This is a genomic window from Paenibacillus elgii NBRC 100335 (assembly GCF_004000865.1).
Classification (GTDB): Bacteria; Bacillota; Bacilli; order Paenibacillales; family NBRC-103111; genus Paenibacillus_G; species Paenibacillus_G elgii.
In genome coordinates, this window is the sequence record NZ_BIMB01000002.1 from 228,562 (window position 1) to 286,232 (window position 57,671).

The 57,671-nt window shown below is 56.7% G+C and carries 44 protein-coding genes and 2 pseudogenes (2 of these 46 only partly in view); 5 read left to right on the forward strand and 41 right to left on the reverse strand.

The window, feature by feature from the left end; genetic code table 11:
- From PEL01S_RS02645 to PEL01S_RS02680, 8 genes and pseudogenes are all read right to left on the reverse strand, one after another.
- Positions 1-459, reverse strand: a pseudogene (locus tag PEL01S_RS02645) (dihydrolipoamide acetyltransferase family protein) (its annotated part extends 231 nt beyond the left edge of the window); the annotation flags it as partial.
- A 270-nt stretch (positions 460-729) separates the two neighbouring features.
- A complete protein-coding gene (locus tag PEL01S_RS02650) occupies positions 730-1,134 on the reverse strand; it encodes a hypothetical protein (RefSeq protein WP_127459153.1) in 405 nt (134 codons plus the stop codon).
- A 1-nt stretch (position 1,135) separates the two neighbouring features.
- Positions 1,136-1,567: a GNAT family N-acetyltransferase gene (locus tag PEL01S_RS02655; RefSeq protein ID WP_127459154.1), complete on the reverse strand. Its 432-nt coding sequence runs from the start codon at positions 1,565-1,567 to the stop codon at positions 1,136-1,138.
- A gap of 148 nt (positions 1,568-1,715) precedes the next feature.
- The gene (locus tag PEL01S_RS02660) at positions 1,716-3,113 is read right to left on the reverse strand and encodes a M28 family peptidase (protein WP_163768547.1); all 1,398 of its coding nucleotides are present in this window, start codon (positions 3,111-3,113) and stop codon (positions 1,716-1,718) included.
- A gap of 175 nt (positions 3,114-3,288) precedes the next feature.
- Positions 3,289-3,972, reverse strand: a complete 684-nt coding sequence (locus PEL01S_RS02665) for a VOC family protein (protein WP_127459156.1) — start codon at positions 3,970-3,972, stop codon at positions 3,289-3,291.
- A gap of 23 nt (positions 3,973-3,995) precedes the next feature.
- A complete protein-coding gene (locus PEL01S_RS02670; protein ID WP_010495894.1) occupies positions 3,996-4,910 on the reverse strand; it encodes a YitT family protein in 915 nt (304 codons plus the stop codon).
- 174 nt (positions 4,911-5,084) lie between these two features.
- Positions 5,085-5,210, reverse strand: a complete 126-nt coding sequence (locus PEL01S_RS35635) for a hypothetical protein (protein WP_255320061.1) — start codon at positions 5,208-5,210, stop codon at positions 5,085-5,087.
- Between the two features lie 206 nt (positions 5,211-5,416).
- Positions 5,417-6,115 (reverse strand): class I SAM-dependent methyltransferase, encoded by a 699-nt coding sequence (locus PEL01S_RS02680; protein ID WP_127459158.1) that lies wholly within the window; start codon positions 6,113-6,115, stop codon positions 5,417-5,419.
- 247 nt (positions 6,116-6,362) lie between these two features.
- Here PEL01S_RS02680 and PEL01S_RS02685 point away from each other — a divergent pair, with 247 nt between their 5' ends.
- On the forward strand, positions 6,363-7,052 hold the full coding sequence (locus tag PEL01S_RS02685) for a hypothetical protein (protein ID WP_127459159.1): 690 nt from the start codon (positions 6,363-6,365) through the stop codon (positions 7,050-7,052).
- A 121-nt stretch (positions 7,053-7,173) separates the two neighbouring features.
- On the opposite strand, the gene trxB is transcribed toward PEL01S_RS02685, so the two are convergent.
- The 8 genes from trxB to PEL01S_RS02725 all read right to left on the reverse strand — a co-directional run bounded on the left by trxB (position 7,174) and on the right by PEL01S_RS02725 (position 16,929).
- A complete protein-coding gene (gene trxB, locus PEL01S_RS02690; protein WP_127459160.1) occupies positions 7,174-8,115 on the reverse strand; it encodes a thioredoxin-disulfide reductase in 942 nt (313 codons plus the stop codon).
- Positions 8,116-8,255: 140 nt separating this feature from the next.
- A complete protein-coding gene (locus tag PEL01S_RS02695) occupies positions 8,256-10,076 on the reverse strand; it encodes a S9 family peptidase (RefSeq protein ID WP_127459161.1) in 1,821 nt (606 codons plus the stop codon).
- 15 nt (positions 10,077-10,091) lie between these two features.
- Entirely contained in the window at positions 10,092-11,069 is a 978-nt protein-coding gene (locus PEL01S_RS02700; RefSeq protein ID WP_127459162.1) for an ABC transporter ATP-binding protein, read from the reverse strand.
- A 6-nt stretch (positions 11,070-11,075) separates the two neighbouring features.
- Positions 11,076-12,041 carry an ABC transporter ATP-binding protein gene (locus PEL01S_RS02705; protein ID WP_127459163.1) on the reverse strand — a complete coding sequence of 322 codons (966 nt, stop codon included), beginning with the start codon at positions 12,039-12,041 and terminating at the stop codon, positions 11,076-11,078.
- Between the two features lie 37 nt (positions 12,042-12,078).
- Positions 12,079-13,005 (reverse strand): ABC transporter permease, encoded by a 927-nt coding sequence (locus PEL01S_RS02710; RefSeq protein ID WP_010495885.1) that lies wholly within the window; start codon positions 13,003-13,005, stop codon positions 12,079-12,081.
- Positions 13,006-13,026: 21 nt separating this feature from the next.
- A complete protein-coding gene (locus PEL01S_RS02715) occupies positions 13,027-13,944 on the reverse strand; it encodes an ABC transporter permease (protein ID WP_127459164.1) in 918 nt (305 codons plus the stop codon).
- Between the two features lie 74 nt (positions 13,945-14,018).
- Positions 14,019-15,557 (reverse strand): ABC transporter substrate-binding protein, encoded by a 1,539-nt coding sequence (locus tag PEL01S_RS02720; RefSeq protein ID WP_127459165.1) that lies wholly within the window; start codon positions 15,555-15,557, stop codon positions 14,019-14,021.
- A 22-nt stretch (positions 15,558-15,579) separates the two neighbouring features.
- Complete coding sequence (locus tag PEL01S_RS02725) at positions 15,580-16,929, reverse strand: M20/M25/M40 family metallo-hydrolase (protein WP_127459166.1); 1,350 nt, start codon at positions 16,927-16,929, stop codon at positions 15,580-15,582.
- A gap of 186 nt (positions 16,930-17,115) precedes the next feature.
- Between PEL01S_RS02725 and PEL01S_RS02730 the strand changes: the two genes are divergently transcribed.
- A complete protein-coding gene (locus PEL01S_RS02730; protein ID WP_127459167.1) occupies positions 17,116-18,426 on the forward strand; it encodes a helix-turn-helix domain-containing protein in 1,311 nt (436 codons plus the stop codon).
- A 131-nt stretch (positions 18,427-18,557) separates the two neighbouring features.
- On the opposite strand, the gene PEL01S_RS02735 is transcribed toward PEL01S_RS02730, so the two are convergent.
- The 8 genes from PEL01S_RS02735 to PEL01S_RS02770 form a co-directional block, all read right to left on the reverse strand.
- Positions 18,558-19,856 (reverse strand): amidohydrolase, encoded by a 1,299-nt coding sequence (locus tag PEL01S_RS02735; RefSeq protein WP_127459168.1) that lies wholly within the window; start codon positions 19,854-19,856, stop codon positions 18,558-18,560.
- Positions 19,857-19,993: 137 nt separating this feature from the next.
- Entirely contained in the window at positions 19,994-21,160 is a 1,167-nt protein-coding gene (locus PEL01S_RS02740; protein WP_127459169.1) for an MFS transporter, read from the reverse strand.
- 30 nt (positions 21,161-21,190) lie between these two features.
- The gene (locus tag PEL01S_RS02745) at positions 21,191-22,216 is read right to left on the reverse strand and encodes an EthD domain-containing protein (RefSeq protein WP_239551547.1); all 1,026 of its coding nucleotides are present in this window, start codon (positions 22,214-22,216) and stop codon (positions 21,191-21,193) included.
- A gap of 156 nt (positions 22,217-22,372) precedes the next feature.
- The gene (locus PEL01S_RS02750) at positions 22,373-22,681 is read right to left on the reverse strand and encodes an ArsR/SmtB family transcription factor (protein ID WP_063186748.1); all 309 of its coding nucleotides are present in this window, start codon (positions 22,679-22,681) and stop codon (positions 22,373-22,375) included.
- Between the two features lie 139 nt (positions 22,682-22,820).
- On the reverse strand, positions 22,821-23,840 hold the full coding sequence (locus PEL01S_RS02755) for an HD-GYP domain-containing protein (RefSeq protein ID WP_127459170.1): 1,020 nt from the start codon (positions 23,838-23,840) through the stop codon (positions 22,821-22,823).
- Positions 23,841-23,971: 131 nt separating this feature from the next.
- Positions 23,972-25,087, reverse strand: a complete 1,116-nt coding sequence (locus PEL01S_RS02760; RefSeq protein WP_127459171.1) for a response regulator — start codon at positions 25,085-25,087, stop codon at positions 23,972-23,974.
- A 57-nt stretch (positions 25,088-25,144) separates the two neighbouring features.
- Positions 25,145-28,243: a hybrid sensor histidine kinase/response regulator gene (locus tag PEL01S_RS02765; protein WP_239551548.1), complete on the reverse strand. Its 3,099-nt coding sequence runs from the start codon at positions 28,241-28,243 to the stop codon at positions 25,145-25,147.
- A 195-nt stretch (positions 28,244-28,438) separates the two neighbouring features.
- A complete protein-coding gene (locus tag PEL01S_RS02770; RefSeq protein WP_063186740.1) occupies positions 28,439-28,894 on the reverse strand; it encodes a MarR family winged helix-turn-helix transcriptional regulator in 456 nt (151 codons plus the stop codon).
- Positions 28,895-29,035: 141 nt separating this feature from the next.
- Between PEL01S_RS02770 and PEL01S_RS02775 the strand changes: the two genes are divergently transcribed.
- Positions 29,036-29,896 (forward strand): DMT family transporter, encoded by an 861-nt coding sequence (locus PEL01S_RS02775; protein ID WP_127459173.1) that lies wholly within the window; start codon positions 29,036-29,038, stop codon positions 29,894-29,896.
- 88 nt (positions 29,897-29,984) lie between these two features.
- Here PEL01S_RS02775 and PEL01S_RS02780 read toward each other — a convergent pair whose 3' ends face one another.
- The 10 genes from PEL01S_RS02780 to PEL01S_RS02825 form a co-directional block, all read right to left on the reverse strand.
- Entirely contained in the window at positions 29,985-31,445 is a 1,461-nt protein-coding gene (locus PEL01S_RS02780) for an MDR family MFS transporter (RefSeq protein ID WP_127459174.1), read from the reverse strand.
- Positions 31,442-31,669 carry an MbtH family protein gene (locus PEL01S_RS02785; RefSeq protein WP_127459175.1) on the reverse strand — a complete coding sequence of 76 codons (228 nt, stop codon included), beginning with the start codon at positions 31,667-31,669 and terminating at the stop codon, positions 31,442-31,444. The genes PEL01S_RS02780 and PEL01S_RS02785 overlap by 4 nt, the downstream gene beginning before the upstream one ends.
- Positions 31,666-38,859, reverse strand: a complete 7,194-nt coding sequence (locus tag PEL01S_RS02790) for a non-ribosomal peptide synthetase (RefSeq protein ID WP_127459176.1) — start codon at positions 38,857-38,859, stop codon at positions 31,666-31,668. The genes PEL01S_RS02785 and PEL01S_RS02790 overlap by 4 nt, the downstream gene beginning before the upstream one ends.
- A gap of 14 nt (positions 38,860-38,873) precedes the next feature.
- A complete protein-coding gene (locus tag PEL01S_RS02795; RefSeq protein ID WP_127459177.1) occupies positions 38,874-39,827 on the reverse strand; it encodes an isochorismatase in 954 nt (317 codons plus the stop codon).
- 21 nt (positions 39,828-39,848) lie between these two features.
- Complete coding sequence (locus PEL01S_RS02800; RefSeq protein ID WP_127459196.1) at positions 39,849-41,480, reverse strand: (2,3-dihydroxybenzoyl)adenylate synthase; 1,632 nt, start codon at positions 41,478-41,480, stop codon at positions 39,849-39,851.
- Positions 41,480-42,745: an isochorismate synthase DhbC gene (gene dhbC, locus PEL01S_RS02805; protein ID WP_127459178.1), complete on the reverse strand. Its 1,266-nt coding sequence runs from the start codon at positions 42,743-42,745 to the stop codon at positions 41,480-41,482. The genes PEL01S_RS02800 and dhbC overlap by 1 nt, the downstream gene beginning before the upstream one ends.
- A gap of 29 nt (positions 42,746-42,774) precedes the next feature.
- Complete coding sequence (locus PEL01S_RS02810; protein ID WP_127459179.1) at positions 42,775-43,557, reverse strand: 2,3-dihydro-2,3-dihydroxybenzoate dehydrogenase; 783 nt, start codon at positions 43,555-43,557, stop codon at positions 42,775-42,777.
- A 68-nt stretch (positions 43,558-43,625) separates the two neighbouring features.
- A complete protein-coding gene (locus PEL01S_RS02815; protein ID WP_063180964.1) occupies positions 43,626-44,486 on the reverse strand; it encodes an alpha/beta hydrolase in 861 nt (286 codons plus the stop codon).
- 67 nt (positions 44,487-44,553) lie between these two features.
- The gene (locus tag PEL01S_RS02820) at positions 44,554-45,573 is read right to left on the reverse strand and encodes an ABC transporter substrate-binding protein (protein ID WP_127459180.1); all 1,020 of its coding nucleotides are present in this window, start codon (positions 45,571-45,573) and stop codon (positions 44,554-44,556) included.
- Positions 45,574-45,621: 48 nt separating this feature from the next.
- The gene (locus tag PEL01S_RS02825) at positions 45,622-46,842 is read right to left on the reverse strand and encodes a helix-turn-helix domain-containing protein (protein ID WP_063180895.1); all 1,221 of its coding nucleotides are present in this window, start codon (positions 46,840-46,842) and stop codon (positions 45,622-45,624) included.
- Positions 46,843-47,173: 331 nt separating this feature from the next.
- Between PEL01S_RS02825 and PEL01S_RS02830 the strand changes: the two genes are divergently transcribed.
- Positions 47,174-48,883 (forward strand): hypothetical protein, encoded by a 1,710-nt coding sequence (locus PEL01S_RS02830; RefSeq protein ID WP_127459181.1) that lies wholly within the window; start codon positions 47,174-47,176, stop codon positions 48,881-48,883.
- A 162-nt stretch (positions 48,884-49,045) separates the two neighbouring features.
- Here the strand turns inward: PEL01S_RS02830 and PEL01S_RS35815 are convergent, their stop codons facing one another.
- The 3 genes and pseudogenes from PEL01S_RS35815 to PEL01S_RS02840 form a co-directional block, all read right to left on the reverse strand.
- Entirely contained in the window at positions 49,046-50,503 is a 1,458-nt protein-coding gene (locus PEL01S_RS35815) for a condensation domain-containing protein (protein WP_443093769.1), read from the reverse strand.
- Positions 50,504-50,701: 198 nt separating this feature from the next.
- Positions 50,702-52,474 (reverse strand): annotated as a pseudogene (locus PEL01S_RS35820) (amino acid adenylation domain-containing protein); the annotation flags it as partial.
- A 161-nt stretch (positions 52,475-52,635) separates the two neighbouring features.
- Positions 52,636-53,256, reverse strand: a complete 621-nt coding sequence (locus PEL01S_RS02840; RefSeq protein WP_127459183.1) for a TetR/AcrR family transcriptional regulator — start codon at positions 53,254-53,256, stop codon at positions 52,636-52,638.
- A 181-nt stretch (positions 53,257-53,437) separates the two neighbouring features.
- Here PEL01S_RS02840 and PEL01S_RS02845 point away from each other — a divergent pair, with 181 nt between their 5' ends.
- On the forward strand, positions 53,438-54,655 hold the full coding sequence (locus PEL01S_RS02845) for a metal-dependent hydrolase family protein (RefSeq protein WP_127459184.1): 1,218 nt from the start codon (positions 53,438-53,440) through the stop codon (positions 54,653-54,655).
- A 28-nt stretch (positions 54,656-54,683) separates the two neighbouring features.
- On the opposite strand, the gene PEL01S_RS02850 is transcribed toward PEL01S_RS02845, so the two are convergent.
- From PEL01S_RS02850 to PEL01S_RS02865, 4 genes are all read right to left on the reverse strand, one after another.
- A complete protein-coding gene (locus PEL01S_RS02850; RefSeq protein ID WP_127459185.1) occupies positions 54,684-55,328 on the reverse strand; it encodes a DJ-1/PfpI family protein in 645 nt (214 codons plus the stop codon).
- 230 nt (positions 55,329-55,558) lie between these two features.
- A complete protein-coding gene (locus PEL01S_RS02855) occupies positions 55,559-56,464 on the reverse strand; it encodes a chitosanase (protein ID WP_174806891.1) in 906 nt (301 codons plus the stop codon).
- A 462-nt stretch (positions 56,465-56,926) separates the two neighbouring features.
- A complete protein-coding gene (locus PEL01S_RS02860) occupies positions 56,927-57,259 on the reverse strand; it encodes a YxeA family protein (protein WP_063180905.1) in 333 nt (110 codons plus the stop codon).
- A 33-nt stretch (positions 57,260-57,292) separates the two neighbouring features.
- Positions 57,293-57,671: the 3' end of an ABC transporter permease gene (locus PEL01S_RS02865; RefSeq protein ID WP_127459186.1), read on the reverse strand. 1,556 nt of this gene lie beyond the right edge of the window; only the last 379 of its 1,935 coding nucleotides appear in the window; its start codon lies off the right edge, out of view — the gene reads right to left on this strand; it ends in the stop codon at positions 57,293-57,295.

A 57,671-nucleotide genomic window follows, 5' to 3' on the forward strand; every position in this document is an offset into this window, starting at 1 on the left:
GAACGCCCCCGTATTGTTGACCGTGAACGTGCCTCCCTGCATGTCGCTTGGCGATAGCTTGCCCGTACGCGCCAATTGAGCCAGCCTGTCGATTTCCAGCGCCAGTCCGGCGATATTTCGGAGATCGGCACTCCGGATGACCGGGGCTAGCACCGCGTCTTCTGTCCCGACCAGAAGCGAAAGATGGATGTCCCGCTTCACGACAATTTTGTCGTCCGCCCACATCGAATTCATGATCGGATAGTCCTTGATCGCCCGAACGACCGCTTGAATAAAAAAGGCGAAGTACGTCAAATTGACGCCTTCCTGCCGCAAAAAGTCGTCTTTGAGCTTGCTGCGCAGCAGGACCAGATTCGTTACGTCCGCTTCGACGATCGTCAGGGCATGCGGAATCTCCGTCACGCTCCGCTTCGTGCGCTCGGCAATCGTCCTTCGGACAGGCGTCACGTCGATGGCGTAATCAGTATCGGCAAGCTCCTCCTGCCGCTGAGGCACGGTCATTTCCATAACATTGGACTGGCTCATGTTGTTTCCTCCAATCTTTTTTCTAAACTCACCCTCTCCCCACGCAGTCTCCACGAAAAGTTAGTATGTAATCATAGGATCAGGTACTAATTCTATTCCAATCGTACCCCTAAGAAAGACGGGTGTCAACTGCGGTATCCCGGTCGGCAGGTCCATCGGTTGAACCTGCCAGCGCCCAGGCTGCCCCGTCGGAATCTCGTTATCCTACGGCCAAATCGCCGCTTCTTCCCGGCTCGATGGCCTGGCGTATAAATTATTGCTCATTGGGCCCGAGTAGACGATATACCGAACCACTTTGCCTTTATCGCAAAAAACGATGATTTTGTTGGCATCGTCATAGGACAAATGTCGATCGGTCCAATGATAGCCCACAGCGGCATTAATGGTTTGCGGATCGGTGTAAGGTCCAAAGACGTACACCTTGTCCCAAGCGAAGTCGGTATGATCTTTCAAATAAACGGCTGCGCCCGCTTCCCGGGCTTTGGACGCTTCTTTCTCAATGACGCGGGCGAGCTGCTGCTCCGGGCTCCCCATTTCGAGCCGGATCACGCCGTAAATGACGGCTGCGGCAAAAAACATGGCTGCGACGATTGCTATTTTTTTCTTCATGCTACAGCTCTTTTCGGAACACTTGCTGCGTCTTCGTATTTTCGAATCCTGCATGCTTGTAAAATTGGTGGGCCTCCACTCGGGTGACGTTGACCCGGACGCGAAGCTCTTGGTAGCCCTTCGTTCTTGCCCATTCCTCGCAACGTCGTACCAACTGTTGGCCGATCCGCTGGCCTCTGAACTCCTGATCTACGACCAGGCCTCCGATTTCAGCGTAGGGCGGAGATTCGACCAGCAATCTTCCATGCGCATGAATCCAGCCGACGAGCTTGCTCAGCGCTTCCGCCACGATCACGACATGATCGTCCGCATTCAGAATCGGAGCTAACCTTGCTTCGATTTGCTCCGCGTTAGCGGGGTAGCCCAATTGATCGGATAACCGGGCAATTTCCAGGCTATCCTGCAGCACGGCTTTCCGGTAATGCAAGTCCATTTCGTCTCATCCCCAGTCTACGTGCTCTTTTTTCTTTTACACCGTCAGCAACCAGTTTATCATATCCTCCTCCCTAAAAATAACGTTTGTGGCGACCAGCCGGAAACGCAAAAAGGACCGGGGCAAAGCCCAGTCCCTAGGAAGCGGATCAAACCGGCGGATTCGGGTCGTACGGATAGTTTACCGGCGTAAAGAAATCCTTGTATCGTTTGAATGTCGGTGTCGTCGGCGACAAGATTTCCACTACGGAATTGCCGACAATCGTTGCGACGTTGGCCAATTTGTCCTTGCTGATTTTATCGATGGTGTCGTACCGGGTATGGTATTCGGGCTCGGCAGGGGAATGGGTGTACAAAGCGGTGGCGACTCCCCGCTGGTAGAACGGAACATGATCGCTTCGTCCAAAGCGGCCGTACGGAATGACCCCGGATAATCTGGAGGCAAAGGTCGCGCCCAGGTCGGTGACCACGTTTTTCTGTCCGTTTACCGTGTACATGCCCAAGGTGCCGGAATTTTTGCTGCCTACCATATCGAGTTGAAAATGCCCGATGAACCGGCCGATATCCGTGGAGCTGAGCGAGTTGGCGTAGGCCTGAGAGCCGTATAAGCCGTATTCTTCCGCGCCGAACGTCAGGAAACGCACCTCCGAATCCCGCTGGGTACCCGCGACGGCCCGCGCCACTTCCAGCACAATGCCCACGCCGGAAGCATCGTCGTTCGCTCCGGGGCCTGCGGACACCGAGTCGTGATGAGCGCCGACCGTAACCAGATCACTGGTCGTTGTCGTCGTATTGGGCCTTAACGTAGCCACGACGTTGTAGGAGGTGGCGGCCATGGCGGCTACGCCTTGAACACTGAGACGTACCCGAGGGCCGCCGTTTGCCGCCGTCTTTTGCTTCAAGGCTTGCGCGTCTTTGCCCGACAGGCTGACGGTCGGAAGGGAAAGAGTGCTGAATTGCGTATCCAAAATCGGGGTATCGGAGGAAGGATTATAAAGAATGACGGCCACGGCGCCTTGATCCGCGACATTAGCGATTTTTGCATTGGTATCGATTTGGCCCGCTTCGATCAGAGCTATCTTTCCTTTGAGCTCCAGACCCTTTACATCCTGCGGCGTTCCTTTTTTCGCATCGACAACCTCGCCGCTGACATCGCCGCCTTGCGTGTTTTGCAGGGCTTGCGGAGCAAGCTGCTGGCTTGCCAGTCCATGAGTTCCTTCGATCGTCAGTTGAATGCTGCTTGGGGCGGTAAATTTGGGGAACGTAAAGGACTGCAGGTTGACCGTGTAGCCGTACTTCTCGAGCTCGCCTTTGATGTACTGCACCGCATTGTACTCATTTTGCGTCCCGGCTACCCTCGAAGACGCGGCCAAGCGCGAAACGTGGTTGAAAATGGCGTCCCCGTTCACGGTGATGGCGTTAGCCGAGCCATGGACGACAGCGCCTTCGGGTCCGGCCTCCGGAGGAGCCGCTAACGCGAGCCCTGCGCCCGATCCCCAGCAAAGAGCGGCGGTCAAAAGTAAACGCGACCAAAAAATTCCTTTCATCATGTCACTCCTTTTTGTTGTGAAATGTAATACGCTTCTACTTTATTGCAGCGGTTAGCTCAAATATGTATGCATTTTTGGAATGAACGAATGAAAAAAGCGCAGCCATCTTCCCGTAGCAGGGGGAGGCTTGCGCTTTTGAATAATTAACCTATGTTTAATTTCATTTAATCGATCAAGCCTGCCCGTTCACGCTCTCGATCCGATACGGCTTCGGTCCAAGCTCGATAATGCCGGCACGGTCCGTCCGAAGCTTAACCGTCGTCGAAAAAATACCGGGCATCCGCTCATCCGGAAACCAAGGGCGTTTGTGATCGATCACGATCAGCAGACCTTCCACATCGCCGACCGCGGCAAATCGCAGGCCGTCTCCGCTCCATTTCTCCAGCGACAACGATTCGTGCAGCTGCCGGAGGGCGGCAGGCAGATCCTCGACCGGAAGCCCGATCTCGCTAATCCGTAAAATATCCTTGGACGAGAAAGGCTCGTTGGTTGCATTGCTCAAGGAATGATGGGCGATCAATTCGACGAGATTGCCGTCCGGATCGTAGAAATATAAGGCCGTGGCATTCCAATTCGGAAAAGGATATTGCGCGGCATCGTCTTTGGCAATCGGCTCGATTCCTTTGCTGCGCACCCATTCCAGCGCTTCGTTCGCTTTATTGTCGGGAATCGTGAAGGCGATGTGGTAATAAGCTTGTTCCCGGTCATCCGCCATAAAAGTAAGCTTGGATTCGCCTGCCTGAATCACCAGCGAATCCGCATTCTCTTCCAGCACGGGAAGCTGAAGCGTATCGCGATAGAACTGTTTTGTCGCCTCGTAATTGGAGGAATGCAAAATCACTTCGCTTATTTTCATGTCGATCTCTCCTTCGTGATAGGTCACGAGAAGACTTTCGACGCGTCCCTTCCTGCCCGCGGAACCAAGGGATAGCTGTGGAACCCTTGTCCGTACACTTCGCTGGCCTCGCTTAGAATGACGAACGCTTGCGGATCTACCGTGCTGACGATCCGCTTAAGCGGCGCAATGTCGGCATTCCTCAGGACGACCATCAGTACCCCACGGGGTTCCCCGGTATAGCCGCCCCAGCTTGTGAACCGGGTCAAACCGCGGTCCAATTCCAGCAAAATCGCAGCGCGCAGCGTCTCTTCGCGTGTTTGATCCGTAATGATAAAGGCTACCTTGGAATCCGATGCCGAATGGATCAGCTCCAGCGCCTTTTTGGTTAAAAATAATCCGATCCATGCATACAGCGCCTTCTCCGGCGTAAAGACAATCGCAGCCGTTAAAATAACGGCAAAGTCGAGGATCAGCAGCGCCTTCCCCAGCCCGATGCCGAGCTTGCGATTTAGAAGCAGCGCCACGATCGTAAACCCGCCGGAGGAGGCGTTGCCTTTGAAAATCAAGCCGAGCCCGAGCCCTGTTCCGATACCGCCATATATGGCGGCCAGCAGCATGTTGTCGGTCAGCGACGGCACGCCTTCGGTCAATAGGATACACAAAGGCAGCAGGACGGAGCCCAGTACCGTTTTGACCGCAAATCCCCGGCCGAATACCGCCGCTCCCGCCAGAAGCAGCGGCACGTTGATCAGCCATTGGCTGATCGCCGGCTTCAATCCCGTTACATATTCGAGGACGGTGGACAAGCCGGTCACACCGCCCGCAGCAATCTGATGCGGATGCTGAAACATGTTATAGCTGATTGCCATCAGCAGGCAACCGATTGTCAAGTAAGCCATCTGCACTCCGAAGGCCGCCGCACGGCCATACCCGGAAGTGCCGCGATCCTGTTTCATGTTGCCTTGCACACTCCCTGCTCTTGGATGTAGTTCTTCATCTTTTTATCATGAATGCTACACCCCTGCAAGAGTGCAGTGCAACGCGAATTCGCTGTATAACGCCTACGCCGCAGTGCTTTCACACTTTCTTGCAGTACAGCAATTCGGTCAACCCCGGCTTGCTTTCAACTGTTACCCAATCTGCAAAATCTCGCGTTCTGCATGGCGTCCGCCGTTCTTTTCACCGATGACTTCCATAGCCTCCGGACCGCCGGCATGCATCGCCCATTTCTGAATTTCGCTCACTACTTCGCGCAACGCCTGTCCCTTCACTGTCAGCTCATAGTCTATGCGTACCGGAATTTGGTTACGAACCTGTCACCGGCTTCCGACAGTTCATGAAGCGCACGGGCCGCCTGTTCGCCGCTATGTACCATGAGAGGTCCTCCCTTCACATAAGGATTTTATATACTTTTTATACTTTTATGTTTATAAATTATGAGATCATTTTGCGGATTTGTCAATCACTTCACTGGACTTTTTTTCCAACCTGCCATGACCACGAAATTAAAATATTTGTAAATGCAATCCGCGTCCGAAAATCCCGCCTGCTTCAGCCAGACAAGCTGCTCCTCCAAGGTGGACATTCGATCCAGCTTGGTCCGTTCGTAAGCCGCCGAAATTTCGGCTGCTGACAGCCCGCTGTTCTCCACCTTGCGTCTCCAATCCTGCTTATACCGCTCCTCCAGCGCAGGTGTGCTTCCCAACACCTGATCCGCGTTAATAAACAGTCCGTTGTCGTTCAGCAAGGCGTAGGCGGTACGGTATACCTTTTGCTTCTCAGCATCAGCAAGATGGTGAATCGAAAGGGACGAGATGACGATGTCATACTTTTCCCAGTACTCACAGGTTGTGTAATCCCCAACAATATACGTGACATTCGGCACGCCGCTGAATCTCGTCCGGGCCACCTCCAGCATCGGGCCGGAAAGATCTACCAGCGTCAGCTTGGCACGGGGATGCTTCTGCAGCATGAACGCCGAAAACAAGCCGGTGCCCGCGCCCAAATCCAAAATGCTCGGAGCATCGTTCCCCTCATCCATTAGCGAAACGGCAATTTGGTAAAAGTCATCGAAGCAGGGAATCAATTTGCGTCTTTGGCGGTCGTATGCGCTTGCGGCTTCGTTAAACTGTTCCATAAGCTGCTTTTTGGTATGGTCCATCCCGGTTCCCTCCAGAGAATAAGATTAGAAGATTGCTTTAGCGATAGTATAAGCAAAGTACAGTTATAATAAAAATATATTAAACTTATAAAATATATAGTTAATAACTATGAATATATGCTGATCAGCATAGCCTAACTGCGCATACCCATAATATAGCTCTTTTTATGGAAATATATTTAAATATTAGGTGAACAATGGTATTATTATAGAGTAAAATTATTCCAAAATTCAGGAGGTTTGGATCATGAAAAAAACATTTCTTGTCCTGCTGGTCTTCATCGCATCGCTTAGCGCATCCTTGTCCGCATCTGCTGCAAATCGGGATTCCTGGATTAAGTGGTATACGCAATCCTCGACTTATTCGGGAATTGTCGGGGAACTTATCGTTCCATCAAATGTGAATGCAACCAATAGCAGCGTATTAAACTTTCAGTTAGGTTTGGGCGACTATGTTGAAAGCGGAATTTCTTATACTGCCGGTAAATATAAGGCCTTCATCAACACCGGGTACCACGCTTGCAAAAATACAGGAAAATCGGATAGCGAATGTGCCCCCTACTGGAGATCCGAATTTTTGAATGTACAGCCATCGCCAGGTGAAAAAATTACCGTCAAAATTGTCAATAACGGAAACAGTACGTTTGACTTTTATGTCAACGGATCAAGGGTGATTAACGGCGCCGACTGGGGGACAAGAAAACACTTCCTTACGATACCTGCCACAACACAAGTTAAACAAATGCACATTACAACCGACACGGATGGAAAAACGCACTATTCCAACGCGTCATGGCAAAACGTTAAGATGAGAGCCAACGCCTCAGGAAGCACTTACACGGATTGGAACAGCAGTACGCCGGTCATCGCTGCCCACCAAAACCAATCGGATTTTATCATTCATAGTAAATATGATCCGTTGAAAACATCAAGATAAGATGGGTATACGGATCGTTTAACAGTAAGTATTGAAACAAGGAGCTGCGATCCGCAGCTCCCGAGAAAAACAACTGCCCTGGCGCCGTTGCAGACGCCAGGGTCAGTCCAATCCGATTCTATTACCGCGCAAGCTCCTTCAGCTCGGCCGACTCCAGAAATCTCTCGCAATCGAGCGCCGCCATGCAGCCTGTGCCCGCTGCGCTGATCGCCTGCCGATACCGGCTGTCCTGTACGTCGCCGCACGCGAATACGCCGGGAATGTTCGTTTCCGTCGTGCCGGGCTTCACCAGCAGGTAACCGTGATCGTCGGTCGTCAGCTGGTCGTCCAGAAACTTCGTATTCGGCGTGTGGCCGATCGCTACGAAGATGCCGTCTACCTCGATGATTTCTTCCTCGCCAGTGTCGTTGTTTCTCACCTTAAGCCCAGTCACGCCCCGCTCGCCCGCGATGACTTCCAGCGGGGTCCGGTTCAGCTGCCAGCTGATTTTCTCATTGGCGCGTGCCCGCTCCTGCATGATCTTCGACGCGCGAAGCTCGGTGCGCCGGTTCACCAGAACGACCTCCGAAGCGAAGCGGGTCAGGAAGTTCGCCTCTTCCATGGCCGAATCCCCGCCGCCGATGACGATAATTTTTTTGCCCCGGAAGAAGAAGCCGTCGCATGTCGCACAGGTGCTTACCCCGCGGCCGACGTTTTCTTTTTCCCCCGGAATGCCGAGGTATTTCGCAGAAGCTCCGGTGGAGACGATCACCGTTTCCGCTTGAATGTCGCCCATGCCTTCGACCGAAAGGGTAAACGGCCGCTTGGAGAGATCGGCTTTGTTCACCCATCCCGTCCGGAATTCGGCGCCGAAGCGCTCGGCCTGCTTACGCATATTATCCATTAACTCGGGGCCCATGATTCCTTCCGGGAAGCCCGGGAAGTTCTCGACCTCGGTCGTCGTCGTCAGTTGTCCCCCCGGCTCCGGACCTTCGATCACCAAGGGCTTCAATCCCGCTCTCGCCAAATAAATTGCCGCCGTCAACCCTCCGGGGCCGGTTCCGATAATTACGCTATTGTACATGATGTGTTCCTCCTTCATACTACCTATCCTTAAGCTTTATCATATCTCCCTCGGAGACAGGTTGCATGAAGGTTTGATTAAGGTCACATGAAGGATTCATGAAGAAAGCGCGAGCGACGGAGATCTTCCTCCGCCAAGCGCTATGCTTCAAGATATTCCCGGAAAAAGCGGACAATTTCCGTATTCATCGCGATGTGATTTTCCATTTTCTCCGTTTGATGCCCTTCGTCCTCGAAAATAACCAGCTTCGCTTCTTGACCGCGGGCCTGCATGTCCGAATACAGCTGCTCGGCCTCGCTGACCGGAACGCGCGTATCGTTGCGGCCGTGGAAAATGAGCAGCGGCACCTTGATCTTCTGCGAATGGTTGAGCGGGGCGATCTCCTCGAAGAAGTCCGAATCGTCCGCCAGTGTGCCGTATTCCGCTTCGCGCAGCGCCCTGCGCCATTCCCCGGTGTTTTCCAGAAACGTGCGGAAATGCGAGATGCCGACGATGTCCACCCCGGCCGCCCATAAATCCGGGTAATGGGTCAGCGCGGCCAGCACCATAAATCCGCCGTAGCTTCGCCCCATAACGCCGATTTTGCCGGTGTCAACCGTCGCGAAACGGCTCAAATCCTTCACCATCCATGCCAGATCGGCCACCGCATCCATCCGTTTTCTCGCGTTGTCGAGGTTCAGATACGTTTTGCCGTAGCCCATACTGCCGCGCACGTTGGGCGTCACGACGTTAAAGCCTTGCCCGACCAAATATTGAATGACCGGGTGAAATTCGAACCGGATCTGCGATTCCGGCCCGCCATGCACGTACACCACCGTAGGCGCGGGACCGCTTTCCTCCGTCTGTCCGGCGCTCCCGGCCGGCCGGTAATAAAAGTACGGCACCTCCACCCCGTCAAACGAACGGAACGTGCACAGCTCGGCCTCCTGCCACAGATGCTCAATCGTCTCCGATCTGCCGAACGAGGTGAGCCGCCGGAGCGTCTCGTCCTTCAACCCGTAGCGCCAGATGTCCCCCGGCAGCACCGGGCTTTTCAGCGCGAAAATGAGCTCGTCGTCATTCAGCCACGACAGCGATGAAATCACGCCGCGCGGCAGCTCCACCGCTGTGGAATGTCCGCCTTCCACCTCATACAGGTATAGCGCGGAAATGCCGCCTTCGTTCACGGTATACGCGATCCGGCTGCCGTCCGGCGAAAGTTTCGCCGCCTCGATATCCCACGCCGGGACATGGACGAGCAGCTCCGCTCCCGCCCGCTCAGGGGAAAAGCGGTACAGCGCCATCGTGTTCTCGGCCGCATTGCTCACCAGATACCCCGTGCCGTCCTTCGCCAGCTGCACCGAAGCGTAATCGCCCGCCCCCGGCACGCCGATCTCCCGGATCGCGCCGCTGCGCAGATCAAGCACGTGCAGCGACTGGACCACATTCGTCACATCGGCCAAAATCAACAAGCCGCTGCCGTCCGGCAGCCAGCAGAGCGGTACGCACCGGCCCTCGTGCCGGTAAACCTCCTTGACCTGCTTCGTCTCGACGTCCTGCACGAAAACATCGAACAGCCCGGGACCCCGGCGGTTGCTTGAAAATGCGATTTTCCGTCCGCAGGGAGACCAGTCTCCGACATTGTGAAAATGCTGCGGGGACACCGTCAGCTCCTGCACGTCCAACGTGTCGTTGTCCAGCACGTAAAGCTGCTGCTTCTCGTTCCCTTTATGATCCATCCCAATAACCGTCCGGGAGCCGCACGGAGAATGCTTGGCTTCCACGACCCGGTCGGGCAGCTGGATGACCTGCTCGCAGCGGTTCGTCGCCGCCTCCCAGCTCCACAGCTGAGGCAGACCGGTTTTCTTAGTCAAAAACGTAACTCGGCCGCGCCCCGGAACCACTTGCGGCTGGGAGGCAGACAGTACGGTAAGATACGCGTGCAGCTTATCGTTTTGCTCGGTCAAAGCTTTCGATTCCATCGGTTGGTCGCTCCTTTATAGCGGAAAATGGCAAGCCGTCAAATGGCCGTCCGCTTGCCGCTCCAAGGCAGGCGGCGCGCTGCGGCAAATGTCCTGCGCGTAAGGGCAGCGCGTATGAAAGCTGCACCCCTTCGGAGGGTTCGCCGGATTGGGCAGATCACCCTGCAGAATGATGCGCTCCTTCCGCTGCGTCGGATCGGGCACCGGAACGGCCGATAGCAGCGCTTGCGTATACGGATGGCGGGGGTGCGCGAACAAGGAATCGCGGTCCGCCAGCTCGACGATTTTGCCCAAGTACATGACGGCGATGCGGTCGCTGATGTGCTTGACCGCCGGCAGCCCGTGGGCGATGAAAATATAAGTCAGCTTGAGTTCCTTTTGCAGCTTCTTGAGCAGGTTCAAAATTTGCGACTGGATCGACACGTCCAGCGCGGACACCGCCTCGTCGCACACGATCAGGCTCGGATTCAGCGCGAGCGCCCGGGCAATTCCGATGCGCTGCCTCTGGCCGCCGCTGAATTCGTGGGGATGCCGCGACATATGATGCTCGTCCAGGCCGACCAGCCGCAGCAGCTCGACGACCCGCTCCTTCAAGGCCGCGCCTTTGTACAGGCCGTGCACCTCCAGCGGCTCGGCGACGATATCCTCGACCTTCATTCTCGGGTTTAGCGACGAGTATGGGTCCTGGAAAATGATTTGCAGATGGCGGCGCACCTTGCGCACGTCCTCTTTGCCGAGCGCCGTCAAGTTGCGGCCCTCGAACCAGACTTCGCCTGCCGTCGGCTCCAGCAGCTGCAAAATAAGCTGACCCGCCGTCGACTTCCCGCACCCGGACTCGCCCACGATCCCAAGCGTCTCCCCTCGGTTCACGGTAAAGTCGAGGCCGTCTACGGCATGCACAACCCCTTTTTGCCGGGAAAACAAGCCTTGCTTGTACGGAAAATGCTTTTTTAACCCTTTAACTTCCAATAGTAGCTGGCTCGTTTGGCTCATGTCAAATCACTCCTTACTGTAGAAGCAGCGCGCCCAATGGCCCGCGGCAACCGGTTCGAGCATCGGAACGTTGGACTTGCAGTGCTCGGTTGCGACAGGGCAGCGCGGGTGGAACGCGCAGCCGCCCGGCATGTTCAGCGGATTGGGCACCGAGCCGTAGATGGAGTCCAGCTCTTCACGCTGCTCGTCAAGCTTCGGCAGCGAGCCGAGCAATCCTTTCGTATACGGGTGCCTCGGACGGGCGAACAGCTCGAACACGTCCGCTTCCTCCACGACCTCGCCGGCATACATCACGACGACCCGGTCGGCCATTTCCGCGACAACACCGAGATCGTGAGTGATCAGCACGACGCCCGTATCCCGGTCCTTGCTCAAGCCTTTGAGCAGCTCCAGAATTTGCGCCTGAATCGTCACGTCGAGCGCGGTCGTCGGCTCGTCGGCGATCAGCAGCGCCGGATTGCAGGCCAGCGCCATCGCGATCATGACACGCTGCCGCATGCCGCCGGAGAGCTGATGCGGGAAATAATCGACGACTTTGTCCGCCCGCGGGATGCCGACGCTCTCCAGCATGGCGATGCTTTTCGCTCTTGCCTGCTTTTTGTCCGCGTTCTGGTGATTGCGAAACACCTCGCCCAGCTGATTCCCGATCGTGAACACCGGATTCAAGGACGTCATCGGCTCCTGAAAAATCATTGAGAGCTTGTTGCCTCTGAGCTTGCGCATTTCTTTATGGCTTTTGCCGAGCAGGTTCTCGCCTTCCAGCAGGATCTCCCCGCCGACCACTTTGCCCGGCGGAGCAACGAGACCCATAATGGACAGGGACGTGACGCTTTTCCCACAGCCGGATTCGCCGACGATGGCGAGCGTCTCCCCTTTCGATACCGTGAACGAAACCCCGTTGACGGAAGCGACGACGCCTCCCTCGGTTTTGAAATGGGTTTTCAGGTTTTTAACTTCCAGCAGTGGCGCCAAAGGGTTCACCTCGATTTATGTCGTGTACATCCGCGAATTAAGATTCTTTCGTTTTCATTCGCGGGTCCAATATATCGCGCAGCCAGTCGCCGAGGAAAATGATCCCCAGCACGGTAATCGTAATGGCGATGCCGGGGAACGTCGCGACCCACCAGCTGGTGGCCAGATATTGTCTGCCGTCGCTCAGCATGCCGCCCCACGTAACGGTCGGCGGCTGAATGCCCAAGCCGAGAAAGCTTAAAGAAGCTTCCAATATAATAGTGGTGGCGATGCTCAGCGTGGACACGACGATGAATGACGATACGACGTTGGGCAGAATATGCTTAAAAATAATCCGTACGTCGCGCGAGCCGACGGCGCGGGCCGCTCGCACGTAATCGCGCTCCTTGACGCTGAGCACTTCCCCGCGGATAATGCGCGCGTACTTGACCCAGTTGGTGACCCCAAGCACGAAAATGAGCGAGAACAAGCCAGGACCGAGCACCGCAAGAATCACGAGCATGAATAAAATATTCGGGATCGCCAGGAAGGCGTCGACGATCCGCATAATGATCCGGTCGGTCCAGCCTCCGTAATATCCCGAGACCAGCCCCAGGATCACGCCGATCGTTCCGGCGACGGCCACAGCGCATACGCCGACGAGCAGCGAGATTTGCGAGCCGTAGATGATGCGGCTGAGGACGTCGCGCCCCAAATTGTCCGTGCCGAGAGGATGATCCGCCGTGCCTTTCGCCATCCACATCGGAGGCAGCAGCCGCTTGGCCGCACTCGTCTTGGCAGGATCGTGCGGAGCCACGGCGCCCGCAAAAACCGCCATGAACAAGACCGCAACGACGATGATAAATCCGATGGTGCCCGTCTTGCTCTTCAGCAGCGAACGGACGATGCGCGCCGCCTTGCCGGGACGCTTCGATGCGGATGCTGCGCCGACCTGTCCGCTTTGCGCTTCTATCGATACGCTCATGTGTGCGCTCGCCTCCTGCGTTTAATTGAATTTGATGCGCGGATCCAGCAGCCGGTAGACGAGGTCCGCGAGCATGTTGCTGAGAATGACCAGGAACGCGATGACGAACACCGCAGCCTGCACGATTGCCATATCCCGGGTATTGACCGCTTGAATAATAAGCTGCCCCATGCCGGGCCACGCATAGATCGTCTCTGTAATGAGCGCCCCGCTGATCAGCGTGGAAATTTGCAGCGCCATAATCGTGACGACCGGAATGAGCGAGTTGCGGAACGCATGCTTGTAAATGACAAGCTTCTCGGCTACGCCCTTGCTGCGGGCGGTTCGAATGTAATCCTGTCCCAGGATTTCCAGCATACTGGAACGGATCAAACGCGTCATTTCGGCGGCGATCCCCGTGCCGAGCGTCACCGCGGGCAGGACCAGATGCAGCAGCGTGCCGCGGCCGGACACCGGGAACATCCCCAAATTCACTGAGAAGAGCAGAATAAACATAATGCCGAGCCAAAAATGCGGCATCGCCTTACCGAGCACCGCCGCTCCGGTAGCGAACACGTCCCAGAACGAATTGCGCTTGGTCGCCGAAATAATGCCGAGCGGAATGGCGATGACCGTCGCGACAAGCATCGCCGCAGCCGCAAGCTCGAACGTCGCCGGCAGCCGGTCCAGCACGATCGGCAGCGCAGGCTGGTGGTAGCGGAACGAATTGCCGAAGTCCCCTTGCACCAATTGCGCCATAAATTTGAAATATTGAACGTACAGCGGCTGGTCCAAGCCGAGCGCCACGGTCAGCGCCCTGCGGTCTTCGTCCGTCGCCGTGTCCGGAAGCATCAGCGTGACCGGATCCCCGGAGACGTGAACGAGCAGGAACACGATCAGGGAGATCAGAAACAGCACGGGGATGAACTGCATAATCGACTTTACGAAAAATTGCCTCACGGTGTACCTCCCAAGGACAGGATGGAATGACAAAGGGGTCTGCGACTGAGACCCCTCGAACAAGTTAGGTTAGCCTACTTCAAAATAATTTCGTCCGCATATGTGATTTCGTCGATTCTCGGAGTAAATTCTATGCGTTTGTTGATGCCGTAGTTCGCGCTCAATTGCAGCAATGGAATTTGCGGACGGTCCTTGGCCAAAATGTCCTGCACCTGCTGGAACTGCTTCTCCCGTTCCTGGGCGTTCATATTTTTCTCCGCGTCGCTCAGCAGCTTCATCACTTCGGGATTGTTGTACCCTGTATCCGGTTTCAGACGCTTGTACAGCAGCGCAGCGTCGAACATCGAGTTGGAATACGCGACAAGGAACATATCGCCGGTCGTGCCGGCATTGCGTTTTTCGTTGAATTTGCTCGATTCCAAAATTTCCATCTTCACCTTAATACCGACCTCTTCAAGCATCGCCGCGATCAGCTCCGACGTTTCCTTATCCTTGAGCGACTTGCCAACCGAGCCGGTAAAGTTGATCGTAAGACCGCTTTCGTGGCCGGCTTCCTTCAGCAATTGTTTGGCGCGCTCGGGATTGTAATTCGACTTGCCGAACAAATCCGGCTTCGCTCCGAAGATGCCCGGGATAATCGGCGTCAGCGTTTCTTTGCCGTCGCCTTCGAACAGGCTGTCGATAATCGCTTTTTTATTGATCGCCAGATCGATGGCCTCGCGCACGCGCGGATCGGCCGTCGGGCCGCTGGTTGTGCGCAGCGACAGCAGCATGACGCGTGTCGTCGGACCGCTGATCGTCTGGGTCGAGTTGACATTGTTAATCCGTTTCATATCGGTCGGCGGAATCTGCACCGCGATGTCGACCCCGTCGGTCAGCAGCTCGGAGACCCGTGTCGCTTCCTCCGGAATCGAGCGGAACACCAGCTTGTCCCATTTCCCTTTTTCGCCGAAATAATCGTCGTTTTTCACCAGAACGACGCGGTCGTCACGAATCCATTCGGAGAATTTGTACGGGCCGGTGCCTACAGGCTTTTTCAGAAACTCGTCCCAGCCTTTTTCCTGAATATATTTGGACGGCAGCATGCTGGAGCCGAGGCGGGACAGACGCGACAGCAGAACGGGCTCCGCTTCGTGGGTAATGACGTCGGCCGTCAGGTCGTCGACCACCTTCACTTCTTTGATCTGCTTGTAGTTGCCGTTCTCCACCAGCTTGGCGTCTTGGGCGACGCGCTCCAGCGAAAACTTCACGTCGGCCGCCGTAAACGGATCGCCGTTCTGGAATTTGACGCCCGGACGCAATTTGAACCGCCAGGTGGTCGGGTTCACATTTTCCCACGATACGGCCAGATCGGGCTGAAACTTGCCTTCCCGGTCCCGCTTGACCAAATAGTTGAACATGTTGACGTGAACCGACTCCGTGCTCGTAAAGCCGTGGTTGTGGACGTCGAAGCCGAGAATGTCGCCACTTCGGGCGATGGTCAGCACTTTTTCCTTCGCTTGCCCGCTTCCCTGCTGCCCGCCTGCACCCGCCGCATCCGGTTTGCCACAGCCGGTAAGGCCAACCGACAAAGCGAGAACCAAGGCCAAGCTGATGGATGTAAACCTTTTCATAAATGTGTGTCCCCCTTCAGGATTACTCTTGGATGGCAAAGTCTTCGATAATGGCCGCGATATGCTTGATGCCTTGGATATAATCGTCGACCGTGATATTTTCATTCGGGGCATGGTTATTCGAAGCAAAATGCCCGACCCCGACGGAAACCGCAGGAATGCCGATGCGCTGGCACATAATGTACATCGGGCCGGTCGCGGGCGACATCGGCTTCAGCGTCGGCTCCGTCCCGTAGACCTGCTTGGCCGTCCGGACGACCGACCGCGCCAGAGCGTTATCGAGCGGCGTACGGGCCGGATACGTCATCGTATACGGAATCGCTTCGATATCGGCGAAGCCGTGCTCGTCCAAGTGCCGGCGTAAAAGCCGGAATATATCGAACGGGTCCTGATCGGGCACGAGACGAAAATCCAGCTTCACTCTCGCTTCGGACGGCAGAACCGTTTTCTTGCCCTGGCCGGTATAGCCCGATTGAAACCCGCACACGGTACAGGTCGGCTGGTAAATCAGCTTTTCTTTCAGCGGCAGACCGGACAGCCCAAGGACGAACGAGTCCAGACCAAACTTCTCCAAAGTGCTTTCTTCGTCGTAATCCATTTGCCGGAGCACTTCGATGTCCGTTTCAGACAAGGCAGCCACCTTATCGTAAAAGCCTTTGATATGTATGCGTTCGTCGGGCGTTTTGAGCGTGTTCAGGGCCCAGATTAACCGCCAGGCCGGATTTTCGATGACGGCGGCATGCGAGGAATGCATCTCCGTATTCGCCCCCCGGCACACAAGCTCGACGTAGCACATGCCCTTCACCCCGAAGCTGGCCTGCAGGCTGCCGTCCGCGTTCTTGTAGCCGAACTCCCAGATGCAGCCGTCCGCTTGCACAAGCTCCCTGTGCGCGTCGACGAATTCGCGGAGATGCAGGCTGCCGATCTCTTCTTCGCCCTCAATAACGAACTTCACGTTCAGCGGAAGCCCGCCCCGCACTGCCGAATAGGCATGCACCGCAGCGAGCCGGGCGGTCAGATTGCCTTTGTTGTCTGCGACCCCCCGGGCATAGATGCGTCCGTCCCGGATTTCGGCGGCAAAAGGCGGCGAGTCCCACAGCTCCACCGGGTCTTCCGGCTGCACGTCGTAGTGGTTATAAAAAGAGAGCGTTTTCTTTTTATCGTTTGCAAACTCGCCGTAGACGACCGGGTAACCGGAAGTGTCGATCCGTTTCGCGTGGCCGCCAATCTCCTGGATCAGCCCCTCCACCATCTTCGCGGTCTCCGCCATTCCCCGGCTTTGCGCCGCAACGCTCGGCTGGCGGCATAACGCCTGCAGCCAGCGGATATACTCGTCCCGGTGCCGCTCGATATAGTCAAAGACGTCCTGCAAGAATAACCACCCCCGATTTAGTGGAAAAATTCCCTTAATAGTCCCTTAATAAACTATAAAACATGTGCTATGATAGTGTCAACAAATAATAATCGATCCGGACCCGCATTTCAGAAGGATTTTTACAGGCTGCTCCGAACTTGGAATAGGTCCGGCATTTTACATTCGGAAAGGACATCAAACGATATGATTGCCAGAGTTGGAGCCGTCGGCCCGAAAGATTCGATCGACCTGATTCGCGAAATCGGCCAAGAGTTTCAAGACCGGCTGACGATCGTTCCGTTCGTCTATCAGAACGTAAGCGAAACGGCGAATATCGTCCGGCGCGAAGAGCATCACATTGACCTATGGGTATTTTCGGGGCAAGCCCCTTACGCGATCGCTCAGGAACAGAACATTAAACAAACGGCGCTTTTCCCGCAGTTGAACGGGTCCTCCCTGACGAAGGTGCTGCTCGAAATCGTATACCGCGACAGGCTGCAGCTCGGACGGGTCAGCTTCGATACGATCCTGCCGGAGCATTTTTACGAAACCTGCGCGGAGTCGGACCTGGCTTACGACGCCATTCCGCTGCTGTCGTATACCGGCTTCAAACCGACAGAAGAGCTGGTCGCCTACCACTCCGGGCTGTTCGCTCAAGGAAAGGTCGACGCCTGCGCCACCTGCTTGAGCCGGGTGTACGAGGAGCTGAAGTCGCGGGGCATTCCCGTCTACCGGATTACACCCAACCGGATGACGATCCGCACGATGCTCCATCTGGCCAGCACCGCGGGCGAAACCATGCATTTCAAAAAATCGCAAATCGCGGTCATGTTCATCGATATCGAGGAGCCGGAAAAGCTGATCGGGCAAAACAAAAGCTCCTACGACGTGCGCCGTCTGGACCTCCAGCTTCAAGAGACGATTCTGGGCCATGTCGAGGCGTTGTCCGGCTCCTTCGTCGCCCTCGGCAACGGCAAATATATCGTCTTCACGACCCGGGGGGCGTTCGAAACGGCCGAGGAGAGCGCCCATCCTTCCGTGCTGCTCGAAAAAATCGCCTTGCTTACCGACCTGAAAACGAACATCGGCATCGGTTTCGGCGTGACCGCGCTGGCTGCCGAGCGCAATGCGCAGATCGCCCTGCAGCATGCCAAAAAAACCGGCAACTTCTGCGCCATTCGGGTCACCGACACGGGCGATATCGAAGGTCCTCTGCGGCAGACCGGCAGCATCAACTTCAACTATCGGACGGAGGATATCAAGACAAGCGAGCTGCTGAAAAGAGCGGGCGTGACGATCACGACCTACAACAAGCTGCTGTCTGTCCAAAAAAACCTGGGGCAAAACTCGATCAGCGCCCCCGACATCGCCGAATGGCTCGGCATGACCAAGCGGAACGCGCGCCGCATCCTCGGCGACCTGGAAGAGCACGGTCTCGTCGAACTCATCGGCGAGGAGGCGCCGACCAGCCGCGGCCGTCCGCGCAAAATATTCCGCGTCAAGGAGCTGCACTAATCGTTCGCCACAACCGCTGCCGCCCGCGAACGGGGCTTATGCACGACGCTGCTTTCGCGGACGGCGGGCAGGGTAGCGCTTTCATAGAACGATACGCCCGATCGTCCCCGCCCTGCCCTCTTTGCCTAGACTTATCCTTCCTGACATGCCAATACAAGCCGGACCAAAATCTCCGTCCCGATCACCAGTACGTCCTCGTCAAAATCGAAGCGGACCTGATGGTGCCCGTCGGTCAGTGGCGAGCCGAACAGCAAGTAAGACGCTTGACCGCCCTGCTTCTGCACGCGGTTCATCATATAGACGACATCCTCCGAGCCGCCTAAATCCATTCTCGGCACGAAAGACTTGACATTGCCCATCTTCTCCGCCTCCTGCCGGATGAGCGGAATTAACCCGGGACTGCTCTCGGCTCCCGGCGCTTCGCCGACGATCTCCCATTTGCAGTCGACGTCATGCAACTTGGCCGTCTGCTCCAGAATGCGTATCGTTTCTTTTTTCATAAAATCGTTCAGCTCGGTCGTCTCACCGCGCGTTTCCAGCTCCATCACCGCTTTGTCCGCTACGATGTTGCGGCCCGAACCCGCTTTGAGCGTGCCGACGTTAATCCGGGTCGCCCCTTCGCTGTGGCGGCTGATGCCGTTCAAATGCACAATCGCCGAAGCTGCGGCCAGCAGGGCGTTGCGCCCTTCCTCCGGAGCCGCGCCCGCATGGGCCGCTTTGCCGGTGAAGACGGCGTTGATCTTGGTCGTCGCCAAGAAGCCTCCGACAGCGCCGACGATTTCGCCCAACATTTTGCTTCGGAAGGCGATGTGGCCGCCGAATAAATAGTCCACGCCGTCGAGCCATCCGGCATCGACCATCGCTTTGGCCCCGCGGCTGCCCTCCTCGGCAGGCTGGAACAGCAGGCGGATTTCCCCGGTCAGGCGTTCCTTGCATCCCGCCAGCAGCTCCGCCACGCCAAGCCCGATCGCTGCATGCCCGTCATGCCCGCAGGCGTGCATCATGTTCTCGTGACGCGAAGCGAAGCCTTCCCGTACGGGACGGTGATCGGCGGCGGCGCATTCTGTCAGGTCGTTGGAATCGATGTCGAAGCGCAGCGCTATGACAGGTCCCGGCTTCCCCGTCCGAATGACTCCCACGACGGCCGTATGACCGTCCCGCATCCGTTCGACCCAGCGCGGATCGGCCCCTTCCTCAATCGCTCTGTTCTCGTGGTACCACAACACTTCGGGCTGGGGAACGCCCATGCGCGAAGCGGATTTGCACGCTTCCTCCCGCACGTGAACATGGTACCCCAACCGACTCAATTGTTCCGCGATAATCGCCGCCGTGCGGTATTCCAGCCAGCCCGATTCGGGGTACATGTGAAAGTCCCGCCTTCTTTGTATGAGCTTGCTTTTGATGCGCAGCACTTCCTGACTGATGTCCATCGGTTTATGATCCTCTCCTGTGCGAAACCTGACTGGCAATTTATTAACGGAATAATTCCTTAATAGTTCCCAATTAGAATATAAAATTTAATACCGCTTCTGTCAACAAGAAGCGGTATTATCCGGGAAGCCAGTTCTTATTCTTGCTTTCCAGCCAAGAGAGAAAGTAAAAACGAGGCTGCGGCGAGTGTCAGGCCCAAGCCGGCGACTCCCGACCATCCTGCCAAATTCCAAGCGGTGCTGCCTGCGGCCGATCCAAAGGCGCCGAACAGAAAAAGGCCCGTCATATAGACGGTATTGATCCGGCTGCGCGCACCGGGCTCTAGAGCAAAAATGACCGACTGATGGGAAACCATCGCCGTCTGAACGCCCGCATCCATCAGCGCCACCCCCAGGCCCAGTCCCGGGATCGTTGGGTAAACGGCAAAAAGCCCAAATCCCGCCAGCGTCAATAAAGCGCCAAGCCCCCGAGTGCTGCCCGGGCCGCGCTTATCGGCGTTACGTCCGGCAAGCGGGGCAGCCAATATTCCCGCGAGTCCAATGATTCCGAAGAGTCCGGCCACATCGCTGCCTAAATGATAAGGAGGTCCTTGCAGCAGCAGGGATAGCGTAGCCCAAAAAGCGGAAAAGCCGGCGAACAGGGCCCCCTGAGCGACAACGGCCCGCCGCAATTGGGGATACGATCGGACCAGTTGGACAAGCGAAAGCATCAGCCGTTTGTAAGAATATGTTTTCTCCGGCTTGAATCGCGGCAGTTTTACGGCAAGCATCGCGCCGATCGCCACAGCGATACCCGCGCCCAAGAAGTACATGGCGCGCCAGCCAAAGTGCTCGCCCACCAAACCGCTCAACGTCCTGGCAAGCAAAACGCCCGCAAGTAAACCGCCCATGACTGTTCCCACCATACGGCCCCGCACTTCCGGCGGCGCCAACTCCGCGGCAAGCGGAATGATGTGCTGCGCGATCGTGGCGCTCGCTCCAACTACAACGGACGCCATCATCAACATCAAAGGGGATGGAGCCAAAGCTGCTGCGACGAGAGCGAGAACCAGCCCCGCCGTTTGCCATAAAATCAGCTTCCTCCGGTCAAACGTATCGCCAAGCGGAACGAGAAGAACGAGGCCAAGCGCGAAGCCGAGCTGGGTTGCGGCCGGAATGAAGCTTACGCTGTTAGCTCCTTCGCCAAAACTATGAGCCATATGCCCTAACAAAGGTTGGTTATAATAAATATTTGCGTTGGAGAAACCTGCCGCTGCGGCCAAAAACAACGTAAGACCACAGATGCCCCGCCCCTTGTCGCTCATATTGCCTTCCCCTTTCTTTGCCGGGGCGGATTACCTTATCGTCGCGTGTTCCGGATACACCCGGTTCACGACATTGTAGTTCAGCCCGGTCCAATATTCGGATGCTTTCGGGTCGGCAATCCGGCGTTCGTCTTTCTCGATTTCGCTGTAATCGTCGGTCATCAGAAAATCCTCTACATCGTTCATGTTGGCAAACGCCATGATCGTAATACCGTCAATTCCGCTTGAAGCGGGATGCCAGAACGGCTCCCCTTCGGATACCGGACCTATATTATGAAGCTGAACGTAACGCTTGACGTATTTGTGCGCCGCAGGCTTCGCCAGCACAAGGCTCGCATGTTGACGGAGCCAGTGCTCCTGAAACTCCTCCCGGCTCATGCCCTCTTGTCTTCGGTGAATCTTGACGAGCAGGATCGGGTCGCGCTGTGTTGCGCTTGGCAATATAATGTGCTCTGTCGCAACAACGGGGGCCAACTCGCGGAAAATGGCTTGGTCTTCAGGAACAATTTTCGTCCGGAGTTTCTCTTGGCTGAATACGGCTTTCAAATCGTCGAGGGTGTTAAAAGCAAGATAGGCCATGCCATCCCAATCCGGTCGTCTGTATTCCGGAATGTGACCGATAACCGTATCGTACAGCTCGCCGTTTGCGTCGGTCGGGGCCACGTAAGGCGGCGGGGTAAAATGGGTCGGACCCGCGGAAATGCGATGCACCTGATCGTAACGGGCCAAGTGCCGGATTTTTCCCTCCTCCGTGTCCTGCGCATAAATAAAACGGGGACCGTGAACCTTGCGCCAATACTCCGCCCATTTTTCATAACCGGTATTCGGATCGCCCCCTAATGCAAGCTTCTGTGAGGGATCCGCAGGGTCGGCAATCGCCTTTCCTTCCTGATCAAGAAGGGTATTCGGATCTCGTCGGCGTTGATCCAGCGGCGTGTTGTCGGCGCGGGACAATAAGGAGGCCAGAACGGTCATTGGCTCCCGGAAGGACCGGTAATTCTCAAGATAGGGCGAACGATGGGAAAACTCACTCTCGCGTGGTGAATGCTGTTTCATGATACTCACTCCTTTTGATATTTTTGTTGGCATGGACTCCATTTAGATATCAAGGCGAATCCAACTTTCGTCTATATTTCTCTATATGTATATATCCAGAATTCTATATATATAACTATAAAAAATAAGCAGGCAGTACCTTACGAATAGGCGTGCCTACAATTCATTCCGCATATATTCCGTAAATTCCCGCAGCAATTGTTCATTTCTTCGGTAATAGGTCCACTGGCCGTAACGTCTGGATTCCAAAAGTCCGGCTTTTTGCATCATGGACAAATAGCTCGAAACAACGGATTGCGTTAACCCGGTTTTGGCTTGAATACTGCCTACGCAAATCCCCCCTTTGAAATCGGCATCTTTGGGCAAGTAGATTTGAGGGCCAAAATGTTCCGGATGCTTTAGCCACTCCAAAATTTGACGACGGGCCTCGTTAGACAACGCTTTAAATATCATCGTGGTATCCATAGCTTTACTATATCTATTTTTTCAGATATGTCAATGTCTATATTGATTGCACTGTCCTGTAGGCGTGACTTTGCTCATGCGTCAAGAAAAGAAAGAGGCAACTCGACCGCCTGCTCTACTCGACTGGGCGTTTTGATCGTTAAACCATCACCTCCTCCATGTGCAGCTGCCGCTCCTCGCTCAAATCGAGAAACGATTCCCCGACCTTGACCAGTGGATGCGTATCGTCATGCGGATTAATGAACACCACCTCTCCCCTCCGACCATCGGTTAGCTTGACACTGCGCCCGATCAAGCCTTTGATCATGTTATCCAGAAAAACAGCGGATACGTGCGGATCCAACTGGCCGAATGCGCCTTTGCGCATCCGGTCGATCACCTCATGGAACGGGAGAGCTTCGTGATAAGGACGGCTGGACGACATCGCATGATACACATCGGCCACGGCGACGATCCGGCTTAACAAATCCGGTTGATTCCCCTTCAGCCTCAATGGGTATCCTCTTCCGTCTGCGCGTTCGTGGTGCTGCAGGGCAACTTGGGCTACACGGGAATTGAGCCCGACCGTTTCCTTTAATAGCTCGTAGCCGTAAATCGTATGCCGCTTCATCTCCGCCGATTCTTCGGGAGTTAATTTGCCGGGCTTCTGCAGGATTTCATCCGGTATTTTTACTTTTCCAGCATCGTGAAGCACGGCCGCCAAGGACAACAGCGCCATATCGGCCTTTCCGAGCCCCAGCCACTTGCCAAGCATGATCGACAGCACCCCGACCCCGACACTGTGCTTGTGGATATACTCCTCGTCCTTTGCCTTAATGGCTGCGAAAATGTAAAACATATCGGGATATTCCGCGATTTCCTGCAGCATAGGAAGCAGCTCGTTTTTGATTTCAAGCAGGGGAACCTTTTTCTTCCGAAGAATGTGTTCGAACAAATTCTTAGAATAGCGGGAAGCCTCCGGCACCAAATCGGCCGGAGCCGGGACGGGACCCGGTGCGTTGTTATCCATTAAGATCACCTCCGAATAATTCACACGGTGCTGCTCCAGCAGCCTGATATGCTCTTGCTCCATCGGGAAGCGCGCAGGAACCAGTACAAGTCCCGCGGCATTGGTAATATCCCGCTCCACCTGCTTGCCGAGCAGTTCTTCTAATGACATGACGGGCCCTCCCTTTTTTTCATATGCTATCAAACCGTCCTCTCAAAATTCTCACAGACATCGACCGGAGCGCAAAAAAAGAAGCCGCCGGAGGGACTCCGACGGCCTGTGTGCGTTACGGATCAATCTTTTCATCCTCTTCCCGGGACCCCTGCGCTGCTCCTTATCTCATCCGGCGGCTCCGTCCCGAACTCCCGGCGATAAGCGGCTTCGAACCGCGCATAATGCGCCGCCAGCTTCTCTATTTTCCCGCGGTTCGCGTACATATCCATCAGGAGCAAATTCATCTCTTCCTGCAGCGGATACAGCGCCAAATAGCTGTCCAGTCTCCGCTCCGCTCTCGTCCATTCTTGTCCGGCAAGATCGCGCTCGACCAGGCTGCGCAGAAGCACCGTATACTGTCTGGCGTACCCTTCTTCGAGCGAAGCTTTCCACAAGTAATCTTTTTTGTCCAACAGCGGACCTTTATACAAGGAACATAACCGTTCCGCTTGCTCTGCATCCTGCATGACTCCGAGCAGCACGGGTCCGTACCGTTCATACGCCAGTACATCATACGTCAAGCCGGCGACATCCAGTCTGTATCCGTCGTTTATTTTCCGGATATCTATTCCGATCTCGTGCCCTTTCAGCAGCTTCTTCAAACGGTAAATCGTATTATGCAAATTATGCGACGCCCGGTCCTCCTTCATTTCCGGCCACAATAAATCGGCCAGATGCCACTTGCTGAGCTCCCGACCCGGATGACACAAGAAAAAAGCGAACAGTTCCTCCGTCTTGCGTGTCGGAAAACGGATCGGCGCCCCTTCCCGATTGCGGACCTCGAAGCCGCCGAAGCAGCGGATCGCGGCCGCGCGTTCCTGCGGCTCGGCAGGGAGAACAGACCGCTGCCACTTGGCCAGACGACCCTCAATCCGTTCGATCGCCGCCGGTGTTACGGGCTTCAGAATATAATCGAAGGCATATACTTGAAACGCGTCCAGAGCATACTGCTTATAGGCCGTACTAAAAATAATTTTGGTCTCTTCGGACAGCTCGTTTATGTTCCGCGCCAGTTCGAGTCCGTTCATCTTCGGCATTTCCACGTCGAGAAAGACGACATCCGGCTTCAGCTCCGGCAGACGGGCCAGCGCTTCCAGCGGATTCGTAAATGCGCCCACAATGGTATAATGCGGATTTTGGCCGATGACATAGTTCATTAAATCCAGAATCGGTTTTTCGTCTTCGACAATAATGGTATGAAACAACCTCTTCCCTCCCAATAAAGCTCGTTCGCAGGCAAAATCCGCTTTCCGGCAGCTTCGTTAACCGTTGCTGCCAGAAGACCCGACAGAGTCCACGGGCAAATACATCGTTACCTTGGTTCCGCTACCCGGCTCGGAGCTAATGATCAATGTAGCTCCCGGGATCGAATCGAGCCGCTTGCGGATGTTCGCAATGGCGATGCCGCCGTCCGACGCCTCGCCTTTGGACATCCGGTACAGCAGATCGTCCGGAATGCCGATGCCGTCGTCCTCGACGACGACTCTTATGTACCCTTCTCCCTCATGAATCTTGAGCGCAACCGTGCCGAACCCCTCCTTTTCGAACAGTCCGTGCCGGATCGCGTTCTCCACGAACGGCTGGATGCATAAAGAAGGAATGTCATGATGATGATCGACCTCGTCCACATCGCATTCAAATTGGAACCGTTCGCCGAAGCGCGCCTTTTCGATCTCGACATACGCCTGAATCAGCTCCAATTCCCTATACAGGGGAACGAACAGCGCGGAGCGGTCCATTTCGAGAATATAGCGCAAATATTGGCTGAGCATCGTCAGCAGATAAGCCGCCTTCTCGCCATTCGTGTAACAGAACGAAATGACGCTGCTCAAGGCATTGTATAAAAAATGCGGCTTGATCTGGGCTTGATGAAACGCATGCTCGCTCTTGATCGCTTCTTGAATCGACGTCTTCATGGCGATCAGCGTCTGAATTCTGGCGATGAGCGTCTCCGCCACAAACGGCTTGGTGATATAGTCGTTCGCCCCGGCTCCGAAGCCGAGAGCAATGTCCTGTGGGGTGTCTTTAGCCGTCGCGAACAAGATGGGCAGATCGAGAATGGAATACTGGTTCCGCAGCATTCGGCACAGCTCGATCCCGGACATACCCGGCATCATGACATCCAGAATGACCAGATCGACCTGCGGATGCTTTTCCAGCTTGACCAACGCTTCTCGGGCGGAAAACGCCGTCAGCACGTTATATTTATGCTGCTTCAGAACGTTAAGCAAAAGATGAATATTCGAAGCCTCGTCATCGACGATCATAATCGTGCAGCCCGGCTGATCCCGGACATCCAGCGGCACGCTGCCGGAGGCGACCCGCTGCGGCTCCGCAGTCGTATACGCCGCTTCGCGATAAGCCGGAATCCGCTCCACGCCCGGCAAAGTAAACATCATTCTCGTGCCTTGACCGATCTCCGACCAATCTACCCGGATTTTCCCTTCCATTCGCTCCACCAGCTTCCGGCTGATGTACAAGCCGACGCCCATCCCGGTGTATCCGTCCTGCGGAAGCGGCTGACCCGGCTGTTCGAAATAGTCGAAGACGGCTTCGTGCTTATCAGGGGCTATCCCCGTTCCCGTATCCTCGACGAAGATCGATACCGTGCCGCCAAGCATACTTGACCTTACCCGCACCGTCCCTTGACTCGTATGCTTGATCGCGTTATGCACGAGGTTGTACATGACCTGACGCAGCCGGTTTTCGTCCGCCCGCACCCAGACGTCGGAACCGACTTGATTGTCAAGCCGCACCTCTTTGCCCAAAAGCTCGAACTGCAGCACATCGAACACGATTTGCACCACGACCCGCACATCCACGACGGTTAGCTGCAGCCGCAGCTCTCCGTGCTTCAGACGGCTGACATCAATCAAGTCGTGAATCAGCATCGACAGCTTGACGGATGTATCCTTGATGAGCCACAAGTTTTGTTTTTGCTTCGAAGATAAATTGCGCTCCTCGTCATCCAGCAAATACGCCGTCATGTTCATGATGCCGTGCAGGGGCGTCTTGATCTCGTGGGACGTCTGCGCCAAAAATTCGTCCTTCAGCTGATTGGAAACCGCCAGCTGATGCGAAAGTGCCTCCGTCTTCTCATAGGCATTGGCGAATCGTACCGCGAGCAGCATGTTGATGAATCCAATGAAGCAGGCAATGCCCACTTTTCCCAGTAAGTCGGTCGGAATCATATTCACCGTATAAAGAATACTGTCGATCATAAAAACCGTCAGCGAGACGATCCCCCCGATAAACAGGGTTAATTCCTTCCGGTTTGCCGCATCCCGTTCTTTGCGGGTGTACAAATAGATCATTCGACCAAGGAGAAACAGCGAAACAACGCCCATATACATTAAAAATAAAGGCTTGATCTCGCTATGCATACGATAGGGCAGAACGACCACGGCCACCATGTAAACAACGATCGGGGCCAGCATTCGGCCGATGGTGCGGGATTTCAGCAAACGGACGTCGATGGAGCAGAAGAACAGCACAATGACAATGCCGCCGAAAAACTCGCTTAAATCGATCAGCTTGTAGGCGATCTCGAAAGGAACCCAAGGCAGCAGCCTCATAAAGATCTTCTCGCCGATCAGCGTTTGCTGCAGCAAAAGAGTTAACAAATACAGGCCGCTGAATAAATACGTTTTATCTCTTCTGCCCAGATAGTAGAAGCTGAGATGGTACGCTCCGAATATGCCCAAAATAAAGATGGACGCAATGTCGGTGCCGATCTGAATGCTGTTGAGCTTCGTCATATCCCCGTGCAATCCGAATTGGATCGAATTGACGATGCCGCCGTTGGCGTACACGTGATTCGCCACTTGAATCACAATCTCGATTTCGCGCCCATTCGTGTGAAAAAAAGCGGTATAAGGCTTATTGCCCGGTTGATGCACGGCTCCGTCCGCTGCGGGATATCCACTGCCCCCTTCGGCCTTTCCATTGACGAACAGGCGGTGGGACATCCGGATGCTTCTTATTTTTAAACCGAACACGTCGTCCGAAGCCGGAACGATCACTTTCAGCCGGTACGTCCCGAAGCCCTGCTTGCTGATGCCGTCGGCTTTTTGCTCCCCTTTCCACGTACCGGGCACGGATACGTAGGAGCCCCCGGCAAGCGGTCCCCGCTCAAAATCGGCAGGCTCCAGCAGCCGCCCTTCGTGAAACTCCCACTCCCCGTCCAAGACGGCCAAGCCCTGCCGGTGAAAATCCCAGCCGGATAAATCCAGTACCCCCCGCTTGGCCGGCGGAGTGTTCCCGTTCGGGATCGTCTGGGCATAAATTGCGACGAATAGCGCCATGGAAAGCGAAAAGATCAAGCCAATCATGATGAGCTTGCGGTAATGTGCGCTTGTCATTTCTAATCTCCTTCCCATGAAATGCCGTCCTACGGTCATTCTATCATTTCAACCTCTCAAAAAACTCACAAAAATATTGATGAAATTACAGGGAAAAGCAAAAACAAAAAAAGAGCAGCTCGCCGCTTGCTCCATGCCGTTCTTTCGTTTAGTTTTGTAAATGCGCCCGCTTGTCCATACGGCCTGTAAATTTCGTCAGCCTTCTCCTTTTTTCAGCGCCTCGGATACTTTCGTCAGAGCCTTCTCGACGGCCTTCCGCTCCTCTTCGTCCAGCACGCTTACGAAGTAATTGTAAATCCCCTCCGAATAGACCGGCCACGTTCGGAGAAACTCCCGCTTCCCTTCCCGGGTCAGTACGGCAAAGGCTCCCCGACGGTCCTCCTCCGTCCGTTCTCTTTCGACAAGCCCTTCCCGTTCCAGCCGCTCGATTACCCGGGTCAGTCCGCTGCGGGTTAACACGACTTTATTGGCCAAATCGCTCATCCGCAGCTTTTTGTCCGGCGACTGGTATAGGGCTACCAAAACATCATACGTCGTAAGCGGCTCTCTTCGTTGATCGGATAAATCCGCTTCGATTCGTTTAATTACGGTGGCATGGGCATTGACAAAAGCCCGCCAAACCGCAAGCTGGTCTTCCTCAAGTCGGTGCATCCCGTTCTTCCTCCTGAATTGAACATCGGATAACTTCATCATACTTGATTCCGCGTTGACGGAGCAACTAAACCGTGTTAATTTGATTGTATAGGAAATAATTGATTATACAACTATTTTCTCGAAAAGGAGGGAGCTTTCATGAACGGCATGCTTCTCGGGCTTGTATCGGCTTTATCCTTCGGAACGGCCGACTTCTTCGCAGGAAAATCGAGCAAAAAAATCGGCGTATTCTCCACCCTCTTTTATATGCAGCTCGTCGGTCTCCTCTTTTTGACGGCCGCCGTCTTCTGGAAGGGACAATGGCATGCTCTGCTGTCGCCCCAATATGTTGGCGAAGCCAGCCTCTGGATGGCGGTCGATCTGATCGGAATTCTTTGTCTGTATCAAGGCCTTCGCACCGGAAGCTCCGCCGTCGTCGCGCCTGTCGCCTCCAGCTTCTCGGCAGTGACTGTCGTTCTGGCCTTTCTGTTCGGTGAACGGTTGGGCGCGGGAACCTGGCTCGGCATCGTCATTACGTTGTCGGGAGTCGTACTGGCATCTATGGTATGGTCCGGAAAATCAAAACAGCGGTCCGGCGCTGCGGTGGCAAGCGGAGTGTTTTGGGCCATCCTGGCCTCTCTGTTTCTCGGTGCGGCTTTCTTCGGACTCCGTTTTGCGCAGGAAGCGCTCGGCGGGCTGCTGACCGTCTGGATCGGACGGTTGCAGGCCACGATCCTGCTTCCGGTCCTTTATCGGCTGCTGAAAATCAAGCTCGCTCCTCCGAGCCGGAGCAGTGCCGGATTGGTCGCCATCGTCGGCATTCTGGATGCGGTCGCTCTTGTCAGCTACAACACCGGTTTGGGACTGGAGGACACCTCCGTCGTCATCACGGCAACTTCGCTGTTTGCCATCGTGACTTTGCTGTGGGGAGTGCTTGCGGGAGGCGAAAAGCCGGCTTGGAATCAATGGATCGGGGTAGGCTGCACCTTCGCCGGCATTCTGATTGTTTCTTGGCAATAACGGCATGAAAGTCGACTGCTTGCAAAATAAAAAGATTGCCGCGTCCCGGCCTTTCTGGCGGGGCAGTCGGCAATCTTTTTCGTACATCTTACCCTTCGGCAGGAGAGCTGCGTTCTCCCACCGTTTTGACCGGGACTGGAGCGCCCCGCTTGCGGAGCGTGGCGGCGGCATCGGAGTCGCGGATGCCGAACGCAAACCACAAGCCGAGCAGCAGGAAGCCCGCCGCCCCTAGCAGGGCGAACCGGTAAGCCATCAAATTCGGCTCCATGACTCCGGCAGCGTTCACCGCTCCCGTGCCTACGGCCGCGAGAATGCCGGACAGCACCGCAAGACCGATCGCGGAGCCAAGCCGGTTCTGGACCGAGAACCAAGTTGAAGCGCGCCCCATTGACGAAGGGGGAATATTGGCAAACGAGGCGATCTGCACCGCGCCGACCGTATGACCCAAGCAGACGCCCACGCCGAACAGCAGACTGCGGATCAGCCATGGGTCGGTGCCTTCGTGAACGAAGCTCAGCAGCACGAAGATCGCCGTCGTGCAGAGCAGCCCCGTCATGATGAGCCGTTTGGGGCCGAGCTTCGGATAGGACCAAGGCACGAGCTGGGACGATACCATCAGTCCCAGCGCTTCCGGAAACGTCGTCAGCCCGGTCTCCAGTGCCGAGGCGCCCAGCACGTATTGATACATCAGCGGGAAAACGTAGAGCATCCCCAGCAGGCCAGCGGCCGAGCACATGCCGACGAGCCCCGCCTTGCGGAACAGCCTGTCGCGCAGCAGACGCATATCCAGCATCGGCTTCGGCGCGCGCAGTTCGACCGCGACGAGAGCCGCCAGCAAAAGCAAGCCCAGGAGGCCGGTGCCCACAATCCAAGGCGAATGCCAGCCAAGGACCGGCCCTTGGCTGAGGGCGTACATCGTCAGCGCCATGCCGGGAGCGGAGAGCAGGAAGCCCGGCAGATCCAGCCGGCCGGCTTCCGGTTCCTTATGCTCCTTGAGATACAGCAGTCCGAACAGCAGAACCGGTATACCGACCGGGAGATTGATGTAGAAAATCCACCGCCAGGAGAACTGGTCCGTCAACAAGCCGCTGACGATCGGCCCCAAGGCGGGCGCTGCGGCAATGGGTAACACGAGCGCCCGCGATACCTTGGCCCGCTCTTGCGGCGGGAAAGCCCGGAACAGCATCGCCATGCCGACGGGCGTCAGCAAGCCGCCGCCGATGCCTTGCAACACCCGGTACGCGGTAAGCTCCGCCAGACCGTCGGCCAACCCGCACAAGGCGGAAGCCCCGGTGAACAAGCCAAGCGCTAGCAGCAATATCCGTTTGCTTCCCCAGCGGTCTCCGAGCCAGCCGGCGACCGGCAGGACAAGAGCAAGGCTCGCCAGATAGCCGACGTTGAGCGCGCCGGAAGCCGCCGGCGGTATGTTCAGCTCTCGGCTGATGGTGCCCAGCGCAACGTTCAGGACGGTCGCGTCCATCGCCGCCATAAACATGGCGGCAACGTAGACGATGCACACCACGACTTTGGGACTTGGTCCTCCCTTCATCCCTGCTTCGTGTCGGCGTAGGCAGGCTCGGCATCAAGGCTGCGAGGCCGCAGATCCGACCAGTGTGCAGCGATGTAGTCGAGGCACGCCTCCCGCGCAGCCTGCCCGAACGCCGCAATCCAGCCCTGCGGAACCGGGATAAAAGCCGGCCAGAGCGAATGCTGCCCCTCGTCATTGATCAGTACCAGATAATCGCTGTCCGTTCGCTCGAATGGATTGGTCATCGTTTGATTTCCTCCCTGAAGGTTTTGACTGTCCGGCTTTTCAGCGCCTGCAGCTTCACCGAAAGCTGCTGTCCGATCTCCGTCAGCGGTCCGGGCTGGCACAGGTCTTTATGCCGGCACGCAATATCGTAGCGCTCCATCTGCCCGCTAATATACGGTAGCCACATCTCGGGATCGATCGGATCGAACCAGTCCGGAATAATCGTGGAATGGAAGAACAGCAGATCGCCCTCGAACCGTTTCGGTACATAGGCCCCTAACAGACGGACCGAATTCTCGTAGGTCGTGCGCAGATTCCGGATAATCGCTTCGTCCAAGCTTGCCAGCGCGCTGCCGTCGCTGCGGAGAATCTCAATAGCGGCGGCCATAGTGAGCGGAACGTCGCCGAGACTGTCCGGGTCGTAGCCGCCGAGCGCCAGCATCGCGGTCAGCGCTTCTTCCTCGTCCACCTCGCCGCGAATCGGCAAATAATGGCTTGGGAAGGCGTCCAGCATCGCGAGGAACTCGACTTCCTCCCCTTCCTGCTGCAGCTGAACGGCCATCGCCTGCGCCACGTTGCCGCCGAGCGACCAGCCGAGCAGCCGGTACGGGCCGGTTGGCTGCACCGTGCGGATGTGCGCAATGTAATCCGCCGTCATCTCGTCCAGCGACTGCGGCAGCGTCTCGCTCTGCGCAATGCCCCGGGCCTGCAGGCCGTAGATCGGGTATTCCATCCCGAGATGCTTCATCAGACCGGCGTAGCACCAGCTAAGCCCGCCCGCCGGATGCACGCAGAAGAGCGGCCGTTCGGTACCATGGGCCCGCAGCGGCAGGAGCACTTGGAGCGCGGATTGATCCGTCCCCTCCAGCCGCTCCGCAAGCCCAGCCACCGTCGGCGTCTCGAAGAGGACGCCGATGCCGAGATCGCGGCCCATCGCTTCGCGAATGCGGCTCATCAGCCGCACCGCCAGCAACGAATGCCCTCCGAGCTCGAAGAAACCATCGTCGATCCCCACGCGCCGCAGCCCCAGCACTTCGGCGAACAAATCGCACAGCACCTCTTCTTGCGGGGTACGCGGGCCTCTTCCGTCGGGGTCGACGGTCCAATCCGGCGCAGGCAGCGCCTTCCGGTCCAGCTTGCCGTTTGGCGTAAGCGGCAGGGCGTCCATGCCGATGACGGCCGACGGCACCATATAATCCGGCAGCGTGGCACCGGCATACCGGCGCAGTTCGGCAGGCTCGGCGAGCGAGTCCGGCGCGGGGACGACATAAGCGACCAGCCGCTTGTCGCCCGGCTGATCCTCGCGCACCACGACGGCGACCTGAGCGACGCCGGGATGCCTTGCCAGAACCGCTTCGATCTCGCCCGGCTCGATGCGGAACCCGCGGATCTTCACCTGATGATCCGCCCGGCCCAAATAATCCAGCGAGCCGTCGGCGAAGCGCCGGGCCAAATCGCCGGTACGGTACATCCGGGAGCCCGGCGCGCCGAACGGATCGGCCACGAAGCGCTCCGCCGTCAGACCCGGACGCCCCCAGTAACCGCGAGCCAGCCCGGCGCCGGCGACATACATTTCTCCCGTTACCCCGGGCGGTACGGGCTGCAGCGCTTCATCGAGAATGTAGACCCGCAAATCCGGAATCGCTTCGCCGATCAGGCTGCCGCTCCCCGAAGCGGCGCTGCTGCGGTCCAGCTCCTTGTAGCTGACATGCACGGTTGTCTCGGTAATGCCGTACATGTTGATTAATTTCGGGGCGTCGTCCGGATGGCGCGCATACCATTCCTCCAGCCGTCCGAGCTCCAGCGCCTCGCCGCCGAAGACGACGTAACGCAGAGCCAGTTCCCCGCCCAGCAACGGTTGCTCACGGTCCGCCTGCATCAGCTGATAAAACGCCGACGGCGTCTGATTCAGCACCGTAACCCGCTCTCTTACGAGTAATTGCAGGAACTCCGCGGGCGACCGGCTGACCGTGTGCGGCACCACGACGAGTCGGCCGCCATGGAGAAGCGGTCCCCAGATTTCCCATACGGAAAAATCGAAAGCATACGAATGGAACAGCGTCCAGACATCCTCCGAACCGAATCCGAACCAATGCTGCGTCGAAGCAAACAACCGTATGACGTTCTGATGTGGGATCACGACACCCTTCGGCTTGCCCGTCGAGCCCGAGGTATAGATCATATACGCAGGGCTGAGCGGCGACAGCGGCCCTCTGCGATCGTGGTCGCCGGGGTTATCCGGCGAATACGCCCTTAGCCGTTCCGCCGTGTCCGGCGCATCCAGCACCAGACGCGGCAGGCTGCCGGTATCCGGCAAGCCCTGAGCCCCGGCTTCGCTTGTGACGACATACACCGGTCTGGCGTCCTCCAGCATATAAGCCAGCCGGTCGGCAGGATAGTCCGGGTCCAGCGGCAAATACGCTGCCCCGGCCTTCAGCACGGCCAGCACGCCGATTACCATCTCTACCGAACGCGGCAGCGCCAGCGCCACCATCTGCTCGGGGCCGACGCCTTCGGCAATCAACAGATGCGCCAGTCGGTTGGCGCGGCGGTTCAGCTCCGCATAGTCGAGGCTCTCCTCCTCGTAGACGACCACCGTTGCCTCGGGAGTGCGGGCCGCCTGCGCCTCGAACAGCGCGGGCAGATGGGCCACCGGCGTCACGGGCAGCGGCTCGCGCCACTGTGCCAGCAGGCTGCTTCGCTCGTCAGGCATCAAGATGTCCAACCGCCCGATCGGCTGATCCGGCTCGGTCGCCGCTCCCTCCAGCACCTGCACAAGCCGCGCGGCCAGCCTTTCCGCTGTGCTCCGCTCGAACAGATCGGAGCTGTACTCCAGGAGTCCCTCCAGCCCGTCCGGCGTGCCATCCGGCCTGCGGCGCTCGTTCAGCTCGAAGGTCAGATCAAACTTGGACGTGCCGGGGCTATCCAGTTGAAGGCGCGCCTCTACTCCGGGCAGCTCCAGCGCAGCATCGGGCGTATTTTGCAGCACCAGCATGATCTGGAACAGCGGGTGCCGGGCCCGCGAACGTACGGGATTCAGCACCTCGACCAAACGTTCGAAAGGCACATCCTGATGCTCGTATGCGGCCAGACTTGCCTTGCGGACGCGGGCCAGCAGCTCGCGGAAGGACGGATCGCCGGACGGATCGGTACGAAGCACCAGCGTATTGATGAACAAGCCGATCAGACCGTCCAGCGCGTCGTCGCTCCGTCCCGCAATCGGACATCCGATCGGGATATCCGTCCCGCCGCCGAGCCGGGTAAGCAGCGCCGCAAGGGCGGACTGCAGCACCATAAACAAGCTGGCCTTGCTTTCGCGGGCAAGCTCCGCAAGCCGGAGGTTCAGCTCGCTGCCGATCCGGAAGCGGACAACCCCGCCCCGGTAGCTTGCTGCCGCAGGCCTCGGACGGTCGGTCGGCAGCGTCAGCTCGTCCGGCAAGCCCTGCAGCGTCCGGGTCCAGTAGGCGAGCTGCTGCGCAATAAGGCTGTCGGCGTCGCCCTCGCTGCCAAGCAGCCGCTCCTGCCAGATCGCATAGTCGGCATATTGCACCGGCAGCGGAGCCCATGCAGGCAATTCTCCCCGCAGACGGGCAGCGTAGGCGGCGGATAGCTCGCGGGTGAGCGGCACCAGCGACCAGCCGTCGCCCGCGATATGGTGAAGCAACAGCAGCAGGGCGTATTCGTTCTCGCCAAGCACGAACAGTTCAGCGCGAAGCGAAGGCTCCTCGGCGAGCCGGAAGCCGTAGCTCACCGCCTCCGCCAGCCGCTCGGGCAGCTCGTCTTCGCGGACTTCGGTCACCAGCAGCCGGGGCTTGGCAGCCGCCGCATCCAGAATGAGCTGCTGCGAGGAGCCTTGCTCATCCGGGAAAATCGTGCGCAGCGTCTCATGCCGGCTTACCACATCGCCGAGCGCTTCTTCCAGCACCGCCGCATCCAACGGGCCGGATAGCCGGGCCACCAACGGAATGTTGTAGGTCGGACTCGGGCCTTCCAGACGATACAGAAACCACAGCCGGTTCTGGGCAAAAGAAAGCGGGACCGCCTCCGGCCGCTCGGCCGGACGCACGGCCGGTCTGGCGGCTTGCGCCTGATCGAGCCGCTTGGCGAGACCGGCCACGGTAGGCGACTCAAAGAGGCTTCCGATGCCGAACTCCACGCCGAACACTTCCCGGATACGGGCCACGATCCGCCCCGCCAGCAGGGAATGTCCGCCGAGCGCAAAGAAATCGTCGTCGATGCCCGACTTCGCCAAGCCGAGCACCTCCGCGAACAAGCCGCACAGCAGCTCCTCCTGCGGCGTTCTCGGGCTGCGGCTGACGGCTGCGTGGAAATCCGGGGCGGGCAGCGCCTTGCGGTCGATTTTTTTATTGGGCGTCAGGGGCATGGCGTCCAACGGCACGAAGGCGGAGGGTACCATGTAATCGGGCATCTCTTCGGCCACATACTGCCGAAGCTCCGCCGGATCGGGACTTTCCGGGGAATTGGCTGTGAAGTAAGCGACTAGCCGTTTATCCCCGGGCCGGTCCTCCCGCGCGACGACCGTAACTTGATCGATGGCCGGATGCCGCGAGAGCAGCGACTCGATTTCGCCGAGCTCCACCCGGAAGCCGCGAATCTTGATCTGATGATCGGCGCGCCCTATGTAATCGAGGGTCCCGTCCTCAAGCCATCTCGCAAGGTCGCCCGTACGGTACATCCGGCTGCCGGGCGGTCCGAACGGATCGGCTACGAATCGTTCGGCCGTCAAGTCCGGCCGGCCCAAATAACCGCGGGCCAGTCCCGCCCCCGCAAGATACAGATCGCCCGCGATGCCCAGAGGTACCGGAGACAGCCCCGCATCGAGCACATAGGCCTGCGTGTTCGCAATCGGCCCGCCGATCGGCGGCGTCCCCGTGCGCTCTTCGCCCAGACGCCCGGCAGTGGAATAGATCGTCGTTTCTGTCGGTCCGTATTGGTTGTGTACCTCGCAGCCGAGCGACTGCATCGCGAGCTTCAGCCCCAGCGGAAACGCCTCGCCGCCTGTAATGATCCGCAGGCCGGGGAACGGCTCGGGCTTGCTCGACGCAAGCGCCTGCCACAGAGTCGGCGTCGCCTGCATGATCGTCGCTCCCGACTCGTGAATCATCCTCGCCAGCGCAGGCGGGTCCATGATCACCGGCTTCGGAGCGAGAACGATGCGGGCTCCTGTCGTAAGAGGCAGGAACATTTCCAGTACTGAGATGTCAAAAGCAATCGTCGTCACCGACAGCAGCCGGTCCCGGACGCTCAGCCGGAACTTGTCCTGCATGGACACGAGCAGGTTGGTCAAGCTGCCGAAGGTCACGATCACGCCCTTCGGCTTGCCGGTTGAGCCCGACGTGTAAAGAATATAGGCAGGATGAAGAGGCGACAGACGGCCGGTACGGTCCTCGTCGCCGGGAGAAGTTTCCGGCTGGCGCAGTAGCTGCGCTTCGGTGGCAGGCTCGTCAAGCACCAGAAGAGGCCCTGCCTCTCCGGAGGACAGCCGGGAAGCCGTTTCCCTGTCCGTCAGGACGCACAGAGGGGCGGCGTCTTGAAGCATGTAGGCCAACCGGTCCTGCGGATAGTCGGGGTCCAGCGGCAAATACGCGGCACCGGTTTTATGGACGGCCAGCACCGCCACGACCGCTTCCGCCGACCGCGGCAGCAGCAGCGCCACAATGCCTTCCGGACCGATGCCCTGCGAGATTAACGCATGAGCCAGCCGGTTGGCGCGCCGGTTCAATTCGGCGTACGTGAGGACTGTATCCTCGAAAACGACGGCGACCTCATCCGGCGTGCGGGCCGCTTGGGCCTCGACCATCGCGGACGTGGAGGCTTCCGGCAATTCGCGGGCCGTTTCGTTCCATCCGATGAGCACCTGTTCCCGTTCCTCGGGCAGCAGCATGTTGATCTGCGAGATCGGCTGCCCGGGATCGGCCGAGGCAAGCCGCTCCAGCCAGCCAAGGAACCGCCGCTGATGGGCCGCCAGCTCTGCAGCCCCGTACACCGCCGGATTCCCGTCGAAGTCTACCCGCAGCCCGCTTCCGTCCGACCGGTCATAGACGTGGATTGACAGATCATCCACGGGCCCGGCCGACAGATTATGCGGAAAGCCGGGGTAGCCGGCAAAGCTCAGCCGATAGTCGAACGGCATCACGTTGACCATCGGCCCGAACAAGCGGCGGTTTTCCCCAAGCAGCTTCAGCTCCCGCCGCATATCCTGCTGCCGGTACAGCTGATGGCGCCGGGCCTCGCGAACCTCCCGTGAGACTTGGCGCAGCAGCTCGGACAACGGCATCTCGGGCCGCACGGCCAAACGCAGCGGCAGCAAGTTCATGACCATGCCCGGAATGCGCAGCGAAGCGGAGCCCAGACGGCACATCATGGGCAGACCGAGAATCACGTCGTCGGCCCCGGTCATCCGATGCACATAAGCCGCCACCGCCGCAATCACGACATCGGGCCACGTCGTTCCCGTCCGGTCGGCCGAGTCCCGCAGCGCGGACACATCGTCCGGCGATAGCTGCGCGGTCCGGCGTAGAAAGCCCGCCCCGGCTCTGGCCGTCCGGCTGCCCAGACTCACCGCTTCTGGCGCGTCGGCGAAGCGGGCAAGCCAGAAGGCCCGGTCCCGCTCCTGCTGCTCCGAAGCGCGATAAGCCTCATCCTCCTGAAAGATCGATTGCAGCGCGCCGAAGGCTCCCGGTCCGGGCGGCTGGTCCTGGAAGAAGGCGGTATAGTGCTGAGCGGTTCTTTGAGCCAGCAAAGAAAAGCTGTAGCCGTCAATGACAAGGTGATGGATGCGCTGATACCACAGAAACCGGTCCGGGGCCAGCTTGAACAACGCCTGCGTAAACAGCGGTCCGCGCGTCAGGTCCATCGGCTCGGCCAAGTTCTGTCTCATCCAGGCCTCCGCCGCTTCCAGCGGATGATCCGTTCCGCTGAAGTCGATATGATGCAGCGTCCAGTCGGACGATGGCTCAAGACGCTGCCAAGGCCCGTCCCCGTCTTCGCCGAAGCGCAGATGCAGCGCTTCCGCCTCTGCCACGGTTTGACGCAGCGCCGCTTCGAAACGCTCCGGGTCTACAGGTCCGCGAATATCGATATATTCCCCCGTATTGAACATTGGGCTCTCCGGGTCAAGCTGCTGGGCGAACCAAATCCCCAGCTGCGCCCCCGTCAACGGCCGGCGGGCCTGCCGAGCATTGGACATTAGCGCTCCCTCCTTCATGTCGTTATGTAATCTCCGTTCGGTAAAGTCCTGCTCAGGCGGGCGGACAGCAGAGCGAACCAATCGGCCAGCGTCGGACGCTCCGCCAGTTCCACGAAAGTGACTTCCGCCCCGGAGCGCCGCCACCGTTCGGCCAAACTCATGATGCGGATCGAATCCAGCCCCCAATGCGTAATCAAGTTATCATGCTCTGCAATGGACGACGGAGCTTCCTGCAGCAAGTCCGCCACCAGCTCCCGCAAGCCGTCCTTGGTCAGCGACCCGCTTTCCGCCGCCGGAGCCGCTTCCGATGCGGCTTCCGGCTCTCCCGCTTCACCGCGGAGCGCCTTGATCAAACGCTCCGTTGTCATGACAACCGCGCAGCGTTCGGCCGCGTAGGTGATCGCCAGCCGGTGCTTCTCCAGCGAAAAGTCCGCCACCGCATCGGCGACGAAGAAAGGCTCCACTTCCTGCATAAACGCTTCGCAAGAAGTCATAAGGCAGCCGATGTGAGCGTAAATGCCGCATACGATCAACTGGTCGCGGCCAAGCTGGGTCAGTCTGGCGCGGAAATCGGTCTTCTGAAAGGCGCTGTACCGCCATTTGGTCAGCACGATATCGCGCTCGCCCGGCGGCAGCTCCTTGATGATTTGCTTCTGATAGGGCCCGTCATTGATCCCGGGACCCCAGAAATCCTGCAGCAATCCGCGCTGCTCCAGCGTCTGTCCGCCCGGCTGGGCGGAATAGACGACCGGTATGCCCAGCTCGTCGCAAGCGTTTCGGAGCGTGCGGATGTTCTCCAGCAGCTCGATCACTGGGGATGCCCCTTCCGTGAAAGCATCCACGAAATACTGCTGCATGTCATGAATCAGCAAAACCGCACGTTTCGGATCGGGTGTCCAATTCACCCGGTTGGCGGGCAGGTCGGACGCCGTCGGCATCGGATAAGGCGTTATGGCAGGAAGAGCCATCGTATCTCCTCTTTTCTCACGTTATTTTATCGGAGGCGCAGCTAGAGCCTGCTGCTTCTGTTCTATCAGTTCACGAAGCGCCTTTTTGCTAATCTTGCCAACCCCGGTTCGGGGGAACGACTCCATAAATTCCACCCGGTCCGGGATTTTGTAAGCGGCCAGCCCCCGCTCCCTCAGGAACGCTTTGAGCTCAGCTGGAGAAGGCGCCGGTGAATACGGGACGATAAAGGCGCAGCTGCGCTCGCCAAGGTAAGCGTCGGGCATCGATACGACGGCGGCATCATGTACGCCCGGATGAGCGAGAAGATGATTCTCGACCTCCTCCGCCGCCACCTTGTCGCCGCCGCGGTTGATCTGGTCCTTGGCCCGGCCCTCGACGACAAGATAGCCCTCGGGCGTCATTCTGGCCATATCCCCTGTGCGGTAAAAGCCGTCCGCCGTGAACGCCCTCGCGTTGTGCTCTTCGGCTTTGTAATAGCCGCGGATCGTATAAGGGCCCCGCGTCAGCAGATGCCCGACCTGACCGGGAGCGACCTCTTCATCCTCGTCATCCACGATGCGGATCTCGTCATAAGGTGACATCGGTCTGCCCTGCGTATTCACCACAATGTCCTCGGGATCGTCCGGCCGGGTATAGTTGACCAGCCCTTCCGCCATCCCGAAAACCTGCTGCAAAGTGCAGCCTAGCATCGGCTTGACCTTACGGGCGGCCTCCGCGCTGAATTTGGCCCCGCCGACCTGCAACAGCCGAAGCGACGAAAGGTCGCTGCGGCGCGACTCGGCGGCGTCCAGCCAGACGAGAGCCAGCGGAGGCACGACGGCGGTGATCGTGACGCGTTCCCGCTCGATGAGAGGGAACGCTTCGTCCGGGCTGGAGCCGCGGGACAGCACGACGCGTCCGCCCGCGTAGAGCGTGCCCAGCACGCCCGGGGAGCTCAGCGGATAATTGTGGGCCGCGGGAAGCACGGCAAGATAGATACTCTGCTCGTCGAGTGCGCACACTTCGGCGCTCATCCGCAAGCTGTAGATATAATCGTCGTGCGTGCGCGGAATCAGCTTCGGCAGCCCCGTGCTGCCGCCCGACAGCTGAAGAAACGCCACGTCGTAGGAGCTTGGCCCCGGCAAATCGGGCAGCGGATCGGCGTACAGGTCGCGCAGCGCCGTAAACTTCCCGGGATCGCCCGCTACGATGACATGGCGCAGCGTCGGTACCTGCTCCTGTACTTGCGCCGCCAGCTCCCGGTAATCGAAGCCCGCTTCGACATCCGGAATAATATAAGCATTCGCATTTGTAAACTCGGAAAAATAAACGATCTCACTTCTGCGATGAAGCGGAAGAGCGAATACCGGCAGCGCGCCCAGACGAAACAGCGCAAAGCATACCTCGATAAACTCCGCTATATTCGGAAGCTGCAAAATCACCTTGTCGTCCTGCCGAATCCCAAGCTTGTAAAATCCGGCGGCCAACCGGTCGACTCTCGCATCCAGCTCGGCGTAGCTGATCCGGCTCGTTCCGCTGACGACCGCGATGCGATCCCCGTAAGCGGCGGCGCGCCCGCGCAGCATTTCGCCGAACGTCTCGCCCTGCCAGCAGCCGGTCTCCCGGTAAAAATCCGCCAGCTCTTTCGGCCATGAAGGATATTGCGAACGCATCATTGATCCCCCCCTACGACTGCCGGCTGCGGCTGATTGAGCCCCATAGCCTGCAGCAGCGTCCGGAATTTGGCGGACGTTTCCGCTAGCTCGGCTTGCGGGCTTGATCCTTCGACGATCCCCGCGCCCGCGAACAGCCGCAGCTCGCGCCCTTCCACCTCGGCGCAGCGAATCGTCACGACCCATTCCCCGTCGCCGCTCGCATCGCACCAGCCGACCGCTCCCGTAAAGAAGCCCCGGTCGAACGGCTCGCTCTCGCGAATCGTTTCCTGCGCCAAATCGGTCGGTGTCCCGCAAATCGCCGGTGTCGGGTGCAGCGCCAAAGCCAGCTCCAGCGACGATGCCCAAGGATCGGCCAGCTCTCCGGTAACGACCGTGGACAGATGCCACATCGTGGATGTCTGTACGAGCGAAGGCTCGCGCGGTACGTCCAAGCGGCTGCAATAGGGGCGCAGCGCGTCGGCGACGGCTTCGATCACAACCGCATGCTCATGCCGGTCCTTCGCCGAGGCGAGGAGCGCCTCCGCCCTCCGCCGATCCTCGACCGGATCACTGCTGCGGGGCGCGGAGCCCGCGAGCGGATTCGCCTTCAGCCGCCCTCCCGTTCTGGTCACGAGCAGCTCCGGGCTGGCGCCGATCAGCGTTCGCGGCTCCTGACCGTTCGACTTGTCCGGCCTCCATGCGGCCCGGGCTTCTCCCGGCGCCAGGTTTACCGCGAACGTATAACCGTGCGGATTATGCCGGGCCAGATTGTGAAGAAGCCGGTTGACATCAACCTTCACCGGCAGCGTCAAATGCAGGGTTCTCCCAAGAACGACCTTGCGGAGATCCCCCTTCCGAAAACGCGCCAACGCCCGGCTCACGCTCTGCTCGTAGACTTCCGGCTCCGGCACGGGGCGCAGCTTATAATCCTCGGCATCGGGCTGCCTGTGCCTGTCCGCAGCCTCGCTGTTCAACTGCAGTTTGCCCGCCCACCGGGCCGTCTGCGGTACGATCAGCTCCGCAGGCTTCGCGGGATCGAAGGGAATCGCTCCCACGACAACGGAAGGCGCCCCGCCGGCAAATTGCGTGCGGGCCAATAGCTCGGCCACGTGCTGCGGCAAGCTTTTGGGCCGATCCGCACCTCCCTGCACGGACAGCCTCGCCGCCTCTCCTTTCGCCAGCAGCGTACGCTGCGGCGAGGCCAGGAAAAACGATGAGCCGGCTTCGTACATATCGATCAGTTCGGAGGCCCATGCGGCAGGAACCGTTTCCAGATTCACCATGTCCATCATTCCCCTCTTTTAGAATGAATTTATTTTCCCAGCGTTGCACCGCCATCGATGCACAAATCGCTCATCGTAATATGACCCGCCCGGTCGGACACGAGAAAAACGACCGCATCCGCAATATCGGACGGTCTGGCCAGCTTTCCGAGCGGAATGCCCAGCCGGAACGACTCCGGCGAGCCCGCGATAACCGCCTGCTCCCCGGAATCATCCGCCCACAGCAGACGCTGCATCGCCGTATCGGTCGAGCCCGGCGAAACGATATTGCAGCGGATATTGTGCCGGGCGTGCTCCAGCCCCAGACATTTGGTGAACACCGTCGACGCCGCCTTGGAGGCCGCATAAGCCGCCATATGCATGCGCGGTACCCCGGAGGCATTCGACCCTACGGTCACGATGGCCCCGGATCGCCGGAAGGCCATGCGTCGAACGACGGCGCGGGATACGTAAAACACGCCTTTCGTGTTGACGGCAAATGTCGCCTCCCAGTCCTCGTCGCTGTACGATTCGATAGGCCCCATCCGGAGCACCCCGGCGACATTGACGAGAATGCCGATAGGCCCCAGCTCCCGCTCGATGCGTTCTACCGCGTCCTCTACCGCCGAGCTATCGCTGACGTCTGCCGGATAAGCCGCAGCCTGATAGCCCCGGGCTTTCAGCTCTGCTGCAAGGTGGTCCAGCCCGTCCGCATTGCGGTCGACGGCGGCCACCGAAGCCCCGAGCTCAGCCAGCGCACGCGCCACGGCTTCTCCGATGCCTTGAGCCGCTCCGGTGACAAGCGCGACTTTTCCTTTGATTCCAAGCTCCACCTCTTCATCTCCGTCCTTCCCCTAATCTCGCTGTCCTTGCTTCTCCTGCATCTGTAGCTCGGCCGCCGTCACGGTTTCGGCCGAAGCGCCAGCCGCAAAGCCCGGCTGATCAGCACGGGCAGTACCGAGACGTGCCCCTCGCCTTCAAACTCCTTATATTCCACATCCAATCCGCGCCCGGACAAGGCGGCCAGCCGTTCCGAGAGCGCCAGCGCGCGGTTGCAGTTACGCGAGACATGCGTCTTCTCCAGCTCGCCTACACCGAGCAGCAGCTCGATCCGGCTCGCCGTAGGCTGCCATCCTCTCGTAAATTCCCGCTCCGCCTCAAGCAGAAACGGCTCGTTCCAGTGCAGCGACGGGCTGCCCGCGATATAGCTTTGAAACGCATGCGGCTTCGCAAACAGCGCGTACAGCACAAATAACCCGCCGAGCGAATGTCCGAAAATCGTCTGTCTGCTGCGGTCCACTGGAAACTCGCCTTCGATCTGCGGCTTTAATTCTTCCTCGATGAATTTCAGGAAATGAGCGGCGCCGCCTTGCTCGGGAAGCGGCGTGCTGTCCGCTCGGTTCAAATATTCCTTCGTAGGCGCCGGCGTCAGATCGTAAAACCGCTCCGGCGCGAACGGTCCGTCCACCGGATACCCGATCCCGACGATCACCGCCGGGACGATCCCGGTTTTGTCGGGCCGCCGGCTCTGCAGCCGCACGGCTTCCACCATCGTGCCGAACACCGAATTGGCATCCAGCAAATAAATGACTGGAAATCCGGCAGGAGGCGGGGCCTCCGGAGGCTTCGCCACGAGGATCTGGTACCTCCGGTGATGATCGCGCGATTTCATCGTCCACGTCTCTGCCCACGGAATTTCGATTTTGCTGCGCGCGAGGTCTTTCAGCGTTACTTCGCTTTGTTCGTTCGGCTTGAACGCCACTATGCTTCCATCTCCTTCAATGCTTACGCTCTGAACCGCCACGCTTCCGTTCATCGGCGAATTTCACTTATTTGACCAAATGCTTGACCGTATCGTCAATAATTTTCTCGTAAGCGATCAAGCCATTCCCGAGCCAATATTTATCGCTCACCTCGAACACCTGTCCCTGCTTGACGGCAGGCATCGCCTTCCAAATCGGGCTGTCCGTAATTTCTTTTATCCGCTCTGTGCCCTGACCATATTGATTGATGATGAAAATATAGTCCACGTCCAACTGAGGTAGAATTTCCAGGGAAATGGCGGCGCTGTTCTCCTTCTCTACCAGCTTGGGCTTGCCCAAGCCGAGCTTCTGGTACAGGACCTGTCCGCTCATGTAGTTCCCGCCCATCAGGCTCACGCCCCTGGCTGCGAAGCGGATGACCGCCACCTTTTTCCCTTTTGCGGCTTGATCCAGCTTCCCCTTGGCTTCCTGCACCTTCTGACGATACGCTTTCAGCGCCTGCTCCGCTTCCGCGGTTTTGCCAAGCAGGCTCCCTAGGGTCGTAAGCGATTCCTCCACATCGCCGGAGGCATTCGTAAAAGCGTACGTCGGCGCAACCTTGGCGTACTTCTCGTAATTGCCGTTGCCCGAATAGCTGTTATTTTGCAAAATGATCAAATCGGGATTATAAGCCATCAGCACCTCGGGAGAAGGGGGGCCGCCCGAGAAATCGAGCCGTGGAACGCCGCTCAGCTCCTGCTGCAAATAATCTTGCCCTTGCGTACCGCTTGACCATTGCGCGACCGGCTTGATCCCCAGCTTCAGCAAGGAGTCTTCCAGATACGGGGCAAAAACCCGCTGCGGCACGGCAGGCACCTTGACCTCATGTCCCAGCTCGTCCTTGACGACCTGTTCTTTGGCAGGGGCCTGGCTTTTGCCGCCGTCTGTGGCAGCGCTTTTGTCGTTTGTATTGGCCTCCGGCGCAGGGGTTGCCCCCTTGTTCGCCGTGCCGCAGCCGGCCAGCAGTCCACCCGCTATGACGAGACACAGCAAGACGGACATCGGCAACCTGCCCGCCAGTCTTAATCGATGAAGCATGACACGCATGGAATCTCTCCTTCGTTGATAATAATTCTCATTCACGAGGATTATACATCATGGGCCGAAGCGGGCACCATGGACGCTATCCTGTAATGAATTTGGACAATTCCCTGTAAACAAGAGCTGCGCTTCATCCAGCATCCGCGCAACGGACACGGCGGAATACTCGAACCAGGGGTCCGAGGAAATCAAGTGTACCTGCCCGTTTCGGACGGCTTGGAGCTGACGCCATGCCGCCGAATGCTGGAGCGCCAGCCAATACGCCCGCGAAGCGGCCTCGGGACATACGAGGAGCAGTAGACGGTCGGGATTCAGCTCCGCAAGCCGTTCCATTGTAAGCGGCAGGTGACCAGACGGCTCTGCCCGGTAAACCAAGTTCAGCTTTAAATCCCGGCACAGCACGTCTTCCATGCCGCGGTTGCAATAAGCATGAAGACCTTGCCCGAAAATACGCAGAACCAGAATACCGTCGTCGCCGAGCGCCTCGCCGATGTGCGCCCGGGCCAGCTCCGCCCGCCGTTCGTAGCCGGCGATCCACTGCTCCGCCTTGTCCTCCTGCTCCAGAAATCCGGCGATCAGCCGAAGCTGCTCCCGCCATCCGTCCCGCTCCGCCGAAACGAAGAAAGACGGCGCGATGTCCTCCAGCTTCCGTTTCTCGTTCTCGCCCAGCCGGTCGGTGCCGATAATCGCGTCGGGGCGAGTCTGCGCCAGCGTCCCCAAATTTTCCTCGAACGACCAGCTCGTATAAGGGTCCGTCAGCTTGAGCGGGCGCTTGATCCGCTCTTTATAGGCGTTATAGTAATAAGGAGTCCACTTGGAATCGAGCGGCGCCGCCGCCGGCATAATATTCAGCGCCAGCAACTGACCGGTGACCGAGGAAGAGCATGCGGCGATTTGCTGCCTGGCTTTTTTGACATAGTCGGAGGGGGATACGCCCACCTCCTTCTTGAATTTGCGGCTGAAATAAAACTCGTCCTTGTACCCCACCTTCTGGGCGATTTCCCGCAACCGCTCCTCCGATTCCATCAAATAACGCTTGGCCCGGCTAATCCGGAGGTCCGTCAAATAATCCATCGCGCTCTGCCCGTACGTTTTCTTGAAGAGATCCACAAAATATTTGGGGGTAATATTGGCCATCTGCGCCAACTGTCCGATGGATAGCGGCTCGTTATAGTGCTCATTCATAAACTCGCGGATTTCAATCAGGCTTTTCTTCGGACTCCGGCTCCTCGCAGACGCGGTTCGTTCCCTCGGCAGCCTTTCTTTTTGAAGCATAATAGCCCTCCTCCCGGTATCCACATGATGACTTTTCGATAATGATAATCATTATCAGTAAGGTATCATATCCCTTTATTTCCAGTCAATCCCGTTCAAGAAAATATATTCTTTCAACCTCCGAAAGAGGATGTCCTGATGTCCATGTATATGGAATCGCCACCCGGTCTTAACTTTGATATTAATTTAATCGTCATTTCCGAACATGCAGAAATAACGGCGATAACGGCGCCCCTTCGGTGAAGACGTATCTCTTTCGTGCTGGACCCGTCTTTGTTTTTTGATACAATGGGAATCATAAAGTCCACTACTAAGGAAGGGCGTGCCTTTCGTGAAGAAGCTGCCGTCTACAGAGGCCGATACGAGGTCAAAACAAAAGAACACCGCCGGGAATGATCGGAGCAAAACCATCGAGCAAACCATGGACCTTCACTCCATACAGCAAAGGGTCATGCTTTCTTCCGGTTCTTCCTTGACGCGGGATGTCGCTTACCTGCAGCGAACCTTCGGCAACCGGCATACGGCACAGCTATTGAAGGCTGCGACAGAAGGACATCGCAACGGCGCCAACTCCGGCGCATCTCATTCCAATGCAACACGGACGGACACCATACAAAGACTCGTAACATATAAGGGAGCCCTTGCCAAGCTGGACGAGGAGGACGATGATTTTAAAAACCTTCCCCCCGATCAACAAACAAAAGTCCGAAGCCAGCATGAGGATCGCACCCAAACTTACGATTATGCGGATCAGGCTTCTTTTTATGCCCATGTCGGCGGAGACACCGATCCTGCCAAAATGCCGAAAATCACGGCCGTAGACCCCAAAAATCTGGAAAAAGCCAAGCGTAGGAAAAACCGGACAGCTTTCTACCGAAATCACAAGAAAATCGGTCCCGTCACCGATAATGCCCATTTCAACAAGCCTGAAAACAAGGGAATGCTGCCCGTCTTTTATCCAATGTCCCACGAAGGCCTGGATGAAAAATCAGTGCAATGGACCAGGAACCCGATGACCAATCAATATGAACTGTTTCAGAGCAAAGATCTCACCGCATCCCAGGAACAGGAACTGGACGAAATGTCGTTAACCGTCATTGAGGAGAAAAAAAGCGGTAAAGCTCACTGGACCGCCCACGCCGGTTCCAACCCGGTTTCCAGCTTCACCGATACGGATATCAAGAGCCGCCCTTCCGGCAAGCGTAAATCGGAATATGGAGGAGCAACGTTAGAAGATTTCGCTGAAGATTCCATCGGAACTTCCAGCGCGCACCTTACGGATCGGAATAACCACTACAAGAAAAAGAAGACCAAGAAAGCGCCTCAAGCGACCCGTGGCCATCAACAAGCCTATGAAGATACCATCACGAAACCAAGCAAGAAGACAAGATTGATCTTGGGGTCAGGCGAGAAGCAAGTTTTCAAGGCGAGCAAAAGCAACAGCATTCGCACAACGGACCAAGAACAGGAACCACTTCCAAGTGGAACGATTCCATCTGCCATGAGTCCGGAGCAGTATGATGTAGGGCAGCATGGCCGACGTACGCAATTCGAGACGCCGACCCGTAAAGAGAAAGGGGTATATTTCGAGGTCAATGAACTTACTTTGGACTCCGGTACGACCAAAGGCGGGCTGGACATTCCAGGCAAAAAATATTATGCCTCCGCTTCCCAGGATCGTAAGCCTTTGAAGGCCGCCTCATTCGATCAATATGCCCCGGTTTACAGTGAAAAAGAAGATGCCGGCGGTTGGAATGATTATACCGACGAAAACAAAATCGATCCGGACGATTTGCCTCAGCAGCATTTTTTCGCAAGCGACGAGGAAGTGGAATTTTCCGATTCCGATACGGAACCGCAAACACCTCAATTTTTGCCAGAATTTGAAGAAACGACAGACTATTTTTCTCCTGACGAGCTCCAGCTTGGTCGGGCGTTAGGACAGACCTGGCAAGGTCATAACGATTGGATTGTTAGCGAATATCTGGCAAATACCACGGCTGGCTTTAAATATAAGTTGACCCGAACCCGGTTTGCCTGAAACTGCACGCTAAACATTCATCCCCTATCAGGCCACACGCTAGGATGAAATAGAGAAAGCTAGGCATAAAAATGACCGGAGAAACAAGCAACGTCGCTTCGAACCGTTGCTTTTCTCCGGTCAGCTTATTCAGCTCAAATGACTGCTTTTGGGGCGAGGCAGTCAGCATTTTCCGTATTCCGCACATGCCGCCTCGTGAAACGCTGTCCGGACTTCCTCCACGTCTATCTTGTAGCTGCAGCGAATGGAGAAAATGAAGCCGTCGGCGTGAGACGCGGCGATGCAGTTGAACAGCGAATAAATCGGCAGCGGATTCGGCTGCTTCACGACGGTATCATCAAACAGGCTTTCCTGCAAATGCTCTTTGGTGCTGTTGCCCAAATAATTAAACATGAACAGATCGAGGTACTCGTACTGCTCCCCAAACTGCACGAGCTCCTTGGTTCGGTCCCAATGGCCACGGCAAGCGGGGTCGGTAAGCAGGTGCATAAAATTGATGTTGTTGTCCTTTAGAAGGTCCAGCCGGGTTCTTACGGTACGAAGCATCTCGTCCTGATGCAGCCGCGCATCGATCAAGAGAGGCACGAAATCGATAAATTCCCCGACCGTATTGTAATACGACGCCTCTTCGTACCTTCGACCGTCATACAGGAACAGCAAGGGCAGATGATTTGCCGCCAAATAGGCTTGCAGCCCCTTGGTATAGACGGAAAGCGCAGCCCCCAAAGAGTGCTCCTTCGCCGGAATATTTACGTTAAACAACAAAGCTTCGTCACTCGTTCGATGCGCCATCCGCCGCAAAATGTCCCGTTTGCTCCGTTGAAACGTTTCCAGCTCAAAGGCCGAGATCCATTCCTGTTCCGTGATGCCTCTGGGGCCATGCTGAATTTGATGCACATATTGCGCAAACGGCTTTACTTCCTCCGAAGGCGGAGCTTGGCCCTGAAGCAGACTTCTGTAGCAAGAGACCAACTGCCGCTCGATGACTTCCGTTGTCACCCGGTCGCAAAGGACATGATGCAGGAGCCCGATGACGTAGTGCTCGCGCAGGTTTCGTTTCAGCACGACCATCTGATACAAAATATGGTCCCCGACGTACCGGGTGTTTTCAACGAAATCCTGCAGCATGTCCATAAACGGGCCGCTCGGATCACGGCCCGAAACGTCGATGAGGCTAAGCTTCGGCGAGCGTGTGGAAGGAAACGCGTATTCCTTCCAGCATATACCCGGCTCCCCTTGGACGGGAACGCTTCTCAGCTGACCTTGATGTTGTACGAGCCACGCGTAAGCCCGTTCCAGAAGCGCGTAATCCGCATATTCGTCCAGCTTGAAGAAAACCAGACTGGGCGGCGTGTGGAACTTAATTTGCATTTGTTGTATCGCCCCAAGCGGGTATTCGCGCGTCACTTGCCCCGTTTTGATCCACCGGTCCGTTTGCTCGTAATCGTCTTGAAGCTGCCCGCGAACAACTGCGACCTCATCCGCTTCCATCCTTGTTAATCCGAGACGGCGGCAAAAGACCTCTTCGTCGATCGTTTGATTCGGGTCCGTTTCGATCCTTTGATGCAGAGGCACGATATAGTGGGGCAAGAGCGCTTTGGCCACTTTGCCGTTCATCATCCGTACGAGACTTTCAACGCGGTCCTCCCCTGCGGTATCGCAGTAAAGAACGTAAATCTCTTTCGTTTCGTGCAGAAAATCCCGCACGCGGTACGAGACTAGCTCGTATACGCTCTCCGTTTCCCGGTGCAGCCAGGAGATCAGTTCTTCTTTCGTTTCGATAAGATGTTCCTGAAGATGTTCCTGCCCCGTGGCCGATTGAAGGTAAGCGGCCAGCGCGCGGATCGAATTATAGTGATAAATATCGGTTAAGGTAACGTAGCATCCCGCTTTCTCCATTTCCGCCATCAACGCTAGCGCTTTCAGCGAATGTCCGCCGAGATCGAAGAAGCCGTCCAAGACGCTGAGGTTCGGAACGCCCAATATCCGCTGCCAAATTTCCGCCAGCTTGGCTTCCAGCTCCGTCGCGGGAGCGGCATGCTCTGCGCCGGTGTCCAGCCTGTCTTCCGGAGACGGCAGCGCCTTGCGGTCCACCTTGCCGTTGATGGTGAGCGGGATCTGCTCCAGCTGCACGAAGTGGGACGGGATCATGTAGTCCGGCAGCTTTTGCGCCAGAGCGCTTCGCGCCTCGCTTGCGCTGAACGCGCGGTCCGCCACAAAGTAGGCGCATAGCTGCTTCTGCCCGCTCTCGTCCTCCCGAGCGACCACGATGGCTTCCCGGACCGCTTCCACTTTCGCGAGCTGCGACTCGATCTCGCCCGGCTCGATCCGGTAGCCGCGAATTTTCACCTGGCCGTCGATCCGGCCTTTGTATTCCAGCGTGCCGTCGGAACGCCACCGGACCAAATCGCCCGTGCGATAACACCGCTCTCCCGGCCGATAGGGGTTGTCGACGAACTTCTCCGCCGTGAGCTCGGGAAGGTTTAAATACCCGCGCGCAACACCATCCCCGCCGACGAGAAGCTCGCCCCATATTCCAACGGGCAGCAGCTTCATCGAACGGTCGGTCACGTAGGCTGTCGAATAGCGGATCGGACGGCCGATTGGCACCGGTTCCGTCTGCACTCCGACGATCGGATGCGTCGTGGAGAACGTCGTATTCTCTGTCGGGCCATAAGCGTTCACGATAGCGAGCCTGGGGTTATCCCGCAGCACAAGATTGACGTGCGGCACCGATAGGACGTCGCCTCCGACGAGCAGCGTGTGCAGGCCGCCGAACAGCGTGCTGTCCTGCTGAGATAATTGGTTAAAGAGCGGCGAGGTAAGCCACATCGTCGTAATCTCGTAGCGCCGGATCGCCTCCTTCAACTTTTCCGCGTGCAAGATGACCTCGTTGTTCACGAGATAAAGCCGTCCGCCATTCAGCAGCGCTCCCCAAATCTCGAACGTGGAGGCGTCGAAAACGATAGCGCCCGTTTGCAAAATTCGCGTCGTTTCACCCAGTGCGACGTAGTTGCAATGTTTCACCAGCCGGACGACGCTGCGGTGTTCGACCATCACGCCTTTCGGCTTGCCGGTCGAACCCGATGTATAGATGACATAGGCCAAATGATTCGGCCCCGCTGCAGGCTTGACGTTCGATCCGTTCCCGTCGTAAGCTTGCGGATCATCCAAACGTACCGTTCTCCCGCTAAAGTCCGGATGTCCCGATACCCCGCCCCGGGTAAGCAAAATGTTCGCGCCCGAATCGTCCAGCATGTAGCGGATGCGCTCCGCCGGGTAACCGGGATCGATCGGCACGTACGCGCCGCCGGCTTTCAAGATGGCCAAGAGGCCCACGATCAGGTCCAAGGAACGTTCGATCATGATGCAGACTGGTTGATCCGGCTGCACTCCTTCCGCCCGCAAGGTCCAGGCCAACCGATTGGCCCGCTCGTTCAGCTCGGCATACGTCAGCTGCCGGTCCCCGAATACGAGAGCCGGTTGGTCCGGCGTGCGCTCCGCCTGTTCCTCGAATAGTTGAAAGATCGTCTTCTCCCTCGGGTATCCGGCCCTGTTGCCGATCATTTGCAGCAATTGCGCCTCCTCCTGCATCGTTGTTGCCTCCGTTCATCTATCTTCCATTTGCGGACGATTGCCGATAGCGAAATGACATTCCTATATCGTACAACGTTGTTATTTATTTACTCTTTCATTTCTAAGTGTAAGATTAACACTATTGTTCCTTTTTTGTCCAACAAAGCGTGCATCCATTATTCTTCCGACAATTGGATCCCGGCCACCGAATATAACCCGGAACGCATAATTTTAGTCAGCTGCTGGGCCATAAAGTCTGCGGAATAGGGCAAATCCTTATCGAGCCACCCCTTAATGACCATCATCAGGGCGCCCGCGGAATAATGAGCGAGGAACGGACCGGGCACTTGAAGCTTTTGCGGATCGGCCTGAAGCAGGGTTATATCTTTAAGAATATGCTCCTTAATCATTTCGATGGTTTTCCAAATGAAGTCCGGGACATGCCCGACCATGACCCGATAAAATTCCCGATTCCGATGAATGTGCTCGAACAGGCATACGAATCTTGGCATCGGATTGTATTTGTAAGATGTCCCCGCAGCTTGGACGCTGTTTTTGGCCGACTCGATCTCTGTAACGGCTTGCTCCAGCATTTCACGAATGCTTTGCTGCAGGAGGTCCTGCTTATCTTCATAATGATAATAAAACGTGGACCGGTTGATATCCGCCCGCTCGATAATATCCTGAATCGTCAAAGAGTCAAACCCTTTCTCGGCGATCAGTGATACGAGCGCTTCTTGGATCGCTTGCCGGGTCCGTTTAATTCTGCGGTCCATGGCTCTGCCTGAATGCGACATGTGCTCCTCCTTTGTTGAACTTTTTCGCTTTCCCCTACATTTGCGTTCGTTTTGTACGATTTCCGATAAATCGCGGCAAATTAACGGTAGAACGCCCTCCTATAATCGTTATAATAAGGCTTAAGTTTCACGATTTCCAACACAATGTCGGAAAAATTCAAGTTGGAGGGGAGCAAGGTTTATGTCACATGTTTTCTTCAAAGGCGGCACCTTGATTGACGGGAATGGCGGAGTTATGGAGGATTCGGGAGTTTTGATCCGTGATGACGAAATTGTCCGGATCGGGAAAGCTTCCGAAGCAAATCTGCCACCGGACACCCGCGTACAGGAGATCGGCGGTAAAGTGATCATGCCCGGACTGATTGACGCTCATGTGCATTTGGTCGGCGTCAGGACGCCGAACCCGATTTCCGCTTCGTTTACCTCTCCCGAGCTGCTTGTGGGCCGGGCGCTGAACGATACGAAAAAATTAATCGAGGCGGGATTTACAAGCGTCAGAGACGTGGGCAGTCATATCGCTCTGCATGTACGCAATCTCATTGCGGAAGGCGAATATGAAGGACCAAGAATTAAAGCGTCGTATAAGCTGCTAAGCCAAACGGGCGGACACGGGGATCTGCATATGCTGCCTCCGGAGTTTAATTCTTACGGGTATATTTGCGACGGCGTGGCGGAAAGCCGCAAAGCGGCGCGGACCATGTTCCGCGAAGGCGCCGATTTTATCAAGGTATGCGCTTCGGGAGGCGTAATATCCGAAAAGGACGATCCCCGGGCGCCCCAGTTTACCCTCGAAGAGTTGGAAGCGATTGTTTACGAGGCGGGCGCGGTCGGCTCCTATGTCGCCGCTCATGCCCATAGTACGCTGGGTATCAAAAATGCGCTGCGGGCGGGGGTGAAGACGATCGAGCACGGCATTCTGATGGATGACGAAGCCATCGAATTGATGCTCGACCGGGATGCTATCCTTGTTCCTACCATGACCATTACCAGCCTTCTGGTTGCGCATGGTTCGCGCATAGGCTTGCCCGAATCGACCTTACGGAAAGCCCAGCTCCTAAAACAAGTTCATACGCAAAACCTGCAAAAGGCATACCGGGCCGGCGTCAAAATTGCAACGGGTACCGACCTCATGGGCGTAACTCCGGTGGAACACGGCCAAAATGCCATGGAGCTCAGTTTGCTGGTCAGCGAGGTCGGGTTAAGCCCGATGGAAGCAATCATTGCCGCTACCAAAACCGCGGCCGCCGCACTCGCGCTCCAAGATTCCGTAGGCACCGTCGAGCCCGGCAAAAAAGCGGACTTGCTCATTGTTTCCAACAACCCGCTCCAGGATATCAACGTGCTGACGGATACCGCGAATATCGAACAAGTCTATGTGGGCGGCAAACGGTTGAAATAATCGAGAGGATAGCTGACGAAGGCGGACTTCATTGCTTTGAAAGCTCTTGAAGCACCTCTCTTACCCGCTCAATCAACGGCGCCGGCGCTTTCTTTAACGAACCCGTATCAAACGGAGGCTGAGGATCGTATTCCAAGATTAATTGGACCGCTTTACTCGTATCTTCCCCGAATTCCCATGCCGCCAATTGAAGCGCCATATCGATACCGGAGGAGACGCCGGCTGCCGTTACGATTTGACCATGGCGAACCACTCTCTCGTCTGTCGGAATGGCTCCAAGTGAACGAAGCAGGTCGAAGGAGCCCCAATGGCAAGTGGCCGCCGCTCCGTTCAACAAGCCTGCAGCGCTCAAAATCAAAGAGCCGTTACAAACCGACGTAGTCCATTTTGCGGTCCCGTGGATTTGGCGAATCCACTCCAACGTTTCTTCGTCGTTCATTGGAATTTTATAGTTCGGCGGACTGCAGCCGGGAACGACAAGAATATCGGCTGCAGTCATCTCGGAAAAGCTGTAATCGGCATGCAAATACCCCATTTTGGAGTCCAGTTGAACGATCCCTTTTTTCTTGGCGATAAACTTCACGTTGCATTTCATTGTGGCAGAAAATACTTCATACGGACCAATGGCATCCAAGGCTGTGATTCCATCGTAAAGCATGATTGCGACTTCCACGCTCATCTCTCCTTTAATGATTCATTCACCGCAAACGAAATATACCATACATATGTAGGGTATGTCTGTGTCGACGTGATGAATCCCGGATAGCTCTAAAGAGCTAAAAAAACCGAAAGCCGCTCTCCCGGGTTTTTACCCTTTGCCGGTTACAGCCGGAATTATATTTGAAAAAGACGGCCGCAAAATGCGACCGTCCTTGATAACGGGTCCTACAAAAATGAAGCAGCTTACTTCATTTCCCAGTCTGTGACCTGAGCAATCTCGGAATCGACGTTCTTCAGATTCATTTTGCCCATGTCCACGAGAGTATCCCATTGTTTTACACGGTTTTTACCGTTAGGTGGCTTGTTGTATTTGTTGGTATCCACAACCAAGGTACGTTTGGCATGGAAATTCTTCATAAAGGTTTTCTCGTTCGAGCTACTGCCGGAACGGGCTAGCAAGCCTTGAAGCGTATTCGAGCCGCCGGTAGCGCCTTGATTCAGCGCCGTATCGACAAACGATCCGATCGTCACCGCGCTGGTAAAACCGCGCTGGCGCGCTTGTTCGACGCTGTACCGGATATACACGTTATAGAATGTTTCCCACATGGCTTTTCTCCAAGCCGCATCGTTTTGAAGCTTTTTAATCTTGCCGCAGAACACCTTTTCGCTATCTTTAATTTCCAGAATCGAGCCTTTCATTTTTCCGTTAATGCCAAGTCGCTTCAATGCGCCATCAGCCGACGGGTTGCTGGCTCCTTTGGCGGCGTCATAGGCTTTGAAAAGTTCCGGGCCATCGGGATGGGTATCTCTGGAGCCGCCTGTAGTAGCACCGAAAAGACCGATCGTATACCCGCGCTCATCTTCAATGTCTTCACAATACCCGTAGTATTTGATCCAGTTCAAATCATCCTGCTCCGGTTTGTTGATGAGCTTCATGATGTTGTTCCACTGCTCGCCATCGAGCCCCGTATTATTGCGAAGAAATTGCAGGGTTTCCGGGGAGAAATTGTCGTCAGGAGAAGCTGCGGCTGCTTTGGATGGCCCGAACAAAGCGGTTGCGCCAAACAAGGAAGCCACTAAGGTAAAACAAAGAAAGGCTAACAGAAATTTGGTCCGGCTTTTGGATGGTCTAGCATTGGACATATGCATGTAATCCCTCCTAAAAATGTTGACCGCATGAATAAACAACAGGCTGCTTGCCGCTTTACAGGCAATTCAAATCTAATGCTCCTTCTCCTTTCTTTCCAAAAAAGTATAAACGTTTATACTTTTGAATATGGGTTAACCAGCCCTTTACAAGCTACGCCTCCCCTCCCTTCTTCGTTTATAACATAAAACCCTAAACTACCCTCGACTTTCTCCGATCAAAATATAAACGTTTATATTTTTGGGTTAAAAGAGTTGTCGTATTTGAAAAGCTGCTCAGTGTTGCGTACAACACCGAATCACTTTTAACCTCACGCAAAAACCTCTTACTTCCAAGATTACCATCATCTTCGGATATTGTGAAGACGCTTTTTTAATAAATATGGCTTCCGCTTGATTCAAATATCCAAAAAAGACAACGCGCCCATGGAACAGTCGTTCCTGAGCACGTCATCGATGCATGTGTTACCACTTGATCGCTTTGGGAATATCTTCTTCGTTCACTTTTTCCCATTCTTGCGCGTAAGCGCCTTTTGCCAGTACTTTTAGATACGCCCCCTGCAATAACGGAAGGCTTGCCGTGAACGTTACCTCTTTCTTTTCCCCCTGGGCATTGTAACCGGTCAACACGTACTTATATCGGCCCTGGTCAGGCTCTCCCGGTTTCGTAATTTGGACATAAACATATTCCTTTGTAATTAAGGGGTTGAAGCGGTCGACTACGTCCCTGTACTTTACACCAACCAGAACCGCCAGAATCACAATGACTAAAGCTGCTATCGCGCCGCCTTTTTTCATGGTTTGTCTTCTCCTTTCCCTTGCACCCTTTATTCATGCTCTCATGGCATTTTTGACGATGTTTCTGTAATAGCCCACGGCTAGAACGGCAAACACAAAGTAAATCAATGCGTACACTCCCATCGCAATCGCCGATGGTACGACGATGCTGGAAATTACTAAGATGGATGCCGCTTTGACGGCAAATACGGAATGCAAGAGCCCGATCAAGAGCGGGATGGCGAAGACGAATAGCTGCTTGCGCACAATTCCCCTCATGATGGCATTCACGTCAAAGCCAAGCTGCCGCAGGGTCATAAAGCTCCTCTTCTCCTGCTCCGCTTCCGTCATTTGCTTGAAATACAGGATGCTGCCGGTCGAAATGAGAAAGACGAGTCCGAGAAATCCCGAAATGAAGATGAATAACCCGAAC

Bases quoted from the DNA above. Each gene is read 5' to 3' on its own strand.
- PEL01S_RS02650 (WP_127459153.1), bottom strand. From the start codon at position 1,134: ATGAAGAAAAAAATAGCAATCGTCGCAGCCATGTTTTTTGCCGCAGCC.
- PEL01S_RS02655 (WP_127459154.1), bottom strand. From the start codon at position 1,567: ATGGACTTGCATTACCGGAAAGCCGTGCTGCAGGATAGCCTGGAAATT.
- PEL01S_RS02660 (WP_163768547.1), bottom strand. From the start codon at position 3,113: ATGAAAGGAATTTTTTGGTCGCGTTTACTTTTGACCGCCGCTCTTTGC.
- PEL01S_RS02665 (WP_127459156.1), bottom strand. From the start codon at position 3,972: ATGAAAATAAGCGAAGTGATTTTGCATTCCTCCAATTACGAGGCGACA.
- PEL01S_RS02670 (WP_010495894.1), bottom strand. From the start codon at position 4,910: ATGAAACAGGATCGCGGCACTTCCGGGTATGGCCGTGCGGCGGCCTTC.
- PEL01S_RS02680 (WP_127459158.1), bottom strand. From the start codon at position 6,115: ATGGACCATACCAAAAAGCAGCTTATGGAACAGTTTAACGAAGCCGCA.
- PEL01S_RS02685 (WP_127459159.1), top strand. From the start codon at position 6,363: ATGAAAAAAACATTTCTTGTCCTGCTGGTCTTCATCGCATCGCTTAGC.
- trxB (WP_127459160.1), bottom strand. From the start codon at position 8,115: ATGTACAATAGCGTAATTATCGGAACCGGCCCCGGAGGGTTGACGGCG.
- PEL01S_RS02695 (WP_127459161.1), bottom strand. From the start codon at position 10,076: ATGGAATCGAAAGCTTTGACCGAGCAAAACGATAAGCTGCACGCGTAT.
- PEL01S_RS02700 (WP_127459162.1), bottom strand. From the start codon at position 11,069: ATGAGCCAAACGAGCCAGCTACTATTGGAAGTTAAAGGGTTAAAAAAG.
- PEL01S_RS02710 (WP_010495885.1), bottom strand. From the start codon at position 13,005: ATGAGCGTATCGATAGAAGCGCAAAGCGGACAGGTCGGCGCAGCATCC.
- PEL01S_RS02720 (WP_127459165.1), bottom strand. From the start codon at position 15,557: ATGAAAAGGTTTACATCCATCAGCTTGGCCTTGGTTCTCGCTTTGTCG.
- PEL01S_RS02730 (WP_127459167.1), top strand. From the start codon at position 17,116: ATGATTGCCAGAGTTGGAGCCGTCGGCCCGAAAGATTCGATCGACCTG.
- PEL01S_RS02735 (WP_127459168.1), bottom strand. From the start codon at position 19,856: ATGGACATCAGTCAGGAAGTGCTGCGCATCAAAAGCAAGCTCATACAA.
- PEL01S_RS02740 (WP_127459169.1), bottom strand. From the start codon at position 21,160: ATGAGCGACAAGGGGCGGGGCATCTGTGGTCTTACGTTGTTTTTGGCC.
- PEL01S_RS02745 (WP_239551547.1), bottom strand. From the start codon at position 22,216: ATGAAACAGCATTCACCACGCGAGAGTGAGTTTTCCCATCGTTCGCCC.
- PEL01S_RS02750 (WP_063186748.1), bottom strand. From the start codon at position 22,681: ATGGATACCACGATGATATTTAAAGCGTTGTCTAACGAGGCCCGTCGT.
- PEL01S_RS02755 (WP_127459170.1), bottom strand. From the start codon at position 23,840: ATGTCATTAGAAGAACTGCTCGGCAAGCAGGTGGAGCGGGATATTACC.
- PEL01S_RS02765 (WP_239551548.1), bottom strand. From the start codon at position 28,243: ATGACAAGCGCACATTACCGCAAGCTCATCATGATTGGCTTGATCTTT.
- PEL01S_RS02770 (WP_063186740.1), bottom strand. From the start codon at position 28,894: ATGCACCGACTTGAGGAAGACCAGCTTGCGGTTTGGCGGGCTTTTGTC.
- PEL01S_RS02775 (WP_127459173.1), top strand. From the start codon at position 29,036: ATGAACGGCATGCTTCTCGGGCTTGTATCGGCTTTATCCTTCGGAACG.
- PEL01S_RS02780 (WP_127459174.1), bottom strand. From the start codon at position 31,445: ATGAAGGGAGGACCAAGTCCCAAAGTCGTGGTGTGCATCGTCTACGTT.
- PEL01S_RS02785 (WP_127459175.1), bottom strand. From the start codon at position 31,669: ATGACCAATCCATTCGAGCGAACGGACAGCGATTATCTGGTACTGATC.
- PEL01S_RS02790 (WP_127459176.1), bottom strand. From the start codon at position 38,859: ATGTCCAATGCTCGGCAGGCCCGCCGGCCGTTGACGGGGGCGCAGCTG.
- PEL01S_RS02795 (WP_127459177.1), bottom strand. From the start codon at position 39,827: ATGGCTCTTCCTGCCATAACGCCTTATCCGATGCCGACGGCGTCCGAC.
- PEL01S_RS02800 (WP_127459196.1), bottom strand. From the start codon at position 41,480: ATGCGTTCGCAATATCCTTCATGGCCGAAAGAGCTGGCGGATTTTTAC.
- dhbC (WP_127459178.1), bottom strand. From the start codon at position 42,745: ATGGTGAATCTGGAAACGGTTCCTGCCGCATGGGCCTCCGAACTGATC.
- PEL01S_RS02820 (WP_127459180.1), bottom strand. From the start codon at position 45,573: ATGCGTGTCATGCTTCATCGATTAAGACTGGCGGGCAGGTTGCCGATG.
- PEL01S_RS02825 (WP_063180895.1), bottom strand. From the start codon at position 46,842: ATGCTTCAAAAAGAAAGGCTGCCGAGGGAACGAACCGCGTCTGCGAGG.
- PEL01S_RS35815 (WP_443093769.1), bottom strand. From the start codon at position 50,503: ATGATGAACGGCAAAGTGGCCAAAGCGCTCTTGCCCCACTATATCGTG.
- PEL01S_RS02840 (WP_127459183.1), bottom strand. From the start codon at position 53,256: ATGTCGCATTCAGGCAGAGCCATGGACCGCAGAATTAAACGGACCCGG.
- PEL01S_RS02845 (WP_127459184.1), top strand. From the start codon at position 53,438: ATGTCACATGTTTTCTTCAAAGGCGGCACCTTGATTGACGGGAATGGC.
- PEL01S_RS02855 (WP_174806891.1), bottom strand. From the start codon at position 56,464: ATGCATATGTCCAATGCTAGACCATCCAAAAGCCGGACCAAATTTCTG.
- PEL01S_RS02860 (WP_063180905.1), bottom strand. From the start codon at position 57,259: ATGAAAAAAGGCGGCGCGATAGCAGCTTTAGTCATTGTGATTCTGGCG.